This is a genomic window from Alloalcanivorax gelatiniphagus (assembly GCF_005938655.1).
Classification (GTDB): domain Bacteria; phylum Pseudomonadota; class Gammaproteobacteria; order Pseudomonadales; family Alcanivoracaceae; genus Alloalcanivorax; species Alloalcanivorax gelatiniphagus.
In genome coordinates this window covers 57246-112838 of record NZ_VCQT01000044.1, presented here as the reverse complement: position 1 = coordinate 112838, position 55593 = coordinate 57246, and the positions used below count along the sequence as shown (strand labels likewise).

Here is a 55593-nt window from a genome sequence, read left to right as displayed (position 1 = left end):
GCAATGGCAATGGCGCCAGCGGCTGGGCACGCCCCGGCGCCGTGGCCCGGACGACTTTCAGTAAGGCGCTTCCACGTCGCCCTTCGCCACGTACACGGTTTTCAGCCGGGTATAGTGTTCGAAGGCGCGGCGGCTGTTTTCCTTACCGATACCGGATTGCTTGAACCCCCCGAACGGCATTTCGATGGGGGTGATGTTGTAGTGGTTGATCCACACGATGCCGGCGTCCAGATTGGCGGCCATGCGGTGGCCGCGATCCAGGTCGCGGGTGAACACGCCGCCGGCCAGCCCGAACGGGGTGGCGTTGGCGCGGGCGGTGACTTCCTGCTCATCACGGAAGGTGAGCAGCGACAGCACCGGGCCAAAAATTTCCTCGCGCACGATGGTCATATCGTCGCTGAGCCCGTCGAACACGGTGGGCTCCACGAAGTGGCCGTTCTCGCAGCCCGGCACCCGGGCGCGCTCGCCGCCGATCAGTACCTGGCCGCCTTCCTCCCGGCCCTTTTCGATGTAGGACAGCACGTGCTCCATATGGCCCTGGCTGATCAACGGCCCCACATCGGTGTCCGGGTCCTGGGGATTGCCCAGCCGCAGGGCCCGGGTCCGTGACAGCAGCTTTTCCACGAAGGCGTCGCGCACGCTTTCCTGCACGAACACCCGGGTGCCGTTGGTGCAGATCTGTCCCTGGGTGAAGAAGTTGCCGAGCAGCGCGCCGGACACCGCGTTGTCCAGGTCCGCGTCCTCGAACACGATCAGCGGCGACTTGCCACCCAGCTCCAGGGTCACCGCTTTGAGCGAGTCGGAGGCGGACCGCATCACCGCCTTGCCGGTGCCCACCTCGCCGGTCAGCGACACCTTGGCGATGCGCGGATGGCCGGTGAGCGCCTGGCCGGTTTCCGCGAAGCCCTGCACCACATTGAACACGCCGTCGGGCAGCCCGGCTTCCTTGAACAGCTCCGCCAGCCGCAGCGCCGACAGCGGTGTCAGCTCCGCCGGTTTGAAAATCATGGCGTTGCCGGCGGCCAGCGCCGGCGCCGATTTCCAGGCGGCGATCTGCAACGGGTAGTTCCAGGCGCCGATGCCGGCGCACACGCCCAGCGGTTCCGGCCGGGTATAGAAGAAGCCGCCGTCCACTTCCTGGTATTCACCCTGCAGGGAGGACGCCTGCCCGGCGAAGTATTCGAGGCAGTCGGCGGCGGAATCCACGTCCGCTTCCGGGGTTTCCGCGATTGGCTTGCCGGCGTCCAGGGACTCCAGGTGCGCCAGTTCGTCCCGGTGTTCGCGCAGCAACCAGGCGGTGCGCATCAGCACCCGGCCCCGGGCGGTGCCGTCCAGGGCGCGCCATTCACGCAGGCCCTGCTCGGCGGCGTTCACCGCCCGCTCCACATCCTCGTCCCCGGCGATGGCCACCCGGCAGATCACCTGGCCGTCGGCGGGGTTCAGGGTATCGAAGAATTCACCGGCGGTGCCCTGTTGGTATTGGCCGCCGATCCATAACAGCCGGTCTTTTTGTCGCTCCATAAAAGCCTTACCTCGCAAGCCGTGGAAGAGGGAAGCCCGCCGGTCAGAGGGAAGCGCCGGCGAGCCGGTCGAGAAAGCGTTGGGTACCGGACAACAAGGGTTCGTCGAGCTGACCGCTGCGGGCACGCAGGGAGGTCAGCGCCTCGACGCCTCCGGTACGCCAATGGTGGTGACAGAACACCCGCAACACAAACGCCTGGGCGAACAGCGGCGCGTCCAGATCGGTGTCGTTGGCCATGGGCAGATGCGGGTGGCGGCGCGCCAGGGCGCCGGCGAAGGCGCCGTCGCCGAGGGCGACCGGGCGGCCCTGTTGATCGTGCACCGGGGTGGTGCCGAGACCGCAGCTGGGCGAACGGCTCTTTACCACGAAGCCGCTGAGCGGTGCGTCCAGGGCATTGGCCTGGTCGGCCAGGGCATCGGTAAGATCCCGGTGGGGTGGTGCGACCGGGTACACCCGCCGGGCGCCCTCCCGCTCCACCACCTGGATCGGAGGCCGGGGCACCGGCAGGCCGGCGGCCACCTCCGGGCACACTTCCACCAGCCGCACCAGACCGGCCAGTTCATCGTGCACCCGGGCGTGGCGGCGGTGGCCGCCGTCGTAGCGTACCGGTTTGCCCATCAGGCAGGCGCTGACCCCCACCACCGGTCGATCGGCGTCGGCGGCAAAGCCCATTTCCTGCAGCAAATCCGGTAGCATGGGTCTCCCCTGCTCATCACCGAAGGCGATGGTGTTTTCATGAAAGGCGTTATTCTCGACAGTCAAACCCTGAAGCTCGAAGAACTGGATTTCTCGGCTCTGGAACAGCAACTGTCACACTGGACATACTACGAGCAAACCGGCCCGGACGCTGTAAAAAACCGTTTGCAAGGCGTCACCGTGGCGGTCACCAACAAGGTGGTGATCGACGCGGAAACGCTGGCGGCGGCGCCGGATCTCAAGCTGATCTGCATCTCCGCCACCGGCATCAACAACGTGGATCTGGAGGCGGCCCGCCGCCAGGGCGTGGTGGTCTGCAACGTCAGTGGCTATGGCACCGAAACCGTGGCCCAGCACACCCTGGCGCTGATGCTCGGCCTGGCCACCCGCTGGCACCAGTACGACCGGGAGGCCCGTCAGGCCTGGCCGCGCTCGCCCATGTTCTGTCGCATGGACTTTCCGGTTTTCGATCTCCATGGCAAGACGCTGGGGCTGATCGGCCATGGCGATCTGGGGCGCCGGGTGCAGGCGCTGGCGGAAGCGTTCGGCATGAAGGTGCTGGTGGCCCGCTCGCTGCGGCCGGGAGCCAGGGACGAGCCCGGCCGCGTGCCCCTGGAGGAACTGCTGGCCCGCTGCGACCTGATCAGCCTGCACTGCCCGCTGACCCCGCAGACCGACAAGCTGGTGAACGCGGAGTTTCTGGCCGCCATGAAACCCGGCGCCGGCCTGATCAATACCGCCCGTGGCGGTCTGGTGGATGAGCCGGCTCTGGCCCGGGCGCTGCGCGGCGGCACCCTGGGCGGCGCCGCCCTGGACGTGCTCAGCCAGGAGCCGCCGGCGGCGGACCACCCGCTGCTGGCGGATGACCTGCCCAACCTGATCCTCACCCCACACAGCGCCTGGGTGAGCCGCGAGTCCCGTCAGCGCCTGCTGGACGGGGTGGTGAGCAATCTGCGGGCCTGGAAAAACGGGCGGCCGGAGAACGTGGTCAACGGCCTGACCAGCGCCTGAACGGCCATCACCGTAAAGGAAAGAGCGTTAAAGGAAAGCGGCCATGTGGCATCAACGGATACTGACCCTGGCCCCGCGCGCGCGGGGCTTTCATCTGATCAGCCGGGAACTGCTCGGCGAGTTGCCGGAACTGGGTGACCTGCGGGTGGGCCTGCTGCACCTGTTTATCCAGCACACCTCCGCCTCCCTGGCCATCAACGAAAACGCCGACCCGGACGTGCGCGGTGACCTGGAGCGGCACTTCAACGTGATGGTGCCGGAGAACGCGCCGCACTACGCGCACACCCTGGAAGGCCCGGACGACATGCCGGCGCACATCAAGACGGTACTGATCGGCGCAAGCCTGACGCTGCCGATCCGCGACGGCGCACCGGCCTTGGGCACCTGGCAGGGGATTTATCTCTGCGAGCACCGCGATCACGCCGGCGGCCGGCGCATCGTGGCAACGCTGCAGGGGGAATAAGGGCGGGGCTGTGTAGGCGGGCCCCTGTAAGAGCGACTTTGTAGGAGCGACTTCAGTCGCGATCATGACGCTGATATCGCGACTGAAGTCGCTCCTACAGTCGCGCCTACAAAGTCATCGCCCCTACAGCTTGAGCCTCAAACGTTACTGAGAAATCCACTGCAGGAATTGGCGGCGCTCTTCCTGGGTGGCTTGATTCCATTGCGCTTTCAGGGTGTCCAGATAGCTGGCGCCCTGGGCGGCGGGTGCCGGTGCCGGCGCCGGGGCCGGTTGCGCGGGGGTGGCCGGCGGCTGGCCGGCGGGGGCCACGGTGGTGACCTTGGCACGGCCGGCGAAGGCCGGTTGCTCGGTGCCGCCACCGCCCTGCGGGGTGACCGCGTTGGAAGAGGCCTGCTCCACTTCGGTGCCGGTGATCGGCGCCAGGATGCCCCGGTTCAGCACCAGGCCGCTGGGCTCGGACGGGGTGCTCTCGCCGGTGGTCACGTTTTCCACCCGGCCGGAGAAATCATCGGCCAGCACGCGGGCCTGGTCCACGTTTTCCGGGCGGTCGAAGGCCAGCCGGTAGAACTCACCGGCGCTGCCGTCCACGGTGAATTTGGCCGGGTCGGACTTGAGCACTTCATGGTTGTCCGCGTCCAGATCCCACAGGCGCTTGTAGTAGGCCATGATCTCATAGCGCCCGGGGGTCAGCTTGAGATCCTTGTAACCGCTGCTGAAGAAGGTGTTCACGCCATCCACTTCCTTGCCGTTGATGGTGAACACTTCCAGGTCCGACGGTATCCGCACCGTCAGCACCTGGGCGTCCGGCTTGGCGGCGCCGTCATACAGCTGCACCACCGGGCTGCGGGCGCAGGCGGACAGCAGCAGGGCGGAACCCAGAATCAAAACGAACGAACGCAGTAAAGCCATGGATGATCTCCCGATTGGCGGACCCGGCAGTGTGGCCGGGTCCGATAACAATTTTATGACAGGGGCCGGCGTGGCGTGCCCGGCTAGAACCCCCAGGTGGTCAGGTTGGCCGGTGCCCGGTCGCGGGCCACGTCACGCAGGCCGCGCACGCAACGCACCACCCACCAGACCATGATGATCACCAGCAGCAGCCAGCCGATCAGCGCCAGGGTGGTGACGCCGGCGATCAGGTAATACAACAGCCCGATCCAGAAGGTCCGGTACTGGAAACGGTAATGGGAGCGTTCCGGCTCCCGCGCTTCCGGGGCGTTCAGGTGAGCGATCACCGCGCCCACCAGGGCGGTCAGACCGCCGGTGAGCAGGCCGATCAGCAGCAGGGCGTAGACCACCCTCAGCATTTGTCGGCTGTGCTCGTTCACGGCATCTCGCTACCCTGGCCGTCTCCGTCTTGCGACGTGTCTTGCAAATCCGGTGCCGGCGCGTAGCAGGTGGCCATGCAGGCGTCCAGGGTCTCGAACGGAACGCTGCCTTCGCAACCGCCCCAGGTGAACTGCTCGCAACGGTCCGCGTCCGCGTCGTAATAGTAACGCGGTATCGCCGCCCGGCACTGGCCGGTGTCCGGGGCCTGGAAACAGGCGTCGGGTAGCGGGTGAGCGGTGCGGCCGCTCTGGCAGCCGGTCAGCGCCAGCGATCCCGCCAGCAACCCCATCATCAACGTGCGCATGCGTCTCTCTCCTTGGTGGTCGCCGCTTACTATACCCGCCCCGGCCGCCGGGCTCAGCCCATCAGCCGGCCACGGAAGATGAAAAATACCGCGCCCATCAGGCACAGCCCCGCCCACAGGTAGTCCCAGCTGAGCTTTTCCTTCAGGTAAAAAAGCGAAAAAGGCACGAACACCGTCAGCGTGATCACCTCCTGGGTGATCTTCAACTGCCCCACGGACAGCATCTGGTGGCCGATGCGGTTGGCCGGCACCTGCAGCAAATACTCGAACAGGGCAATGCCCCAGCTCACCAGGGCGGCCACGATCCACGGCTTGTGTGCCATGTTCTTCAGGTGCCCGTACCAAGCGAAGGTCATGAAGATGTTGCTCAGGGTGAGCAGGCAGACGGTGGTCAGAATCGGCGGCATCGAAGAAGTCCTGAACGGCCCGGCCTTAACGGCAATGCTTCTGGTCGGCGGGAATGCCCTCGCCGCGCAGCTGAATCACCGTCTTCTGCAGCAGCATATTGTTGGGCAAGGTGTAATGGTGGCCATCATCGTCCTCCAGCACCACGAACACCAGCCCCATATGGCGGATGCACCCGGTCACGGTATTGTCGCCATCGAGCAAACGAATCCGGTCACCGATCCGGTAGGGGGCGCTGAAAAACAGGATCACCGCCGCGGTGGCATTGCTGAGCATGGACCAACTGGCGAACAGCGCCACACCCAGCAACGCCACCAGGGAAGTGGTGAACACCATGAAGCCATCGCCGCTCAGCCCCCAGATCACGCCCAGCAGCAACATGCCCAGCACCAGGCACAGCACATTGATCAGCACCGCCACCTGGAACACCCGCCCCCGCGCCAAACCACGCCGCGCGCCCAACCGCCGGGTCATGCCCCGCAACAGCGACGACAACACCAACGCCCCCACCACCACCGCCAGGGACAATAACAACTTCACCAGAAACGTGGACATCACAACGAACCAGACTCGGAAAAGAGCCCAGTCTACTCCCAACCCCCACCCCCTCAAACACCGACCACACCTATCCGCCCCCACCCCGAATCGAAGCGTGCCCAAGGCCGAAGGCCCGGTGGGCCCCGTCGGGACCGTTGGAGGCAGGGATGCCGGAAACGAGCTACAGGGGTGAGGCAAGCGTATTGCGAAGCACCGCTTCCTGCCCCACTGGAGAAACGGCCGGGGTTACCTCGAAGCGGAGCTGCGTTACGCCCGACCGGGACCCTTGAGAACAGGACGTTCGAAAGGGAGCCCCCATGGACGGGTTCACGGCGTTCCCGGTCGGGCGTAACGCAGATCCGCGCCCCCGCTGGAGAGCCCCTCCCCGAGAGAGACCTACCGCCGCTCAATCCGCACCGGCAACCCATCCTTGGGCATCGCCAAAGGCACCAACTGCACCGGCATCTCATACCCCTCCCGCACCGACACCCGATAACGCCGCAGGAAATGGAACAGAAACGCCTTCGCCTGGATCTCCGCGAAATTCAGCCCCAAACACTTATGCTGCCCGCCCCCGAACGGAATCCACTGGAAATGGTGCCCCTTGTGCTCCGCCCGCCCATCGCTGAAGCGCTCCGGATCGAACCGCTCCGGCTCGCTCCAGTACTCCGGCATGTAATGGGTGAACAGCGGCGACAGATTGACCATGGTATTGCGCGGAATCCGAAAGCCCTGGAACTCCACCTCCTCCGTGGTACGGCGCGGAAAGTTGGTCAGCGCCGGCCGCATGCGCAGGGTCTCGCGGAACACCCAACCGGTCTCCACCATGGCCTCCAGATGGGCATAGCCCAGCGCCTCGCCCTCGGCCAGGGTGCCCGCCACCCGCTCCATCTCGTCGCTCAGCCGGCTCTGCCACTGCGGGTTCTGGCACAGCAGATAGATCAGCGAGCACAACGTGCTGGTGGTGGTGTCGTGGGCGGCGAACAACAGAAAGATCATATGGTTGGCCACGTCCTGGCCGGTGAGGCCGCCTTCCTCCGCCGCCGCCTGGCACAACTGACTGAAGAAGTCCGGCGTCGCCGCTCGCCGTTTCTCCGGAATCAGATCGGTGACGAAACGTTCCAGGTAGCGGCGCCCGCTCAGCCCCCGGTGCCACAAGGTGCCCGGCACCGGCAGCCGCAGAATCGCCAGGGAGGCGTCGGCGGCGTCGATAAAAGAGCGGTTCACCCGGTCCGCCTCCGGGCCCATGTCCAGGCCGAAGAAGATCTGCGCGCCCACATCCAGCAGCAACGCCTTGATGCGGTCGAAGAAGGTGAAGGTCTCGCCCACCGGCCAGTGCGCCAGGCCCTCTTCGATGTGCGGATTCATGCGCGCCAGATAGCTGGCCAGGGCCGGCTTTTTAAAGGCCTGCTGCATGATCCGGCGGTGGAACTTGTGGTCGGCGAAATCCCGCAGCATCAGCCCGTCGGTGAACAGCCGCTCCAGAATCGGATTCCAGGCGGCGCGGCTGGAGAACACATGGGCCTGGTCGCGCAGCACGAACTCGTTGGCCTCCGGCCCCAGCAGGGTGACGCCGCGCTGGAACAGGATGCTGCCGCGATGCACCGGCCCATAGCGGCGCGCCTGGCGCTGTACCAGCCCCTGGTAGTCGCGCAGAAACGCCATGGTCTGGCCGAACAGCGGCCAGCCGTAGTCGCCGGGGATATGGTCGAGTTTGCGCTGGGGCAGCCGGGGCAGGCCGGCGGCCCGGCTTTGGGCCTCTTCCAGGGTGGTCATGGCGTACTCCGATAAACAGTCTGTATAGGTCGGCAACATACCGGGGCGCGCGGGGCCGCCGCCAGCCTCTGTCGGCAGCGGTCAAACGGTGCTGTGCGGTGGGGTAAGGGCGCTGGTACCATCGGCGGTCCCGTTTACAAGGAATGCACCCATGTCTCACCACGACACCGACTTCCAACCGCTGGCGCTGGCGGTGCTCACCGTCAGTGACACCCGCACCGTCGACAACGACACCTCCGGGGACCTGCTCGCCGACCGCGCCACCGGCGCCGGCCACAAGGTGGTGGCCCGGGACCTGGTGCGCGACGACATCTATCAGCTGCGTCGGGTGGTGTCGGCGTGGATCGCCGACCCGGCGGTGCAGGTGGTGCTGGTCACCGGCGGCACCGGCTTCTCCGGCCGGGACAGCACCCCGGAGGCCCTGGGTGTGCTGTTCGACAAGCACGTGGAAGGCTTCGGCGAGCTGTTCCGCCAGGTCAGCCTGGACGAAATCGGCCCCTCCACCATTCAGTCCCGCTGCCTGGCCGGCGTCGCCAACGGCACCCTGATTTTCTGCCTGCCCGGTTCCAACAATGCCTGCGCCACCGGCTGGGACAAGATCATCGCCAACCAGCTGGACAGCCGCACCCGCCCGTGCAATTTCGCCGGCCTGGTAAGCCGGGGAGCCTGACCATGACATTGATTCCGGTGGACCAGGCCCGTGAACGGTTGCTGGCCACCGCCCGCCCCCTGGGCCGGGTGGTGCGGGAGCCGCTGGAGCAGGCCCTGGGGGGCTGGCTGGCGGAGCCGGTGGCGGCCCGGGTGACGGTGCCGCCCCACGACAATTCCGCGGTGGACGGCATCGCCCTGCGCTGGGCGGACCTGGGTGACGGCACCGTCACCCTGCCGATTACCCTGCGGGTGCCCGCCGGCGATGCCCCCGGTGAACTGGCACCGGGCGGCGCCGCGCGCATCTTCACCGGCGCCCCGGTGCCGGCCGGCGCCGACACCGTGCTGATGCAGGAAGACTGTGTATTCGGCGACGGCACGGTGACGCCACCCGCCGCCGACGGTGTGCGGGCCGGCCAGAATATCCGCCCGGCCGGCCAGGACTCCCGGCAGGGCGATGTGGTGCTGGAGGCCGGTGAACGGCTCACGCCCATGGCCATCGGGCTGGCCGCCTCGGTGGGGGTGGCCGAACTGCCGGTGCGCCGGCTGCGGGTCACGGTGATCAGCAGCGGTGACGAACTGTTGCCACCGGGGGCCCCGGCGGCGCCCGGGAAAATCTACAACAGCAACGGCCCGCTGATGGCCGGCCTGCTGCGGCAAAGCGGTTTCAGCCAGGTCACCTCCCTGTGGCTGCCGGACGACCGGGCCCGCACCCGCGAGCAACTGGACGCCCTGCTGGCGGACCCGCCGGATCTGGTACTGGCCAGCGGCGGCGTCTCGGTGGGCGAGGAAGACCACCTGCGCGCCGCCCTGGAAGAGCGCGGCGATCTGGATTTCTGGCGTCTGGCGATCAAGCCCGGCAAGCCGTTCACCTTCGGCCGTCTCGGCGACGCCGGCCTGCCGTTCTTCGGCCTGCCCGGTAATCCTTCGGCGGTGCTGGTGTGCTACCTGACCCTGGTGCTGCCCTACCTGCGCCGCTGTCTGGGCGCGGCGCCGGTGTTGCCGGTGCCCCAGCGTGTGCTGGCGGATTTCACCGTGACCCGCCCGGGCCCGCGCCAGGAGTACCTGCGCGTGCGCCGGGTGGAGCGGGACGGCCAGGCGTGGCTGCAACGGCACCCCAACCAAAGCTCCGGCATGCTCAGCTCGGCGGTGTGGGCGGAGGGCCTGGCGGTGGTGCCGGTGGACCGCACCGTGGCGGTGGGCGAGCCGCTGGACTACTACGCGTTCGCGGATTTGCTGGCCTGACGGGGCCGGCGAAAAAACGCCCACCACAACCCGAGGGTAAACCCATGCAGCAAGATTCCACCGACCACGGCAAGGTGGCCATCGTCACCGGGGCCGGCACCGGCATTGGCAAGGCCAGCGCCCTGGCGCTGGTGGCGGCGGGCTACCGGGTGGCGTTCGCCGGCCGCGACGGTGAGCGCCTGGAACGGGTGCTGGCGGAGGCCGGCCTGGGCCCGGAGCAGGCCCTGGCGGTGCCCACCGACGTGGGCGATCCGGACCAGGTGGACGCCCTGTTCCAACGTACCGTGGCCGCCTTCGGCCGGCTCGATCTGTTGTTCAACAACGCCGGCACCGGGGCGCCGCCGGTGCCCCTGGAAGAGCTGACCCCGGCCCAGTGGCGGCGGGTGGTGGACGTTAATCTGTCCGGCGCCTTCTATTGCACCCAGGCGGCGTTCCGGGTGATGAAGGCCCAGGACCCCATGGGCGGGCGCATCATCAACAATGGCTCGATCTCCGCCCATGCGCCGCGCCCCAATTCGGCGCCCTACACCGCCACCAAGCACGCCATGACCGGGCTCACCCGATCCGCCTCCCTGGACGGCCGCCGCTATCACATCGCCTGCGGACAGATCGACATCGGCAACGCCGCCACCGAGATGACCGAACCGATGAAGCGCGGCATTCCCCAGGCCAACGGCGAGATCCTGGTGGAGGACCGCATGGACGTGGCCCACGTGGCCGAGGCGGTGGTGAACATGGCGGGGCTGCCGCTGGAGGCCAACGTCCAGTTCATGACCATCATGGCCACCCGCATGCCCTACATCGGGCGCGGTTGAGCCCGACATGGCCAAGAAACCGAAAACCGACCGGGAGGTGGCGGCGTTCCGCGAACGGGTCCGCGACGCCGCCACCCGGCTGTTCCTGGAGCGCGGCCCGGACAACGTGACCATGCGCCAGATCGCCGCGGAGATGGGCGTCAGCCCGATGACCCCGTACCGCTATTTCCGCGACAAGGACGAGATTCTGGCGCTGGTGCGCGCCGCCGCCTTCAATCAGTTCGCCGAGAATCTGGAACAGGCGGTGCGCGCCGCCGGCGATGCCCGCGCCAAGGCCCGGGCGGCGGGCGTTGCCTACCTGGATTTCGCCCGTCGTTTCCCCGACACCTACCAGTTGCTGTTCGAACACACCCAGGCCGACGAGGAACGCTACCCGGAACTGCTCAAGGCCCACACCCGGGCCAACGAAAGCATGGCCGGCTATGTGCAGGAGATGATCGACGCCGGCCTGGTGCGCGGCGATGCCAAGCTGATCGGCTACATGTTCTGGGCGGTCATTCACGGCACCGTGGTGCTGGAGCAGAGCGGCGCCCTGGGGCCGGGCATGGATGTGGATTTTCTGCGTCAGACCACCATGCGTACCTTGTTTGCTGGTATGGGGGTGTTGCCGCCTTATTGGGACGACGAGGATCGCGACTGAAGCGGAGTGCCGCCCAGTCGCTCCTACAGGAGGGCCATCCACGATGTAGGAGCGACTGGGCGGCACTCCGCTTCAGTCGCGATCAGGTGCTGGCCAGAATCACCAACCCGTTGACCGTAAAGGTCACCGTCGGGGCGTTTCGGGGGTTGCCGCCGACCGTTTCCCCAGCATAAAGTATACGCCGTAAATTATTGGACCATTGCCCCCTGGAGAGAGTCTGTCATGGCTTTACCCGCGCATTTGGCGGACCGGCTGCGTTTGCCGGTGATCGCCTCCCCGCTGTTCATTATTTCCAACCCGGACCTGGTGATCGCCCAGTGCAAGGCCGGCATCGTCGGTTCCTTCCCGTCGCTGAACGCGCGGCCGGTGTCGCAGCTGGACGAGTGGCTGCACCGCATCACCGAGGAACTGGCCGCCTGGGACCGGGACAACCCGGACACCCCGGCCGCGCCGTTCGCGGTCAACCAGATCGTGCACAAAACCAATGACCGCCTGGAAGAAGACCTGGCCCTGTGCGAGAAGTACAAGGTACCCATGGTGATCACCTCCCTGGGCGCCCGCGAGGACCTGAACCAGGCGGTGCACGGTTGGGGCGGCCTGGTGATGCACGACGTGATCAACGACCGCTTCGGCCGCAAGGCCATCGAGAAGGGCGCCGACGGCCTGATCGCCGTGGCCGCCGGTGCCGGTGGCCACGCCGGCCAGCTGTCGCCGTTCGCGCTGATCCAGGAACTGCGCCAGTGGTTCGACGGCCCCATCGCCCTGTCCGGCTCCATCGCCAGCGGCGCCTCGGTGCTGGCCGCCCAGGCCATGGGCGCGGATCTGGCCTACATCGGCTCCATGTTCATCGCCTCCAAGGAAGCCAACGCGGTGGAGGGCTACAAACAGATGATCGTGGACAGCAAGGCCTCGGACATCGTTTACAGCAATCTCTTCACCGGGGTGCACGGCAACTATCTGGCGCCGTCCATCGTCAATGCGGGCATGGACCCGGCCAACCTGCCGGAAAGCGACCCCTCGAAGATGAACTTCGGCTCCGGCAGCAGCAGCAAATCCAAGGCCTGGAAGGATATCTGGGGCTGCGGCCAGGGCATCGGCGTGGTCGACGACATCCTGCCCGCCGCCGAGCACGTGGCGCGGCTGGCCCGGGAATACGCCGCCGCCAAAGAGGCGCTGTGCGCCCGTAGCTGAGCCCTCAGCGGTAATTGAGCCTTCAGCGGGGGAATTGAGCCCTCAGCGGGGAAATTAAGCCCTCAGCTGGAATAACGGACCAACGGCGCGTGCAGCCGCACGCGCCAGCGGTCTCCCTCGCTGCCGTACTGGCATTCGCCGCCCAGCTTGCGGGCGCGATTGGCCATGATCATCAAACCCCGCCCCCCGGCCCCTTGGCCGCTTTCCTGCAAACCGTCGTTAACGATCACGATCACGATGCGGTCCTGTTCGCTGGTCAGCGATACCTCCAGGATGGAACTGCGCGCATGGCGCAGCGCGTTGCTCACCGCCTCGCGCACGATGCGCGTCAGCTCGCTGTACTGGTCCGCGTCCAGGGTCACGGCGGGCAGCGTCTGGTGCCAGCGCAGCTCCACGCCGTGGTCCTCGCAGCGGCGGCCGGTTTCTTCCCGCCACTGGGTGGCGGCGGCGTCCAGCCCCACCGAGCGGCCCTCCATGTTTTGCAGCAGGTCGCGCAGATCGCGGATGGCGTCGCGCACCAGCGGCCGGTACTCCTCGTCGCTGGCGTGCAGCAGATGCAGCAGCTTGGCGCCCAGGTCGTCGTGGATGTCCTGGCGGATGCGGTTGCGTTCCTCGCTGGCCCCTTCCGCCCGGGCGGTCTGGGACTGGTTCACCAGCTCGTGCAACGCCAGCACCAGGCCGGCGATGTCCACGTCCTGGCGGGTGAACAGCCGGGTGCCCTCCTGGGAATGGCGCAGCACATGGAGCCGGTCGCCGGCCGGGTCCGGCACCCGCAGGGCGGCGCCGTTGTCCGCCAGCGCGCAGGCCGCCCCGGTCCGGCTTCCGGGCTCCCGGTTCACCGGTTCCCGGTCCAGGGAAAGCGGCCGGAACACCGCCCGCAGGGCGTCTTCCACCCCGGAGTCGTCCAGGCGTTCATGGCGGGCGCGCAGCATGGCCGGCAGGGCCCGCGCCAGCCAGGCGTCCAGGCCCGGCTCCCGGCGCGCGAACAGCTTGCCCCACACATACTGGCGCAGCGGAAAATAGCACCAGCCCACCAGGGCCAGGGACAGGCTCAGGGTGGCCGGGCCGGACAGGCTCAGCAGCATGGCCAGCACCAGGTCCGTAAGCATCACCAGCAGGCCGCCCAGCAGCCAGGCCCACAGCGAGAACCACCAGCGCTCCAGATCGAACAGCCGGTAGCGCACCACGCCCAGGGCCATGCCCGAGTACATCAGCAGAAAGGTGGTGAACAGCAGCCCCTGGGAGGCCGGCTGCGCCGATTGCGTGATGGCCGGCAGGATCATGCCGCCGGCGAAGAAGGCGGTGCCGGCGACGATGGAGATCACCACCCAGCGCAGGGCCGCCCGCTCCATGGGCTGGCCCCGGGTGCGCCACCATTGCCAGCCGGCGCCGGCCAGGCCGACCAGAAAAATGCCCATCACCCAGAGATGGAAGCCGGACACCGGCGAGGCGGTCCAGCGGCCCTGGTCGATAACGACGGCCACCAGAAAGGCGCCATAGAAGGCGGCGGTCAGCACGGTGGACGGGGCCCGGCGCGGGTAGTTCCAGAGAAAGGCCCCCAGGGAGGCGGAGAACAGCAGGGCGCCCACATGATTGAGGCCGGACAGCAGCGCGAACAGATCGCCGGGAATAAACAGCGCCCGGGTGCTGTAGATCGCCGCCGCCGAGGAGAACAGCACATAGCTGAGCCCGGTCAGGGCGAAGGCATGGATGGCCACCTCGCGCTGGCCCGGAATCCACACCAGCAAGCAGATCACCATGCCCGCCAGGCCGCACAGCAGCTGCAGCCAGAACAGGGCGGGCAGGTCGGTGAGGCCGCGCTCCAGCGCCGTCACCGGGAGCCGCTGGCCGCCGTCGCCGAGCACCGTCAGGGTGCCGTCCCGCAGCGCCTGGTAGAGCCGCTGGTGGTCGCGGAACAGGCGCTCCATGGCGGCGTAGTCCGGCAACACGTCCGGTTCCTCCACCGCCAGCCAGGGGCTCGCCGGCAGCCGTTGGCCGGCCACCTCGAAGGCGGTGACCGTGAAGGGTTCCATGGTGAGGGCGCCGCCCTGGCCGTCCCCGGCCCGCAGCCGTTCGCCGTCCTGCTGGAAGGACAGCGGCCCCTGCGGCACCGCCCCCTGTGGTAGTGAAAGCGCCACGGCCAGGGCCAGCAGGCCATAGGCCGCCACCGCCAGCAGGCCGGCGACGATACGCGCCCGTAATGAAAACATACCCGTCCCTCCCCGCCCCCTTGTTTCAGGGGGTCCCCTTGTCGCGCCGATGGCGTTTACTGGGCGTCAGGGCCCGCCGCGCTACCGTGGTCGCCGCGCCTGTAGTATCTATTGTTGAAAGTACCTATAACGAAAGTATCCATGAATAACCGAGCAGGGGAACGGCTTGTTGAGGAAGTCGGTTGGATTTGTGCCGCTGGAGCGGACCCCATGAATCGCCCACACCAGGTGTTGATCGTCGAGGACCTGCCGGACGTGGCCCTGTGGCTGCGAGCCTGTTTGCAGACCGCCCTGGCGCCGCAGCGGATCGACCATGCCGACGACCTGGCCGGCGCCCGCCGCTGTCTGGGGGAGTACCGCTACGACCTGCTGCTGCTCGACCTGGGCCTGCCGGACGGCGATGGCGCCGACCTGATTCGCGGTTTCAAACGTGACCGGCCCCAGGCGCCGTGCATCGTCACCACCATCTTCGACGACGCCGAGCACCTGTTCGGTTGCCTGCGCGCCGGCGCCGACGGCTATCTGCTCAAGGACGACACGGAAGCGGAATTCACCCGCCAGCTCACCGGCATTCTGGAGGGCCGGCCGCCGCTGTCCCCGTCCATCGCCCGGCGGCTGCTGCAGCAGTTCCGGTCGACACCGGGGCCGGACGAGACGCCGCTGACCCGCCGGGAAACCGACCTGCTGACCCTGATCGCCAAGGGCCTGAGCGTGAAACACGCCGCCCGGCAACTGGACATTTCCCACCACACCGCCGCCGGCTACCTGAAGGAGATCTACCAGAAACTGCAGGTCAACAGCCGCGCCGAGGCCGCCCTCAAGGCGGTCAACCTGGGGCTGGTCAACCCGTCCTGAGGGCCGCCGGGGCTACAGGTGTCCCGGGTTGCGCAGATCGCGCTGGTCCAGCGGCGGCGGCGTCCACTGGTAGATCCAGGTTTCGGTGAGCGGCTGGCCGGAGTCCTTGCGCTTCAGGAACAGACGCAGATTGATCGGCGCCAGATCGTCCTCCGGCGGCACCAGGTCGAACATGGCCCGGTAGCCGTCGATGGCGTGCAATGGCCGGGCCGAGGTGATTTCCACCCGGCCGGCGCCGGTGTCGATCACCGGCACCACCTCCACGTTGTCCGGCAGGCTGCCGTCGGACAGTGGTCCGCCGCGAAAATCCACCACGAAGCGCCAGCTGAAATAGTCCCGGGGCCGGCCGATCACCCCGCCCAGGCCGGTGCGGGTGGCCACGCAGTGGGCCAGGGGCGGACGCGGCGGCCGGCCGGTCCAGGACAGCCGGTAGGCGAACAGATATTCCTCCCCCGGCCGCACCGGCCGGTCCGGCCGCCAGAACGCCACGATGTTGTCGAAGGTTTCGTCCAGGGTGGGAATCTCCACCAGCTGCACCGCGCCCTTGCCCCAGTCGCCGCGCGGCTCCACCCACAGGCTCGGGCGCCGTTCATAGAACACGCCGTCGTCCTGGTAATGGTCGAAATCCTGGTCCCGCTGCAGCAGGCCGAAGCCGCGCGGATTCTCATCGCTGTAGCTGTTGAAGCGCAGCTGCGGCGGATTGACCAGCGGCCGCCACAGCCACTCACCGCCGCCGGTGTGCAGGGCCAGGCCGTCGGAATCGTGGATCTCCGGGCGCCAGTCCCAGGCCACCCGGCGGCTGTTCTCGCCGATCTGGTACATGCTGGTCAGCGGCGCCACCCCCAGCCGTTCGATGGGCTGGCGCGGGTACAGGGCGGTGTCCACGTCCATGATCACGTCGCCGTCCACCCGCTCGATGGTGAAGCGGTAGGCGCCGGTGACGCTGGGGGAATCCAGGAAGGCGTACACCCGCACCTGATCCGGGTGGTCGGTGCGCTCGAACCAGAAGTGGGTGAACTCGGGAAATTCCTCCGGTTCCGGCAGGGCGGTGTTCACCGCCAGCCCCCGGGCCGACAGGCCGAACTGCCGGGAAGCGCCGGTGGCGCGGAAATAGCTGGCGCCGAGAAACGCCGCCACGTCCCGCTTCCAGTCACTGTGGTGCAGCAGCCGGAAGCCGGCGAAGCCGAGCCCCTCGGGCAAGCTGGCCGCGTCCACGTCGGTGCCGCTGAAATCGAACAGATCGGTGCGGTAGGGCACCGGGTGGGATTCGCCGTCGACTACCTCATGCATCTTTACCGGGGTTTTGAAATTCAGCCCCAGGTGGAAGAACTGCACCCGGAAGTCGGCGCCGGGCAGGTCCGCCCACAGCGCATGGTCCGGGCGGTAGCGGATCGCCTGGTAATGGTCCCAGGTGAGCGCCTGGATCGCCTTCGGCAGGGTTTTCTCGTGGGAGTGATAAGGCTGACCGGCGAAGTGCCGGGCCATGCCCTTGAGGCCGGCATAGCTGAACGGCTCTCCCCGGGCCAGCGGGCCGGCGCCCACCGGCGCTGCCGGCAGGCGTGGCACCAGCAGCGCGCCGCCGGCCAGGCCCAGGGACTTGAGAAGGGTACGTCGATCCATGGCGTTCTCCGCGTTCCGTGTTGTCGTGACACGGATTCTACGGGAAAACCGCCATCAGGAATGCCTGGCGGTGTGGTGCGCCACCACCCCGGACAACGCCACCAGCAGCGCCGCCGCCAGCAGGGTGGCGCCACCGATCTCGAAGGTCAGCGGCGCGCCGCCGGGCCGGGCATAGAGCGCCGCCAGAGCATAGGCGGCACCGGCCTGGCCCACCGCGAACAGGGCGGTGGCCCGCCCCCAGGCCTGGGTGGCGAGACGGGGCGGCACCAACTCGGCGGTGCGGCCCATGATGCCGGACACCATGGTGGGGATCATGGCGCCGACCAGAAACGAGGAGGCGGTCACCGCCGCGATGCCCGGCACCAGCATGGGCAGCAGCACCCCGGTGCCTTTCAGGGTCAGCGCCGTGATCAGGGTGCGGTGCCAGCCCAGCCGGCGCGCCATGGCGCCGGCCAGAAACGGCCCGGACACCGCGCCCACCGCGAATACCCCCCACTGCAGGGCGGCGGCCCAGTGGCTGAAGCCCCGCTGGCGCTCCAGATAATCCACCCAGAATACGGTGTGCGGCACGAAGCCCACCGCGTCCATCAGATAGGCCAGATACACCACCAGCAACAACAGCCCGGCGCCGCGCCCGGGGCCCTGCTGGTGGGGGCTGGCGCCGGCCACCGGCGGCCAGGGCCGCCACAGCACCAGAATCGGCGGCAGGCAGGCCAGGGCCAGGCCCAGCCAGGCCAGCATCAGGCCGCTTTCGATCAACAGCGGCACCAGGGTGGCGGAAAACAGCACCCCCACGCCGACCCCGGTGAAGATCCAGGTGGTGCCCCGCTTGCGCATGGACTCCGGCAGATGGCTGGCGATCAGCGACGGCGCCAGCACCATCAGAAAGGCGCCGGTGACGCCGGCCACGAACCGCCACAGGCTGAACCACCACACCGGCCCCGGCCAGGCGCTGGCGGCGAAGCCCACCGCCACCAGCACGGCGGAAAGGCGGATCACCGGGGTGGTGCCCCAGCGCCGGCCCACCCGCCCGGCCAGCACCGCGCCCACCAGATAGCCCAGCAGGTTGGCGGCGCCCACATAGCCGGCGTCCGCCTCGCTCAGCCAGCCGCGCTGGATCACCCCGGGCAACAGCGCCGCATAGGCGAAACGGCCCAGACCGATGCCCACCAGGGTCGCCGAGGCGGCCATGGCCACCAGGCGGACGGGGGAGGGAATGGGGGCGTGGGACGACATGGACGGGCTCCGCTCGGCTCGGTGAAAGGGGCAAGTTAAACAGAGTGCTTCTATCACCGGAAATGATTTTTTAAGATGGTCACTATCTCAACGAGTGAAAGGTGACCGTCGTGCTGATCCGTTCCCTGGAAATCTTCCGCGCCGTGGTGGACACCGGCAGCTTCAGTGCCGCCGCCGAGCGGCTGCACACGGTGCAGTCCAACGTCACCGCCCACGTCAAAAAGCTGGAGAGCGAGCTGGGCGCGCACCTGCTGGAGCGGCGCAGCCCGGTGGTGGTAACCCCGGCCGGGCGCCAGTTGCTCGGCTATGCCCGCCGCATCGTGGAGCTGCACGACGATGCCCTGGCCCGCTTCCGGCCTGGCGGCGAGCCGCTCGGCGAGCTGCGCCTGGGCAGCATGGAAACCACCGCGGCGGTGCACCTGCCCGGCCTGTTGACCGCCCTCAGCCGGCGCTGGCCGCAGCTGTCGGTGCATCTGCGCACCGGCACCAGCGGTGAACTGATCGAGGCGGTGCGCGCCGGCCAGCTGGATGCGGCCTTCGTGGCCGCCGAGGACGCCGGCGACGAGCTGGCCCTGCGCCCGGTGTTTCGCGAGCGGCTGGTGCTGGTCAGCGCCCGGCCGCTGCCGGCCATGCCGGCGCGGGCGGAACTGCTGCGCACGCCGTTTCTGGCGTTCCGCCAGGGCTGCGGCTACCGGCGCACCATCGAACTGTTGCTGGCGGAGCGGCGGGTGCCGGCGCCGCGCATCCACGAGTTCGGCAGCCTGGACGCCATCGTCGGCTGCGTCAGTGCCGGCATGGGGCTGGCGGTGCTGCCGGCCTCCACGGTGGAGCAGTACCGTCAGCGTTTCGAACTGCACACCCTGCCGCTGCCGGCGGCGCTGGGGGATGTGACCACGGTGGTGGCGACCCTGTCGGCGGCCAGTTGGAGCCAGGGGCTGGAGGTGTTCATGGAGAGCCTGCCGGAGCCGGCCCCCTGGGACGCGGCCCCCGCCCGCCGGGCCGGCTAGGCGGCAGCCACAAAAAAGGCGCCGCGAGCGGCGCCTTTCTGTTGGCCTGAAGGCGCCGGGGCGCCTTAGTGCTCGTGGCCTTCCGGGCCGTGCACGTGGCCGTGCTCCTGCTCTTCGTCGGTGGCTTCACGCACTTCGGTGACTTCCACGTCGAAGTTCAGGGTCTCACCGGCCAGCGGGTGGTTGCCGTCCACGGTCACTTCCTCGCCTTCCACCGCGGTGATGGTGAAGATGCGCGGGCCGGCTTCGGTCTGTGCCTGGAATTGCATGCCGGGCTGCAGCTCGCCGCCGGCGCCTTCGAAGGCGGAGGTGGGCACTTGCTGGATCAGGCCTTCGTTACGCTCGCCGTAACCCTCTTCCGGGGCTACCTTCACTTCCAGCTTGTCGCCGGCTTCTTTACCGACCAGTGCTTTTTCCAGGCCCGGGATGATGTTGCCGTGGCCGTGCAGGTAGCTCAGCGGCTCCTCGCGCTGGCGGGAGGAATCGATGGTCTGGCCGGCTTCGTTGGTCAGCGTGTAGTGGAAGGCCACTACCTTGTTGTCTGCAATTTGCATGCGTGCCCCTTTGGGGTTGAATCGGGTGTGTATAACCGGCGCCGAACGCCGTCTCAGGGCACCATGTTAACAGCCCCGCCAAGGCGCTGACCAACCGGCGCCCCGCCGCTGGCTCGAAATGACCGCAACAGCCGTACCCACCGGTGGCCGGAATCTGGCATCATGGCGCCATGCTTGAAGATCGTTTTGGACGCATTATCGATTATGTCCGGCTGTCGGTGACCGACCGCTGCGATTTCCGCTGCGTGTACTGCATGGCGGAGGACATGACCTTCGTGCCCCGGGCGCGGGTGCTGACCCTGGAAGAAATGGCCCGGCTTGGCCGCGTGCTGGTGGGCCAGGGGGTGCGGCGTATTCGCCTCACCGGCGGCGAGCCGCTGGTGCGCAAGAACTTCACCGCCCTGGCGCGGGAGCTGGGGGCGCTGCCGGGTCTGGAAGAACTGAACCTGACCACCAACGGCGCCCGCCTGGGCCGCTTCGCCACCGAGCTGCGCCAGGCCGGCGTCACCCGCGTCAATATCAGCCTGGATTCGCTGCAACCGGAGCGCTTCCGTGAGCTGACCCGCACCGGCCGTCTCGAGGACGTGCTGGAGGGCATCGAGGCGGCCCGCCAGGCCGGTTTCCGGCGGGTGCGGCTGAACACCGTGATCATGCGCGGCCGCAACGAGGACGAGGTCGCCGATCTGGTGGATTTCGCCCTGCAGCGGGGCCTGGACATCGCCTTTATCGAGGAAATGCCCCTCGGGCAGATCGGCGAGCACAGCCGCCAGGAGGCGTTCGTCTCCTCCGAGGAACTGCGCGACCAGCTGGCCGAGCGGTTCACCCTGGTGCCGCTGGCCGCCGGCACCGCCGGCCCGTCCCGCTACTGGCAGGCGGACGGCTACCCGGACAGCCGGGTGGGCTTTATCTCGCCCCATTCCAACAACTTCTGCCACGCCTGCAACCGGGTGCGGGTCACCGCCGAGGGCCGCCTGCTGCTTTGCCTGGGCCATGAGCACAGCCTGGACCTGCGCGCCATCCTGCGTGCCCACCCGGACGACGACCAGCTGCTGATCGAGGCCCTGCACCGGGGCATGGAGATCAAGCCGGAGCGCCACGAGTTCGACCTGGCCGAGGGCGAGCAACTGGTGCGCTTCATGAACATGACCGGCGGTTAGGCCGGTCAGGCCGCCTAAACTTTAGAAAGACTTTTCACGTTGCGGTCGGCGCCGATTGCGGCATGATTGGACCGTCGCAACTGGAGGCCCACCGTGAAAACCCTGCCCGAACTGTTTCAGAATAACGATGACTGGCGCCGCCAGATCGAGCTCGACTCCCCCGGCTTCTTCAAAACCCTGAAAAACCAGCAGAGCCCTCGTTTTCTGTGGATCGGGTGCGCCGACTCGCGGGTACCGGCCAACCAGATCGTCGGCCTGATGCCCGGCGAGTTGTTCGTGCACCGCAACGTGGCCAACCTGGTCAATCACACCGACCTGAACCTGCTGTCCGTGCTGCAGTTCGCCGTGGACGTGCTCAAGGTGGAGCACATCATGGTGGTCGGCCATTACGGTTGCGGCGGCGTGCGCGCCGCCATGGAAGACCAGCCCCACGGGCTGATCGACAATTGGCTGCGCCAGGTGCGTGAGCTTTACCTGCGCAACCGCAAGGCCCTGGCCGAGCTGCCCGACGACGGCGCCCGCCTGGATCGCATGTGCGAGCTGAACGTGGCCCGCCAGGTGATCAACGTGGCCAACACCACCGTGGTCCAGGAAGCCTGGCGCCGCGAGCAGCCGCTGAGTATTCACGGCTGGATCTACTCCATCGCCAACGGCAAGCTCAGCGACCTGGACCTGGGCGTGCAGACCAACCAGGAACTTCGCGACCTGGAAGCGGACAGCTACCAGGACTGAGCGAAAACCGGGCCGCTGTCGCGGCCCGGGGGCCGGTCAGAACCAGAGGCGCACGCCGGCCACCAGGGTGGTCTCCTCCACCTCGCCGCCGGCGTCGCGGGTGCGCGACGCGGTGTCGCCGAATTGCCGCTCCCAGTTCACGCCGATGTAGGGCGCGAATTCCCGGCGGACTTCGTAGCGCAGTCGCAGGCCGGCCTCCAGGTTCATCAGTCCGTCGCCGGTGTTCAGCTCGTCGTCCGCCTTGCCGGCCAGGTTCATTTCCAGGGCCGGCACCAGGATCAGCTTCTGGGTGAACAGCAGCTCGTACTCGGTCTCCAGCCGCAACTGGGTCAGGCCGTCCTCACCGATGAACAGATTGACGTCGGTTTCGAATCGGTAGGGGGCCACGCCCTGCACGCCGAGGCTGGCCCAGTCCCGGTTGGGATCGTCCGGTTGCCAGTCCCGGCGGGCCCCCAGTTGCCAGTCCCAGAATGGGGCGAAGGCGCGGTTCCAGGCAACCCGGGTTTCGAAGCCTTCGGTTTCGCCGCCGTTGTCCATCAGGCGCTCGCCTTCGGTGCTGAGATAGAGCTTGTTCAGGTCGCCGCCGTACCAGGCCGCGGCCTCCCAGGCGGCCACGGTGCCTTCGTCGGCGTCCCGGGTCTCGAACTCATCGACGATCACCCGGCTGAACGCCGGCTCGTGCTTGTCCATCGCCTGAACCAGGGGTGACAGTGCCAGCAAGGCGGCGGCGGTTATCGGATGTGCCTGTTTCATGAGCGTGCCTCCTTCGCCGTTGCGTTGTCGACCACGCGCACCTCGCGGAACATGCCGGCCTCCATGTGGTAAAGCAGATGACAGTGGTAGGCCCAGCGTCCGGTGGCATCGGCGCGCACCAGGTAGCTCAGTTTTTCGCCGGGTTTCACGGTGATGGTGTGCTTGCGCAGCAGGCGGCCATCGCCCAGCTCCAAATCGCTCCACAAACCGTGCAGGTGAATCGGGTGGGTCATCATGGTGTCGTTGACCAGGGTGATGCGCGCCCGCTCGCCGTGGTGAAGCTCCAGGGGCACGGAGTCGGCGAACTTGATGCCGTTGAAGCTCCACATATAGCGGCTCATGTTGCCGGTCAGGTGCAAGACGATCTCGCGGTCCGGCGTCAGGCTGTCCGGCGGACCGCCGGCGGTCTCCATGTCCGCGTAGGTGAGGACCTTCCAGTCGCGTTCGCGCAGGCCGATGCCGGGATCGTCGAGCATCGCCGCCGGCGCCATGGCGCGCATGTCCACGCCCGGCCCGTATTCGGAGTCCAGATGCTGGACGGCGCTGGTGCGCGGCGCCAGATCCGGGTTATCCGCCACGAACGCGAACGGCACCTTGTGGTCGCCGTCGTGCTGCATGCCTTTATGCTGCATCCCGGCATGTTTCATACCACCGTGACCCATGTCGTCGTGCTGCATGCCCTTCATGGCGCCATGGTCCATCTTGCCGTGATCCATCGCACCGTGGTTCATGCCTTCCATGTCGCCATGGTTCATGCCGGCCATGCCGCCCATACCCATTTCGGTGTGCCCCAACAGCGGCGGCGGGTCCATCTCCGGCACGGCCGCGCTCATGGCCGGGTCGGGGGTGAGGGTGCCGCGCGCGAAGCCGGAGCGGTCGATGCTTTGCGCGAACACGGTGAACGCTTGCTTTTTCTCGGGGGTGACGATCACATCGATGGTTTCCGCCACGCCCAGCCGGCATTCATGGAAGCGCACCGGTTTCACCGGCTGCCCGTCCATAGCCACCACGGTCATATCCAGGCCGGGGATGCGAATATCGAAGAACGTCATGGCGCTGGCGTTGACGAAGCGCAGCTTCACTCGTTCGCCGGGTTTGAACAGACCGGTCCAGTTGGCGTTCGGGCTGCGACCGTTAAGCAGGTAGGTATAGGTATAGCCGGTGACGTCGGCGAGGTCGCTCTGGCTCATGCGCATGGTGTTCCACATGTGCCGGTCCTTGAGCGTTTGCACCACGCCTTTTTCACGGAAGTCGCGCAGCGTGTCGAAGATCGTGCGCTCGTTGAAGTTGTAGTAGTGGCTGAGCTTTTTAAGGGTGGCGTAAATCTGCTCGGGTTTTTCGTCGCTCCAGTCGGACAGCACCATCACGTAGTCCCGATCCACCGGTTCCGGGTCCGCCTCGGCGGGATCAATGACGATAGCGCCGTAGACCCCGCTTTGCTCCTGGAAACGGGAATGGCTGTGATACCAGTAGGTGCCGTTTTGTTTGATCGGAAAGCGGTAAGTGAAGGTCTCGCCGGGCGCGATGCCGTCGAAGGACAGCCCCGGCACGCCGTCCATTTGGAACGGCAGCAGCAGGCCATGCCAGTGAATCGAACTGGTGGCCGGCAGGTAGTTGGTGACGTTGAGAGTAACGGTATCGCCTTCCCGCCAGCGCAGGGTGGGGGCCGGCAGGCTGCCGTTGACCAGCATCCCGGGTCGCTTTTTTCCGGTGATATTCACGTCGGCGCCGCCGATGGCGAGATTAAAGGTATTACCGCTGAGGATGGGCGCGCCGGTCTGGCCCTGGTCGGCCAGTAGCCGGGCGGGGCTCAGGCCGAAACCGCCGATGCCGAGGGCGCCCGCGCCCAGGGCCAGGCCCTGGACGAAACGACGACGCCCGATAACAGCTGAAGAGGTCATGGAATGACTCCTGATTAAAAAAGAGGTTCGCGCCGGGGCGCGTGGAATCTTTAAATCGGGAGTGGTGCGGACGGTGGCCGCCAGGGCGAGGTGTGAAAACCCGAGAGCCGGTCCCCGGCAGGGGCGGTATTCAGCGTGGGGGCAGCGTGGGGCGCTCGCGCCGGCGCCAGCGTGGCCGGCATGCCGCTGCCCTGACAGGCCTGAGCGCAGGAGCAGGGCGCGCTATTGTGGTCGGTGCCCTGGCAATGCGTATGGGCGGCGGTCTGTCCGGCTTGCGCGCCAGCGCATGGCATTTCGCTGGTGGGGCCGTGTGGCGGCCCGTTCATGATGTGAGCCGCTTGCACCGGCGACCACAACAGCCCGCCCGCCAGCCAAAGCAGCAGGATCAGGAAAACGGGGCGGGCGGGCAGCGACACATTCATAGGCTGACTATACAACCCTGGTGCTGCCCCCGGGTCAAGCTCTAAGGGCTCCGGGCGTGGCGCGCCGTGGCGGGGAAAGACAGTGCCGTTGACCCACGCCGGTTTTCATTCAGCGGCGCACGCCGCTGGCATTGAGGTGGCTGCCGCCGTCCACCAGCAGCGCTTCGCCGGTGACCAGGTCGCCGCCGATCACCAGTCCCAGCACCGCCTGGGCAACGGTTTCCGGCGAGGCGGCGTCATTCAGGGCGGCGCCGGCCTTGGTCTTGGCCAGCAGGTTGGCGTAAGCCTCCTTGCCCAGCCCTTTCTCCAGCCATTCGCCCTGCACGAAGCCCGGGCAGATGGCGTTGACGCGGATCTCCGGGCCCAGCACCCGGGCCAGGGATTTGGTCATCGTCAGCAGGGCGCCCTTGGAGGCGGCGTAGGCGATCGAGCTGCCCACCCCGGCGAGGCCGGCGATGGAGGCCATGTTGATGACCTGGGCGGTGCCCGCCTGGCGCAGCGCTTTCTCGGCGGCGCGGGTCATCTGGTAGGGCCCCACGGTGTTCACCGCGTAGAGGTGCAGGAAATCGTCCTTGCTCAGGCCATCCAGGTCCTGGTGGGCGCAGAACTTGGTGGTGCCGGCGTTGTTGACCAGCACGTCCAGGCGGCCGAACTCCGCCAGGGTCGCTTCCACCAGGGTCTGGCACTGGGTGTCGTCGGACACGTCCGCCTGCTGAACCAGGGTGCGGACGCCGAACGCCTCGCAATCCTTGGCCACGGCGCGGGCGCCCTCTTCGTTACGGCTGTAATTGATCACCACGTGGCAGCCCTGCTCCGCGAACAGACGGGCGGTGGCGGCGCCGATGCCGGAAGACGAACCGGTGATCAGAGCCACGGCGTTTTTTAGTTTCATGTTGATAGTCCCGAGACAAACGAAAAAGAAAATCGACGTTAACACGCCGGCCGCTGAAAGCGCATCGGGTTGCTAGGGGGCGGGGCCGGCGGCCTGGCGGAACAGCCCGGCCAGGTCGTCGAGCTGCTCGTGCAGTTCGCCGTTCACTTCCTTGGTGAGCACATGCAAGAGAATCATCGCGTTGATTGGCGCGTCGGAGCCGTCGGGGTGACGGAAACGACGCACGAAACAGCGGTTCAGTTCCCCCAGATTGCGGTAGGCCCGGTCCATATCCTCCAGGTTCAGCGGCAGCTCGGGGTTGTCCCGTTTCGCCAGGTAGCGCTGCAGCAGAAAGAAGCCGGCGGCGCGCGTCAGGGTTTCCGTTTCCGTGCTCACCGGCAGATGGAACAGGGCCATGGGCCGCAGGAAGCGGGTGTGCGGGCAGTCGCTGAGTGCGCACACCAGCCCGAACAGGGAGCTGAGCGCCCGCTGCGCCGTGGTATCCAGCAGGTATTCCCGCTCCCGGGTGGCGACGCGCAGATGAATGGGGTCGAAGGAGTGACCCAATTGTTGTTCGGGGAGCAGCCACGCCAGGTTGCGGGCGATCGGACAATAGCGGTGTTCGTCGCGGCTCAGCGGGCAGTGCGAGCACTGGCAGTGTTCCAGCAGGGCCCAGTCCGGGGGCACGAAATCCGGGTCCACGGCCAGGCCGTGGCTCTCCGGTTCCTGGTGCAACTTGATGTGGGTTACCTGCCCGTCGGTGTCGGTCAGCTGGTAGTGGATATCAGGCTGCATGGGCACGCTTCTTTTCCGCCAGCGGCAGGCGGATGTCGATGCGGGTACCCTCGCCGGGCGCGCTGGTGGCGGTGAGGGTGCCGCCGTGGCGTTGAATAATGTCCTGGGAGATGGACAGCCCTAGGCCGGTGCCCTGGCCGATCGGTTTGGTGGTGAAGAACGGCTCGAAGATCTGTTCCAGCTGGGCCGCGTCCATGCCCGGGCCGTTGTCGGTCACCGACAGGCAATACGACTGCTCGTCGCTGTGCGCTTCGATGCGGATCTCGCCATCCTGCTCCACCGCCTGGGCGGCGTTGACCAGAATGTTCATCAGCACTTGAGAGAGCTGACTCTCCGAACCGTTCACCGGCGGCAGATCCGGCGGCAGGTGGGTGGTCACCCGCACGCGCTCCAGTTCGTGGCGTGCCAGGTTCATGGACGTGGCCACGCAGCGGGACAGATCCACCGGCTGATAGCGTTCCTGCTCGTTATGGGAAAAGTGCTTCAGATCGCGGATGATTTTCTTGATCCGGTCGATGCCTTCGCTGGTTTCGCGCATCAGGTGGGGATGATCGTTAAGAATCATTTCCAGCGAATCCATATTCAGGCGCAATGACTGTTCCGCCTGCAGAAATTGTTCAAAGCGTTCCGGGCTGATACGGCGGCGCAGCCCGGCGATCACCTTCGACAGGGTGGTCAGGTACTGCTCGCTGCGGCGCAGGTTGGCGGAGACGAAGGCAATCGGGTTATTGATTTCGTGGGCGATGCCCGCGGAAATCGTGCCCAGGGAGGCCATTTTTTCCGAATGCAGCAGCATCGACTCCACCTGGTTGATCTTATCGTCCTTGTCGCGCACCGCCTGGATCAGTTCACTGTTCTGCGCCTTGATCTGGGTGATGTCGGTGCCGAAATAAATATAGCCGTCGTCCTCATCGGTGATGTACGACAACGGGAAAATAAACATATTCACCCAGTACAGCTCACCGTCCTCGCCCCGGCCGCACACCTCGCCGCTCCAGACGCCGCGGCGCGCCTGCTCGCAGCGCATGAAATGCGCGCTCAGCTCAGGGCGGTCCTTGGGGTGGTGCATGCTTTCGTGCTGGCCGATCAACTGCCGGAAGGAAAAACCGCTGAGTGACAGAAAGCGGTCGTTGGCGAAGGTAATGATGCCTTTTTCGTTGGTGGTCATTACACAGTATTCATCGATGATCCGCGCCAGCGGACCGAGCACCCGTTTGTTGAGTTTGTACTCGTCCGCGTTCACTTCGATCAACCGCAGTTTGCGGCCGAAGGCGCTCTGGCTCAGCGAGGCGAATTCCGACAACCTGGCTTCCACGTTCATGGAGGCCCGGTAGGTTTTGTACATGAAGAAAATGATGATCAGCAGGATCACCGTGGAGGACATCAGAAACAGCCCCTGGCTCCCCAGCCCGGCAAACGGCCCCTGTAACGATGTAAATAGATCCATGCGGGTTACTCCCCGTCGTAACCCATGCTTCTGAGGGCTTCGCGCTGGTCGCGAACGGTCTGCGCGAGAATTTTATTTTCCACCAGGATATCGCGGAATTTCAGACCCTCCTCGACACTTTCCAGCAACTGGTCGTCGTCCCAGGGTTTGGGCACGAAGCGGAAGGCGCCGGCCTGGTTGATGGCGGACATCAGGGTGTCGATATCGATCACGCCGGTGAGCAGGATACGGATGGTATCCGGCTGCATGGTCCGCAACTCCTGCAGCATCTCAATGCCGTCCATGTCCGGCATCCGGTAATCGGTGATCACCGCGTCGAACACGGTGGTGCGGGCGCGCCGTAACGCGGTGGCGGCGTCCGTGTAGGTTTCCACTTCCCAGTCCGGCCGCGTCGCCAGAACCCGGTTCAGCGCCTTGAGAATATAATCTTCGTCGTCGACAACCATGATGCGGTACATGGTGATCTCCCCTTGCCCCATGAATCTGCTCAAATTATCGGCGCCGCTGGTTAAAAAGTCATCACCGTTCACGGCGCGCTCATTGTTTCTACGAAGATACTACTACCGGATCAGAGTAAACAAACCATTTCATCGCCTTCCCGGGCCGTCTGGTCGCCCGGGCGGGCTCAGGCGCCGGCCGGGCTGATGATGGATTTGGTCACCGAGCCGGTGGCGATCAGCTTCTCGCTGCCGTCGGGTTTCACCGCCAGGGCGTCCGCGCGCATTGCCGCCAGGGTCCGGCCGAGCCGGTCCACGCGGGCGCGAATCATCACCCGGTCGCCCTTGAAGGCGGCGCGCAGCACGCTGGTGTGGGTTTCGATCGACACCGGATGCTTGTCCGCCTCCAGCAGGGTCAGACAGGCAAAAAAGCAGGCCACGTCAAAAAACGTATACAGCATGCCGCCGTGCAGCGAGCCCTCCGGGTTGAGGGTGAAGTCGTTAAGTTCGATTTCCACTTCGCTCTCGCCGTCGGCGGCGCGCTGCAGGCGCAGGCCGCAGGCCCGGTGCAGGGGGTGGGACAGCACGTCGTCACGGACTTCTTCGAAACGGCTGGGCATATCATTCTCCTTGGCCGGGTGTGTCAGGGGCGTTGAGTATAGGACAAAATGTCCGGTTGCCGAACGAGGTAGAGGCCGGTAGTATTTAGTTCATGATCCGTCTTCTGAATGCCCTCACACTCCTTGCGGTCCTGACCAACAGCCTGGTCTGGAGTGGCGATGTGGTGGCGCATACCCTGGACAAGGACGGACATTCCCACGCTGAGGCCACCAACGAGCCCTCCCAGCTTCACATCGTCACCTCCACGCCTCAATCGGACGACGGAGACGGTGATCGGCATCACTGCTGCCATCAGGCTTCCCACTTGAGCGGACTGAGTGCGGTCCCGGTGGCATTTACGGTGATTAGTAGCCCGGCATTGTCGATTGCTCCCAGCAGTCCTCCTATCAGCGGATTCTTTCGCTCCCCCTTCCGACCTCCCTCTGTCTGATTCACTGGACAAGTTTGACGGCGCTTCAGCGCCGATTTGATTCCCTGAATCACGCATACAGAGGTCTTTATGAACCGACCGTGGAAGTTGGTCGTGCCGGCGGCGTGCGTCGCCCTCGGCCTGGCGGGTCCTGTGCCCGCCGATCAGTTCAGCATGGGGCGGGTGGGCGATTATCTGGCCGAAAAGCCGGTTAACGAATCCGTCTCTCTTTCACTGCAGCAGGCGCTGGAAAAGGCGCTCCGGCGTAACAGTGCGCTGCAGTCGGCGCGCGCTGGCGTCGGACGTTTCGAGGGCCGTCTGACACACGCCAGTCGGTGGTTGCCCGCCAATCCGGAATTATCTCTGCAGGTCGCGGAGAGGGACCAGGGCGGACAATCCAGTACCGATAAGGGCATCCGATTGTCCCAGGAAATTTGGATTGGCGGGCAACGGGGGCTTGGTAAAGCGGCGGCGTCCGCACGGTTGACCGCCGCCGAGCAACGGCTTGCTTTTCTCGAAACCAGTGTGCGCGCGCGAGTGCGCCTTGCCTATCTGGAAGCCTTGCTGGCCCGGGAAAGCGTTGAAACCGCTGAGCGAGCCGAGACCCTGACTGGAAAACTTTACCAGTTTGCGTCACAGCGTTTTCAGGCCGGGGCCGCCACCCAGCTAATACTCAATACCGCCCGTATTGGTGCCGCCCGCGCCCGTGCGGCACTGGTTGATGCCCGCCGGGATCATAAACGGGCTCGATTGGCGCTGATGGAACTGCTGGTGATGGATCCGGAAAGCGCCCGTTTGCGTTTGACCAGTGAACTGAGCCTGGACCGCTTTAACCTGCCGAGTATGGGCCCGCTGTTGGGAGAGGCGCTCAAGCGCCGCCAGGACCTGGTCGCCGCGGCCAGGGAGGTTGTCGCCGCGCGCAAGACACTGTCCCTATCAAAACGCCAGCTGATTCCAAATCTCAAAGTGTTCGGTTTCATGCAGGAAGAAGAAGGTGCGGACGTTGCGGGTCTGGGCGTGTCCATGCCCATTCCGGTGTGGGATACCCGCTCCGGTGAAAACCAGGTGGCGCGCGCGGAGCTGGAGCAGGCGCGCATCGAAGAAGATGCGTTGCGCTTGCAGGTTCGCACCGAAGTGATTGGCGCGGTAACCGACTACAACGCCGCTCGACAACGGCTTGAGGTATTCGGCAAGGATGTCCTGGCCAGCGCCGAGGAAAACGTCCGGCTCACAGAAAAAGCGTTTCGCGCCGGTAGTGTTGGCGCGCCGACCCTGGCCATGGCTCAGGACGATCTTATCAACACGCGAAGGGAATATCTGGATGCGCTGCGTGAAGCGATTGGCGCCGCCGCGGCCCTGGAGAGGTCCACTGGCGGTGTGGTGGCGCTGCGTGAAGCCGGAACCGAACAACTGAAGAACACGGGAGATTCCGAATCATGAAAGTAGCCACGACGATCACGACAATGGTGTTAACTCTGGCGTTGGCGGGATGCGGTGATGCTTCTCCCGGACATGACGATGAGGCCGGCCACGCCAAAAAAGAGGCGGGCCACGAAAGGTCGGAATCGGGCACCGAACACGGCGATCATAATGAAGAAGCGGGCTCGAAAGTCTCTTTAACTTCGGAGCAAAGCGCCTTGTTGAACCTCAAGACCGACAAGGTGCCCGGTGGTCGAGCCGATCAAACTATCCAGGTGCCGGCCAGCGCGCATTTCAATGCGGACCGTATCGCTCACGTGGGCCCCCTGCTGCCAGGCAGAGTGGAGAAAGTGGTCGCCGACCTCGGCGCCCGTGTGAAACGCGATGACGTTCTGGCTGTTTTGTCGAGTCCGCAATTGGGCGAGGCCAAGGCGCGCTACTTGAGAAAGCAGGCCGAATTCGAAGCCGCGGCCGCGGATTTGCGCAGGCAGAGCCGTCTTGCCAAACAGAATATCGTCAGCCAGGCGGACCTGCTTGACACCCGTGCCCTCTATCGCGGTGCGCGCGCGGAAAGAAACGCCGCGAAGGCGGCGTTGCGTGCCATGGGGCTCACTGAAGACCAAATAGCGGCGCTGGATCAGAACGATGACCTGAGCCGGTATGTATTGACCAGCCCCCTGGCCGGTGTCGTGGAAGAGCGCGATCTGGCGCCGGGGCAGATACTTTCGACGGAGCAGACCCCGATTATGGTGGTCGACGCGAGCTCTCTTTGGGTGTTCGGTCAAGTGTACGAGAAAAACGCGGATTTGGTCGCCGTGGGCCAGCCGGCGCGTTTCGACACCGTGGACGCAGCGGTCGATGGAAAAATCGACTGGGTGGCCAGCCGGCTTGATGGCGAGACTCGCACTTTGAAGGTCCGTGCGCTGATCAATAACCCTGATCGCACAATGAAAGCCGGCCAGTACGGTGATCTGACCATAACCCGCCAGGTGCCTGATCCGGTGCCTTTGGTGCCTGTCGATGCGGTGCAGACCATCAACGGTCAGACGCATGTTTTCGTGCCCGGCGATACAGACGGCGAATACCGTGCTCAGGAAGTGGAAACCGGCGAAGAAGCCAACGGTTTAATCGAGATCAAAAGCGGTTTGCGGATTGGCGCTTCCGTAGTGACGTCCGGCGCTTTTGACCTTAAGTCCGCGCTCACCGCCAGCGGTCGTAGCGCCGCGCACGGCCACTGATCGGGAGTTCAATATGATCGAAAGATTGATTGATGTCGCGCTGCGTAACCGCTTACTGGTGCTGGTTTTCATGCTCGGTGTCGCCGGTTGGGGGGTGCTTTCCTGGCGGCAGTTGCCGGTGGATTCATTCCCGGATGTGACGCCAAGCATGGTTCAGATCTTTACCGCCTCGCCTGGCTTGTCACCGGAGGATGTGGAGACCCTGATCAGTTATCCGGTGGAAATATCCATGTACGGCCTGCCAGGTCTGAAGCGGGTGCAGAGCACCTCGATCTTCGGGCTCTCCAGGGTCAATGTGTATTTCTCCGAAGACACAGATGTCTACTTCGCACGCCGCCTCGTGATGGAACGACTGGCCAAGGCGCGCGCCGAGATTCCCGGCGACCTTGGCGAGCCCCAGTTGGGGCCCATCACCAGCGGCCTCGGTCGGGTGATGATGTACACCCTGGAAACCGAGCCGGACAGTGACATTTCGTTGACGGAGCTGCGTGAGCTGCAGGATTGGGTGGTCAAGCCCATGATGCGCACGGTGCCGGGGGTGACCGGCGTGTTGTCTCTCGGTGGCTATGAAAAGCAGTACCAGGTCCGGCTTGATACGCGCGCTCTACTGGCGCGGGACCTTACCGTCGCGGATGTACGCGGAGCTATTACCGCTAACAATAAGAATGTGGGCGCCTCCTTTATTAATCGCGCCGGGGAAGAGAACGTGATCCGCGGTTATGGATGGGTGCCCCCGGGTAACGCCGGCTTGGATGCTATCCGTGACATCGTCATCCGTGCCCACGAGAGCACTCCGGTAACAGTCGGTGACGTGGCGAGTGTGGAGTATGGGCCGGCCATTCGCCGCGGTGCGCAAATTGCCAGTGGTGCCGAATCGGTGGGCGGCTATGTTCTTAAGCTGCTTGGTTCCAATACCAGTCAAGTCCTAAAGGACGCCAATCAAAAGCTTGAACAAATCAACGGCGCACTGCCCGACGGTGTCAGGGTAAAAGCGTTCTACTCGCAAAAGGAGTTGATCGATAAGGCGGTGGGAACCGTGGAGTCGGCGTTACTGCAGGGCGCGGTGCTGGTGATATTGATTTTATATCTCCTGTTGGGGAATCTGCGCTCCACGCTGATCGTGGTCGCCAGCCTGCCTCTCTCCGCGCTGTTCGCGTTCATCGCGATGCGCTATGTGGGGCTATCCGCCAACCTCATGAGTCTGGGGGGGTTGGCTATCGGCCTGGGCATGATGGTGGACGGTTCGGTGGTGATCCTGGAAAACATCTTCCGGCATATGGAAAATCGCGCCGAGGAGAATGTTTCCATGGCCAGGCTGGCCAGTGAGGCGGCGCGTGAGGTGGCGCGCCCCATTGTGTTTGCCAGCAGTATTATCATCATCGTCTTCCTGCCGCTTTTCACGCTGCAAGGCGTGGAAGGGAAAATGTTCTCGCCGATGGCCTACACCATCGCCTTCGCATTGCTCGGCGCCATGATTGTAGCATTGGTGCTGGTGCCCGCGCTGATGACCTATGCCTTCAAGAAGGATGGCAACTACGGTGAGCCGCGACTGGTGGGCTGGTTAAAGGATCGTTATCAGCCCGTGCTGGACAAGGTTATGGCCTGGCCCAAGGTGGTCGCCGGCGCGGCGGTACTGGTTCTGGTGCTGGGTGTATCGGTGTTTCCGCTCCTGGGCAGTGAATTCGTGCCGACCCTTCGTGAAGGGACGCTCATGGTGCGCTCTACCCTGCCACCGGCTGCCAGCCTGGACAGTGCTATCGGTTATGCCAAACGCATACAAACGGTGTTCGAGGAATTCGAACCGGTAACCGGCACCTACTCCAGAGTCGGGCGCGCTGAGGTGGGCGGTGACCCCGAACCCGTAAATGTCATCGCCACCACCATCACACTCAAACCCCTTGGTCAGTGGTCCGGCGACTACGACTATGAAGGGTTGCAGTCGGCCATGTCCGATGCGGTGGCGGACCGGCTGCCGGGGCTGGCCAATAATTTCTCTCAGCCGATTCAGTTACGTACCGACGAACTGTTATCCGGTATCAAGGCACAGATCGCGATCAGTATATTCGGTGAAAACTTCGGAGAACTCGCCCGTATCGGTGAGCAGGTCAAACGTATCGCGCAAGCCACGCCTGGCGCTGTCGATGTGCGCATGCAGCAGCAAGGGGGCAAGCCGCAGATCCGAATCCGACCGGACAGGGAGGCGATGGCCCGCTACGGTTTGAGCGTCGACCAGCTGTTCGCCACTGTGGAAACCGGTATCGGCGGCGACGCGGCCGGTCAAGTGTTCGAAGGTATTAAGCGCTTTGATCTGTTCGTGCGGCTGCGCGAGGAGCAACGCGACACGGTGTCGGCGATTGAAGACCTTTTGATCCGAACGCCGGCCGGCGCGGTGATACCGCTGACCCGCGTCGCCGATGTGGAGCGCTTCATCGGCCCGAAAATGATCTCCCGCTCCAAGGCCAGCCGGCGCCTGTTCGTGCAACTGAACGTGCGCGGCCGGGACATGGGCGGGGTGGTCACGGAGATACGTCGTAAGGTCGCCGAACAGGTGGATATGCCGACCGGCTATTTCGTCGAATACGGCGGTCAGTTCGAGAATCAGCAACGGGCCATGAAGCGTCTCTATCTGGTCGTGCCTGTGACTCTGGCGCTGATCTTTCTGCTTCTGTACACCGCCTTTAACAGCTTGCGTTATGCCGCGCTGATTTATCTGAATGTGCCGATCGCCACCATGGGTGGGATTTTCGCATTGTGGCTATCGGGCATGTATCTCTCCGTATCCGCCGCCGTCGGCTTTATCGCCGTGTTCGGCGTCGCGGTACTCAACGGCGTGGTCCTTGTGAGCTACATAAACCAATTGCGCGACGAAGGCATGGGCGTTTTCGAGGCCGCGCGAACCGGCGCCATGCGGCGATTGAGACCGGTGCTGATGACCGCGCTTACCTCTATGCTTGGCCTGCTTCCGCTGCTGATCGCCGATGGCATTGGCGCCAACGTTCAGCGTCCACTCGCCGCCGTGGTCGTGGGGGGCTTGATAACCTCCACCTTGCTGACCCTGCTGGTCATTCCGGTGGTCTATCCCTGGTTTGCCGGCGCCCGCCGGGACGATGTTGAATTCTAAAATCTGAGAACGGCCGGCATCGTCGATGGCGGCCGATAAGGAGACCGTAATGAAAGAGATAAAAGCTTACGTACGAAACAACATGGTCAACAAGGTGATTGACGCCTTAGCGCAGCTGCCGGAGCCGCCTTCGGTGGCGGCCGTTCCGCTGGAGACCTATGGTCACGGCGTCATTGACGACGCCTACGGTCGATTACGAATGACAAAGCTGGAAGTCGACATCGCTGATGCCCGCGTGGAGGAGGTCGTGATCGTGATTGAGAGGGCCGCCAGGACAGGGGAGGGTCATCCGGGTGACGGCCGAATTCTTGTGGCTGGCGTTGAGGCCGCCTTGCGTATTGATACTGGCGAGCGCGATGAGGACGCTTTGAAATGAGTCAGTGGATTTCACTGTCCTTAAGATGTCACCGGGACAGTTCGAGATAAGCAATGAATTTCCGAATGGCCTTGGTAGCCGTCACAAGGTTGCGACAGTGGACCATGTCGAGAATGGTGAGCGCAATCTCGAGAGCAGGGACGCCCAATTCGGATCCAGACGACGGATGGAGAACGCGAATAAAGAGGTATCTACGCTTTCTAATTTGCGGCGGTGCGGCCACGGGAGTCCATTGGTTGATTATGGCGCTATTAATGACGGTCGACGTTCCGCCCGCCTGGGCTACCGGGGTCGGAGCGATTGCGGGCGCCATAGCTAACTATCCGTTGCAAAAAATTTTTACTTTTTCTGGTCGTGTGTCTCCAAGTCCGGTGCCGGTCTACATCCTGGCATGCATTCTGACATGGAGCCTTAACTTGTTCCTGTTCGTGACTCTTAACTCCGGGTTTGGTTTTTCTGCTGGCATTGCTCAGATTTTTGTTACCGCATTCGTGGCAATTGGAAGTTACGGTTTTTATAGAAAGTGGGTTTTCCATGATTAAAAATTCTAGCGGTTATTCGGTTGAGGCTGAAGTCCCGGTCATTAGTCTGGTTATACCGATATATAATGAGAGAGAGGTACTGCCAGTTTGTCTGCCTCGCCTTGATAAAGTAATGCGTGAGGTCGGCTTTTTTTTCGAAGCCATCTTCGTGGATGACGGTAGCAAGGATGATGGTTATGAGTACCTGGTTGAGCAGTCCCGTCGATATTCCTGGATCAGGCTGGTGCGCCTCAGTCGAAACTTTGGGAAAGAAGCCGCATTGACCGCCGGTCTCGACTATGCTGCCGGTGAGGCGGTGGTTATTCTGGACGCGGACTTACAGGACCCTCCTGAGTGTATTCCTAAAATGGTCGAAGCTTGGCGGGCTGGTGTCGATGTCGTCCTGATGCAACGCCGTACCCGGTGCGGAGAAAGCTGGGTTAAGCGCGCCAGTTCCTATCTGTTTTACCGCCTATTGAATCGATTGAGTGACTGCGAGATTCCTGCGGATGTGGGTGATTTTCGTTTGATGAGCCGGCGTTGTCTGCAAGCCGTGCTCGAGTTGCCCGAACGAAACCGTTACATGAAGGGGTTATTTTCTTGGGTTGGGATGCCTACAGAAGTGATTCAGTATGACCGCGGCGCCAGAGTGGCGGGCAAGACAAAATGGAATTACGCGGGTTTAATTGGGCTGGCCATGGAAGGCATCACCTCTTTTTCCATCGCGCCTCTTCGGTGGGCTGCGGTAATGGGTGTTTTTAGCGCTATTTTTGGCGGCGGCTTCGGGTTATGGATTATATTCAAGGCAATGGTGTTTGGTGCGCAGGTGGCCGGGTATCCATCATTGATTGCTTTAATTACCTGCTTGGGCGGTGTGCAACTTATTACTTTTGGAATACTGGGGGAGTACGTTGGGAAAACCTACCTGGAGGCTAAGCGCCGACCGATCTATTTGGTTCGTGAGGTGTTGAGCGCCGTCCGCGGAGGGGAAGCGGCTTCGGCGCGTGGAGGTTGTAATGCCAGGGACCATTGAAAATCGCCGTGACTGGAAGCTGGTGCCTCGCTCGCCAACGGAAAAGCTGGTGCTCGCACTAATGGTCGTTCTACTCAGTCGTTGGATCTCCATGGCCTTTTTACCCTTTACTGATACCACGGAAGCGCGCTATGCGAATATTGCCCGGGGCATGGCAATATCGGGGGACTGGATCACTCCCTGGTTTGAGCCGGGCCTGCCATTCTGGGGAAAGCCGCCGCTGTCATTCTGGATTCAGGCCGTGTCGTATAAGGTTCTCGGCTGGGACGAGTTCGCACTTCGTTTTCCGGCCTGGCTGGCTCAGTTGGGTATGGTGTGGCTGGTTTGGCGTTACGCGTCGAGCCTGGTAAGTCGTCAAAGTGCCCTTATAACCAGCCTGATATTTGCATCGTCCAGCCTGGCTTACGTACTCGCCGGTGCCGTAATGACGGATCCGTTCCTGGGCCTGGGAACTACCGCAGGCCTGACCGGCGCAGCTTTGGCCCTGCGTGGTGAAGGCTTGGTCTGGGGCTGGGTTTGCTTTTTGGGTCTGGCCGTGGGGCTGCTCGCTAAAGGTCCGCTGACCTTTGTTCTGGTCGGCGGCCCGTTATTTTTGTGGTTGCTGTGGACGCACCGCTGGAGCGACCTAAGGCGCTTGCCGGTCGTTGGCGGCACCATCGTGATGCTATTAATGACGGCGCCATGGTATCTGTTGGCTGAACTGAAGACGCCGGGATTTATCGACTATTTCCTTGTTGGAGAGCACATTAAGCGCTTTCTGGATCCAGGTTGGGTTGGGGATATTTATGGAAGCGCCCATGATGAAGTTCGTGGAACTATATGGCTGCTGACCTTGTATGCGACCCTGCCCTGGTCGCCACTGGCGTTGAGCGGGCTTTTTCTGCTGCTTCGAAATGACGATTGGGGGTTTGGTGCTATACGGCGTGGCCTTAGTGATGACGACAACAAGTTATTGTTGCTAGCCGCTTTCATGCCTAGTTTGTTCTTTACTTTTTCGGGAAATATTCTCGCTAGTTACGTACTTCCTGGGCTGCCATTCATGGCGCTGCTAATGGTGCGCGGTATGCAAAGCTCGGGCGTGACCTCCCGCTGGCTAGACCTATGTTTGTGGCCGTTTGCGCTGTTTGTGCCGACTTTGTCTTTGGTCGCTGGTGCCTGGATTTACCTGCATCCTGGAAGTATAAAGACGGAAAAGGGGTTGATTGCCTGCTATTATCGGCAGCCGGAGAATGGCGCAGCTCCGCTCATCTATTTGGATGATGCGCCTTTTTCGGCCCGCTATTACAGTCAGGAAAAAGTCCGAGAAAAGAGTTTGGATTTGATTCTCCGAGAAGTGAAGAATTCCCCCGGTAGATCGCTATATGTCGCCGTCCAACCGGACGACCTGGATCGTTTTAAGAGGCAGTTGTCCGCACCGTTCGTGAAAATATTCGAGAATCGCCGTTACGTATTGATGACTCAGAGTGACCGTGCCGTTGTAACGTGCCGGTAAACCCAGCGGAGCTAGAAGACGCCGCCAGCTCGTCGGCTTGAGCGGCTGAGCCATTCGCAAGGAGAAAACTATGCCGCATGATCATGGAGCCGCACACGTTGAGCCCGATACCGGCGATCGCCGTGTATCCATAGCCATTTGGGCCAATGGTATTCTGACCGTGGCTCAAATCGTCGGTGGTATACTTTCGGGAAGCCTCGCGCTGATCGCGGATGCCCTGCATAATTTTTCCGACATGGCCGCCCTGGTGATCGCCTTCGCGGCACGCAAGATCTCAAGACGGCCAGCTGACGAACGCATGACTTTCGGATACGGGCGCGTTGAAGTGGTGGCTGCCTTAATTAATTACACTACATTGATCTTGATTGGAATTTATCTAATTTACGAAGGCGGTATGCGTATTATCAGCCCGCCCGAAGTGCAGGCGTGGACGGTGGTTGTCCTTGGCTCTATCGCGCTGGTCGTGGACGCGCTGACAGCGGTTTTGACTTATTCAATGCAGAAAGGCAGTGTGAATATTCGCGCTTTGTTCCTGCATAATCTTTCGGATGCACTTGCCTCTGTTGCCGTAGTCGTCAGCGGCACACTTATTATTCTATATGACATGTGGTGGATAGACCCGGCGATCACGATCGGTATTGCGGTTTATATCCTTTACTTGTCTTTCGCCGAGATAGGCGGTCCGATTCGCACATTGATGCTTGGAAGTCCACCGGATATCGATAGCAAATCCGTTTTGAGCATGATGCGTGGTGTAGAGGGCGTCGACGACGTGCATCATGTGCATCTCTGGCAGATGGAGGAGAGTGAGCCAGCTCTCGACTGCCATGTGGTGTTGATGGCAGATGCCTGGTCACGAATGGAAGACATTAAGAGCCAGATTAAGCGGCGGTTGGAAGACCAGTTTGATATTAGCCATTCCAGTCTGGAGTTCGAGCATGAGCACAGACAGCATCAAAATGCCGATCTCTATGGCCACGGTCGATCCGAAGATCGCAATGCGGCACAGTTTTCGGGGCCCTAGAGGAGCACAGTGGTGTCATTGCCTGGCATGCCGTGGCAGGTTGTCTCGAAGCGACTTAGAGCACATGTATGCTATGCTTCGGGAACGGTTTGCGGTTGCTCGCAAGCCCGGTTTGGTTCATGACCTGGTTGATTTCGAAGGTTAAGAGGACTTGTACGCCATGCATGGAGATTTCAAGATGGACATCGCTCGCTGAATAGATTTTGGCCGTATCGCCGTAGTCGGTGACCGGAAATGGATTGAGCTGGGAGCGCCGCGGCTGACATAACGTAGCGGTAACATGCGCATAATGTTGGAGTATTCATGCAAAAAAAGGCGCTTTGTGCGTTCCTCGTCATTTTCTCGTTGATGTTTTTCACCAGTCTGGCCATGAATATGTACACTGACCGCGCTGTCTATTTGGCCCCTCTTATTGGGCTCGGCGGGATGCTCTGGTCGGTGCTGAGGTTGCGAGGTTGCACTCATGCCGCGGGCTTGAGAATAGGCCGTGACGATACGGAGTGAGCGGGGCCGACAGCGCTCGGCACCCTCAAGCCATTCTCGCCGAGCCGCGCCGAACGGTGCTAGCTCTTAAGCGCCAGAATCCGCCTGGCACCGTTCAGCACAATCACACCCGTGATCGTGCCGATAATTAGGTCCGGGTAATTAGATCCGGTCCACGCGACCAAGGCGCCGGCGGTAATGACTCCCATGTTAACGACCACGTCATTGGCGGAGAAGATCCAGCTCGCTTTCATATGCGCCCCGCCCTCTCGATGTTTGGATATGAGAAGAAGGCAGCTGATATTGGCAATCATTGCGACGAACGCGATAGCCATCATAACCAGCGATTCAGGTTCACTCCCAAATGCAAAGCGTCTCATCACTTCCGCAAGTACGCCTATGGCTAGAATCAGCTGGAGTACACCAGCAATGTGGGCGGCGCGCACTTGCATTTTCACCCCACGCCCAACCGCATAAAGGGCTATTGCGTATACTGCCGCATCGGCAAAATTGTCCAGCGATTCTCCGAGCAGTCCGGTGGATTGGGCGATCAAGCCGGCAGTCATCTCCACCACGAACAAGAGAGCATTGATGCTCAGCAGCCAACGCAGACTGCCGGATTCCTGCTCCGCGGAGAGGGTCGAAGATCCGGCGGTCTTGGCGGCTTCGGAATTGATAGCCGTGGTGCTCTGGAGCGAGGCTCCTAGCCCTAGGGTGGTCAGCTTTTCAGTGATAGGGTCAGCCTCGCCATGATGTATGACCTCCAATCGGCGGTTCGATAGGTCAAAGGTCAGCGCGCGAACCTCTTCAAAGCCGCTCAAAGCCAAGCGGATCATTCGTTCTTCTGACGGGCAGTCCATCTTGGGCACTGTATAAGTGCTGATCCGTGTTCCTGATGTTGTGCGGCCGCCAGCACCATCGTTGCTCGACTGGGGTGTTGCACTACGGCCAGAGGGCCTGTCAACCGATTGGCTCATGACACGATTCCGATCAGAAAATATAATAAGGCTATTCAAAACCATATAGTCGCTATAAGGTCAATAGGGCGAAGGATATCTAGAGGAGAAGTCGAATGCTCATTAGTCAGTTGGCGCGCTCAGTAGGGGTCGACCCTCAGACAATACGATTCTATGAACGGCAAGGTCTGTTGCCGTCGCCTGATAGGCAGGAAAATGGTTATCGCATTTATACCGACCAACATGCTGAGCAGCTGACCTTCGTTCGTCACTGCAGAATTCTGGACCTTTCACTGTCTGAGATTTCCGAACTTCAGAAGTGCCAGAGCGACCCACATCAGTCTTGCGCTGTCGTTAACGTCTTGCTGGACGAGCATGTCTCCCGGTTGCGATCACGGATCATCGCTATGTTGGCGCTCGAGGAACAGCTCATTTCACTAAGAAAGAGTTGCAACGATGACCGCAAGGTTCGAAGTTGCGGAATTCTTTCTGGAATTAGCGATATTGACTTTCAATGAAGTAGATTCAATCGGCATCATCGATGATTCGGTTGATTAAACAGTGCTGGAGGTCAACAGCATTTGGTCTTGTGGGAAACATGGATCGACGTCGAAGTCCTTTGGTTGTATATGAAAGTGCCTAGCTTCGTGCGATGATCTTGGCCGCAATAGGTGAGGTGATCATTTGAATCACGGCAAAAAAAGCGGAGGGGATAGCTATTTCTGATGGCAGGCCCGATGCGGCCACGAAAGCCGCGGCGATGCTGAATTCCTTTTTGCTTACGGTGAAGAGATATGTAATCACCTCCTTACAATCATTGGTTAGTAGTCGTGAGGTCATCGCTACCAAATAACCGATAAGGTTCAGGCACAAGGCCGCCCCCGCAATGACAAAAGCGTACCAGCCGTAGTTGATAATGGTTGCAGCATTTGGCCCGACCACGGCGAGCAGTATCAATAGGTAGATAATTGAGCCGAGGCCCGCGTAATGGGAGTCGTACCGTGCGCAAAAGTCTGGGAGCCCCGTACGTGAGCTTACACCCAACACCGTAGGGACAAAGACGATCAATACTAGTTCCAGGATTATGGATTCGAGTGGGACTTCCAGTTGTATCCCCGTGAGCCATAGAAACAGGAAGGGAACGATGAACGGAGACAGTACTGTATTGATTGCGTTAAAGACCGCGGCCAGAGCAACATTGCCCCGCGCTATCAGTACCAAGAGGGGGGACGAGACATCCGTTGGCAGGGTGCCAAGTAAGGTTTGGCCGGCGGCCAGTGGGCCACCTCCAAAGAAGAAACGACCGGTTACCCAGCCGGCAATCGACATGGGCCCATAGACCAGGCCCAGGGCAAGGAATTGCCTTGACGGCTTACGTACCACCATCCGTACATCGTGCGCGTCGAAGGTCAGGCTGATGATAAACATCAGAAGCGCCAGTAGTGGCCCGATGCCGGGTTCCAGGAACTGACCGGTTTCCGGGATTGCTAGCCCTAGCCCAGCTACAACAATGACAAACCACACAAGTTTGGATTCGACAAAAGAAATTAGTTGATTCATCGTTTGGCTTCCTGCCTAAAGCAGCGCGCTGACGCCCAGCACACCGGCGAAACCCACCGTGTAGGCCACCAGCAGATAGCCGGAGTACTTCAGGTAGCTGCCGAAGGTGAGCGATTCCACCTTGCTCATCGCCACCACCCCGGCGGCCGAGCCGATCACCAGCAGCGAGCCGCCCACGCCCACCGCGTAGGTGAGGGTAAGCCATTGTGGCAACGTCATTTCGATGCCGGAATTCAACAGCGCGGCCGTCAGCGGCACGTTGTCGAACAGCGATGACACCAGCCCCATCACATAGTTGGCGGCCAGCGGCGGCATCACGTCGTACAGGTGCGGGAAGTAGGCCAGCACGCCCAGCTCTTTCAGCATGCCCACCAGCAGCAGCACGCCGAGGAAAAACAGCAGCGTGTCGAACTCGATCTTGCGGATGTACTCCAGGGTGGGTTCGTCACGGTTGAGAAACTGCACCACCATGAACATCAGCGACAGGCCGAACAAAAACATCAATACCGGCGGAATGCCGAACAGAATATTGCCGCCGATGGTGGACAGGATGGTAGCGAAGAACAGCCCGGCCACCACCTTGTCGCCGCCGTTGATGTGCACTTCTTTCTTTTCCAGCACCAGCTGCCCGTTCAGGCCCCGGGACAGCATCAGTGACAGGGACGCCACCGCCAGAAAAGCGGGCAGGCTGAGCAGCAGCAGATGGGGGATTTCCACCTTGTCGGCCAGGAAGATCATCAGCGTGGTGACGTCGCCGGTGATCAGCGCGGTGCCGCCGGCGTTCACCGAAAACACCACCAGCACCACGTAGCGCAGCAGCTTGTCCGTGGGCAGGTTCAGATTCAGCAGAATCGCGATGCACACCAGGGTGGCGGTGATGTTGTCGGCCATGGACGAGAAGCAGAACGCGAACAGGCCGGTGAGCAGCATCAACTGGCGCTCGCTCATGCGCTCGGGAATCAGCCGGTTGACGATGCCGTCGATGATGCCCTTGCTGGACAGATAGGCGACGAACGTCATCGCCGCCATTAAAAACAGCCACAGCGAGGCGATATCCAGCAGGTTGTCGTCCAGGGCGAGCATCAGCGCTTCGCTGGTCTCGCCGGCGGGCGGCGAAATGAAATACAGCACCCAGACCAGCGAGCCGAAAAACAGCGTGGTCTTGGCTTTGTCGATATGAACCACGTCTTCCACAACAATGGAGACGAACCCGAGAGCTACGAGACACAGCAGCACGGCGGACATGGCGGACTTCCAGGCAGGACAGGGGAAAAGACGGCGGCGATTCTAACGCCGATACGTCAAGAAAGCGACCTACCTGTTTCGCGGATGGCTCTTTACTGCTTGCCGGCCACCGCCTCCAGGGGATGGTCGTTTCGGCACAGGCGGTGATCGCCGAGCACCTCGATCACCCCGCAGTGGGCGACATCGCCGCCGGCGCACCCTTTGATCATACGGTCCAGTTCGTCACGCAGCGCGCACAGCGCGCCAATGCGGTCGTCCACCGCGTCCCGGTGGCGCCGCGCCAGTGCATCCACGGCGGCGCAATCGCGGTGCTCCTGGTCCGACAGGGCGAGCAGCTCGCGGATCGCTTCAATGCGGAAGCCCAGCTGCCGGGAGTGGCGAATAAAATGCAGCCGGTCACGATGGCGCTCGCCGTAGCGCCGCTGGTTGCCGGCACTGCGCGCCGGCTCCGGCATCAGGCCGATCTTTTCGTAGTAGCGGATGGTCTCCACCTTGCAGTCGGTGGCGCGGCTTAACTCGCCGATTGAAAGCATGCGGCTTCCCTCGTCTATCTGTAGTGACTACAGCTATTTAACCGAAATGGCGAGGTCAGCGAAACCGCCAATCCCGGGCATTGAAATAAGCATCATTTGGTGACATATTTGGTGCTAACCTGACACTTGGAGAGGAGCAGCAGGATGCGGACCACGATCAATATCGATGACGACTTGCTGGCCGAGGCCCAGCGGCTCACCGGCGTTAAGGAACGTACCCAGATTATCCGTGATGCCCTGGTGGCATTGATCGAACGGGAGAGCGCCTTGCGGCTGGCGCGCCTGGGCGGCTCCGAGCCGGATCTGGCGGTGCCCGGGCGCCGCCGGTCGTGATTCTGGTGGACACGTCGGTGTGGGTGGATCACCTGCGCGCCGGCGACCGGGAGCTGGCCCGCCTGTTGGAGCGTAACCAGGCGCGGATGCACCCCTTCGTGGTCGGCGAGCTGGCCTGCGGCAACCTGAGCCGCCGCCGGGAGGTGCTGGATTTGCTGCGTGGGTTGCCACCGGTGCCGGTCGCGGACCAGGACGAGGTGCTGTTCCTGATCGAGCGGCACGGTCTGATGGGGCGGGGTATCGGTTTCATCGACGCGCACCTGCTGGCCGCCACGCTGCTCAGTCACGCCACCCGTCTGTGGACCCGGGACAAGCGGCTCGCCGAGGTGGCGCGAGACCTGGGCGTGGACGGCGCACCGGGGCCGATGATTCATGATCGGGCTTGACCCTGTAGTGGCTACAGGTATTTCAATTGACATCCTGAGTTCACTGAAAGCAGGACTGGTCCATGAAACCTCGCCTTCGCCGGGCTTTCCGCCATGAAATGGATCTCGCGCGCCTCGCCTATCAGGAAGGCGACTGGCAAGCGGCGTTCCGTCATCTTGAGCGAGCGCACATTATCGGACAACGGTTTATCGGCCCGCACACCCTCGCGCATTGGTGGATGCTGCGAGTGGGGTGGAGACGCAGGGATGCCCGGGAGGTCCGGGGTCAGTTACCGCGACTGGTGGCGGCATTACTGCTGTCACGAATCTGGGTGCCCGCCGGTAACACCGGCAGCGCGGATGTCAGCCCGATCAAGCCGATGCCGATACCCGCTGATCTGGTGGCCCTATTGCGCCGACGGTGATTTTGACGCCATGCGCGCGTTGCCGTACTGTTTCCGCTCTGATTAAGGTGGTGTGCATGTTGAAACGTTGGGTCGCAGCAATGCTGGTTGTGTTCCTGGCCGTTAACGGGCTGGTGGTGGCGGGAGATTCCACCATCCATGCCAGCCATGACACTCCAGGCCTGTCGTTGCACGCCGACGGTGATATTAAAAACGTTTCAGCTGCTTTTCCGATGGACGCCGACGATGGCGGTTATCATGATTGTCACAACCCCGCTTGCTACGCGCCTTTAAGCGCCAGCGTGGCGGGTGCCCACTTCGCTCTTGGCAACACCTGGCCGCCGAATCCGCGTCCGGGCGCAGTGCTGTCTGGGCGCCAACCTCCCGTTCCCCCACCGAATACGGTGTCGTTCTAGCGTACTGAATGACCTCCGGCGTCCCGCGCCGTCGTTTCCCGTATTTGGAGCATAGTTTAATGCATCACCGTACTTTGTGCGGCGGCCTTGCCGTCGTGCTCGGCGGTCTAGTGCTGGTCTGGCCCTTGGCCACCGGCGCCGACACCATCGATTTGAAATCCGTGAATCTGACGACCGTCCTGTCCCGGGTGCTCGAGCGCAACCCTGGTCTGGATGAATACCCCTATCGTTTCCGCGCCGCTGATGCGGCCGTTGTTCAAGCGGGCATCCGCCCCAGTACCGAAGTCTCCCTGGAAGTGGAAAATATCGCCGGCTCCGGGCAATGGGCCGGCACCGACGGTGCGGAAGTCACGTTGGCTTTGAGCCAGACCGTCGAGTTGGGCGGTCAGCGCGACGCCCGGATGGAGAGTGCTCGCCGGGCCGGAGAAGTGAGTCGTCTGGACTACGATCTCGCGCGTCTTGACTTGCTTGGCGAAGCGAACCGGCGCTACTTGGCGCTTGTCGCCGCCGAGCGCCGCGTGACCCTGGCCGAGAAGGCCCTGGGCCTGGCCGGTGACGCCGAACAGGCCGCCCAGCGGCGCGTTGCCGCTGGCGCCGCTCCGTCATCCGAACGGCGTCGTTTGGTGCTGTCCCGGCAGGCGGCGGAACGAGACCTGGAACGGTCCCGCATGGATCGTCGTTCCGCCAGCCAACGGCTTGCTGCCCTGTGGGGAGAGACCGGTGAGCAAGGTTTGCGTGCCGCCGAAGAGTTGCTACCCCTGCCCGACCTGCCCGGTTTGGAGCAATGGCGCGGACGTCTGGATCAGGCACCGAGGTTGCGCGAATTCGCTTCTCTAGCCCGTCTCGCTGAGGCCCGGGCCCGGTTGGCGCAAGCCAATGGCAGCCGTGACGTACGCTTTTCCGTGGGCGCTCGGCACGATGAATCCAGTGGCGATCAAGCCGCGGTGTTGGGGTTCTCCATGCCGCTTAATCTGAGCAACCCCAATCGTGGTAACGAGGCCCGTCGGCTGGCGGAAGTGGACCTTCTCGAGGCGCGCAGAAGTGCCGCGCGCATCGAGCTGTTGTCGCTGGTGGAGGGCTTGTACCTGGACCTACAACAACGCCGCACCGAGGTCCGCTCGATTCTGGAGCAATCCCTGCCGGAAGCCCGGCGGCTCTACGAGGAAGTCGAGGCCGGGTATCGTCGCGGGCGCTACAGCGTCCTTGACCTGATTGACGCCGCTCATTCCCGTCTGGCCCTGGAGCGTCGCGTTACCGACCTGGCTGAGGGCTTTCATCAGCAACGCAATGAACTGGAGCGCCTGACCGGCACTTCCCTGGCCGCCGAAGCGCGTGCGCAAGGAGATTCCCAATGAACCGATTTATTCTGAGTGTGTTGTACGCTGGCCTGCTATCTGCTGTCACCACCGGTGCCTGGGCGGCAGGCGCGAGTGGTGGCGATCATGCTGAACGCCAGGAGCGTGAGGGGCCGCACGGGGGACGCCTGCTGGAGAAAAATGAATTCGGTCTGGAGCTGACGATATTTGAAGATGGCGTTCCACCTGAATATCGAGTCTACGCTTACCGGAACGGAAAACCCCTGGACCCGGATCAAGTAGATTTGACCATCAGGCTGGACCGTCTGGGCGGACAGCGAGACCGTATTACCTTTGTCCCGGAGCGTGACTACTTGCTGGGCCAACAGCCAGTGGCCGAACCGCATTCCTTTGATGTCACCGTGGAAGCCAGCCTGGATGGTGAGGCGCACCAGTGGCGTTTCGAAAACCATGAAGGCCGCACCCTTATCCCTGAACGTCTGGCGAAAGCCTCCGGTCTCGGTACCGAAATCGCCGGTGAGCGAACCCTGGAGCGCACGCGCCAGGTCACCGGCCGGGTCGAAGCAGATCCAGACAAACTATACCGGGTCACCGCCCGCTATCCGGGCACGGTTGAGCGGGTGCTGGTGTCGGTGGGCGACCGGGTAAAAAAAGGCCAGCCGCTGGCGCGGGTGGAAGCCCGGGAGAGCCTCACCCTGCAGACGGTGACCGCACCGGCGGATGGCGTGATTACAGAGCGCTTTCTGAACGCCGGAGCGGCCACCAGCGGCGAACCAATTGTTGAGATCGGCGATTTCTCCACCCTTTGGCTGGAGCTGCATCTGTTCCCTCGTGATCTGGACGCTGTGTCCCCAGGGCAGGCTGTGCGCCGAGCGGACGACGCTACTGTGTTGGGCGCAGTGGATTACCTGTACCCCCGAGCTGACGAGGACAGTCAGGTCACCCGGGCGCGGGTAGTGGTCAACGACCCACCCGCCGATCTGCGCCCTGGCATGTTGATTGGTGCCCAGGTGGTGATTGAAAAGAAGACGGTGCCGTTGGCGGTACGCCGGGAAGCGATTCAGAGTTTCCGCGACATGCCGGTAGTGTTTGCCCGCTTCGATGAAAAGTATGAAGTGCGGATGATCAAACAAGGCATGAGTGGCGCGGATTACGTGGAAGTCACCGGTGGTTTGGAGCCAGGCACCGAATACGTGACTGAAAACAGTTTCCTAATCAAGGCCGACGTCCTTAAAGACGGCGCCACTCACGGCCACTAAGTGCTTAAGCACTAAGGAGATCTCATGATCGATGCTTTCGTGGGCTTGGTGGTCCGCCGGCGCTGGTTGGTGATGGCGCTGACCGCGTTGCTGGTGTTGGTGGGCATACGTAGCGCCGTGCAATTACCCATCGACGCGGTACCCGACATCACTAATGTCCAGGTGCAAATTAATACCAGTGCGCCAGGCTACTCGCCACTGGAATCGGAACAACGTATCACCTATCCGGTGGAAACGGCGATGGCCGGGCTGCCTAATCTCGACTACACGCGCTCGGTATCCCGATACGGTTTGTCACAGGTCACGGTAGTGTTCGAGGAGGGCACCGACCTGTACTTCGCCCGCCAGCGGGTGGCGGAAAAACTGCAAAGCGTGCGCGGGCAACTGCCCGAAGGCATGGAGCCGGAGCTCGGTCCCATTGCCACCGGGCTGGGTGAGATTTTCATGTACACCGTGGAGGCCGACCCGGACGCCCGCAACGAGCAGGGCGAGCCCTACGACTCGGAGGACCTGCGTACCCTGCAGGACTGGGTGGTGCGGCCGCAGTTAATGCTGGTGGATGGCGTCACCGAGGTGAACACCATTGGCGGCTTCCAGCGCCAGTATGAAGTGGCGCCGGACCCGTCGAGGTTGATCGCCCATGAACTGAGTCTGGGAGATCTGTCAGCGGCCTTGCGCGACAACAATTTAAACCTCGGTGCCGGTTATCTGGAACGCAACGGCGAGCAGTGGCTGGTGCGTTCCCCGGGCCAGGTGGCCAGCCTGGATGAGATCGCTGAAATCGTCGTGGCGCGGCGCGGTGATACCGTAATACGTGTGGCGGACGTGGCGGAAGTCCGCTTCGGTAAAGAGCAGCGCACCGGCGCGGCCACCCGCAACGGTGAGGAAGTAGTGCTCGGTACCACCTTCATGCTGATCGGCGAAAACAGCCGGGAAGTGGCTCAATCAGTGGCGAAGCGCCTTCAGGAGGTTAACCGGTCCCTGCCCGATGGCGTGCGGGCCGAACCCATGTATAACCGCACCTCCCTGGTGGAAAAAACCATCGCCACGGTGGAAAAGAATCTGTTCGAAGGCGCGCTGCTGGTGATCGTGGTGTTGTTCGCCCTGCTGGGCAACTTCCGCGCCGCCCTGATCACCGCCGCGGTCATTCCATTGAGCATGTTGTTCGCGCTCACCGGAATGGCGGCCAACCGGGTCAGCGGCAATCTGATGAGCCTTGGCGCCATCGACTTCGGGTTGATCGTCGACGGCGCGGTGATCGTGGTGGAGAACTGTCTGACCGGTCTGGCGGCGGCCCAGAAGCACCATGGGCGTTTGCTCACTTTGAAAGAGCGTTTGGACACCGTCACCCGTGCCACTCGGGAAGTGTTCAAGCCCAGCGCTTTTGGGGTGTTCATCATCATGGTGGTGTACCTGCCGATCTTTGCCCTAACCGGCGTGGAAGGGAAGATGTTCCACCCCATGGCCTTCACGGTGGTGGCGGCGCTCACCGGGGCGCTGATTCTATCGGTGACCTTTGTGCCCGCTGCCGTCGCCCTGTTCGTGCGCGGTCGAGTGGGCCATCAGGACAATCCGGTGATGCGGGTGGCGCGCCGCCTTTACCAGCCGGTTCTGGATGTCGCTCTGCGCGCCGCCGTGCCGGTATTGCTAGTGGCGGGAGTGTTGGTTGTTACCAGCGGAGTCTTGGCTACCCGGCTGGGCACCGAGTTCATTCCGCAACTGGATGAGGGCGATGTGGCGGTCCACGCGCTGCGCATTCCCGGTACCAGCCTGAGCCAGGCGCTGGAGATGCAGGAACAAGTGGATCGCCGTTTCCTGGAATTCGACGAGGTGGACAAGGTGTTCGCCAAGCTAGGCACCGCCGAGGTGGCCACCGACCCGATGCCGCCCAATGTGGCGGACACCTTTGTGATTCTGAAGCCCCGCGACCAATGGCCGGACCCGGATCGGTCCAAGGCGGATTTGGTCGCCGCCATGGCCGAGGCGGCGGAAACGCTGCCGGGCAACAAGTACGAGTTTACCCAGCCGATTCAGATGCGTTTCAATGAGCTGATCGCCGGGGTGCGCGCGGATTTGGCGGTGCGCTTTTACGGCGATGATCTGGATCAACTGGAAGCGCTGGGTGAGCAGGCGGTATCGGTGATCAACAGGGTGCCCGGCGCCGCCGACGCCCGTCTGCAGCCGCTCTCAGGCTTGCCGGTGCTCACTGTTACACCGGACCGGGAAGCATTGGGCCGCTACGGTCTGAATGCCTCCACCGTACAGCGGACGGTGCGTGTCGCGGTGGGCGGCGAGACCTTGGGTACCGTATACCAGGGTGACAGCCGCTTCCCGTTGCGTCTGCGTTTGCCGGCGGAGAACGTGGCGGATCTGGACACCTTGAAGCGGCTTCCGATAGCGGTGCCCGGTGGCCACGACCCCGGCTATGTGCCGCTGGAGGAAGTAGCGGAGGTGGCGTTGACGCCGGGGCCGAACCAAATCGATCGGGAGAACGGCAAGCGTAACGCCATTGTCTCCGCCAACGTGCGGGGCCGGGACCTGGGCTCATTTGTCGAGGATGTGCGGACGGCGGTTCGCGAGGAGATCGATCTGCCCACCGGTTACTGGGTGGACTACGGCGGTACCTTTGAGCAGTTGCAGTCCGCCTCCCGGCGTTTGGCCATCGTGGTGCCGCTCTCGCTATTGCTAATCTTCGCGTTGTTGTATGGGGCGTTCGGCAGTGCCCGCGATGCGCTGATTATTTTTACCGCCATCCCCCTATCGCTAACCGGGGGCGTGCTGGCCCTGTGGGCACGCGACATCTCCCTGTCGATCTCCGCCGGGGTGGGATTCATTGCCCTGTCCGGCATCGCCGTGCTCAACGGTGTGGTGATGCTCTCTCACATCAAAGATCTGATGGCACAAGGTATGCCGCTACGGGACGCGGTGCGTGAAGGCGCGCTGCGCCGCCTGAGGCCAGTGCTGATGACCGCATTGGTGGCGGGGTTGGGTTTCGTGCCGATGGCCTTTAACACCGGCATCGGCTCGGAAGTGCAGCGTCCTCTGGCCACCGTTGTGGTTGGAGGGATTGTCACCGCTACTCTGCTTACCCTGGTGGTATTGCCGGCACTGTACAGTCGGTTTGGCCGTAAAACGGTTGAAGCGGTTTCACCTAGACCTTAACTCGAAACAGGGCGCCACTGTTTGCGGCGCCCTGTCAGTATGAGATGGGTAGGAGTTGCTATGCCTTTATTCGTTAAGTATTTGATTACCGCCTTGCTGGTAGTCGTGGTCTCGGAAATCGCCCGCCACAGCGGAAGGTTAGGGGCCTTGGTTGCGGCCTTGCCGTTGGTCACGGTATTAACGCTGATCTGGTTGCATGTGGAAGGCGCGCCCTCGGCCAGGATTGTGGACCACGCGTGGTACACCTTCTGGTACGTGCTGCCAACGCTGCCCATGTTTCTGCTGTTTCCCGTCATGATGGCGCGCTGGGGCTTTTGGCCGGCCCTGTCCTGCAGTGCGCTGTTAACGCTGGTGTGTTTCCTGGTACTGGTGGTAACCATGAAGCGTTTTGGTATTGATTTACTGTAAAGATTTGGCGAATTCAGAGGGAGGACAGAACGCATACCACCAATATTGACGATGAATTACTGGCCATGCCTGTGCGTCGCCGGGGCCGGTCGAGGACCAGTCCGAAGTCCTCTTCCTGATCGGACTTGACCCTGTAGTGGCTACAGGTATTGAAATGTGCCGAAACGGATCGAAGGAGTCGCCCAGTGCACACCCATCACCACCATGATCATGGTCACTCGCACGGCGCGCCGAAGGATTTCGGCCGCGCCTTCGTGATTGCCATCACCCTGAACCTGGGATTCACGATGGTGGAATTCGTCTACGGGTTCATCGCCCAATCCTCGGCGTTGATGGCCGACGCCGGCCACAATCTGTCCGACGTGCTGGGTCTGGTGCTGGCCTGGGGCGGCGCCCTGCTGGCGCGCAAGGCACCGGACAGTCGCTTTACCTTCGGGCTGCGCGGCAGCTCGATTCTGGCGGCGCTGGCCAATGCCATGTTTCTGATGATCGCCTGCGGCGCGATTGGCTGGGACGCCATCCGGCGGCTGGCCGATCCGCCGGAGGTGGCGTCGGTGACCGTCATGGTGGTGGCCGGCATCGGTGTGCTGGTCAACGCGGCGTCGGCCTGGTTGTTCGTTAAGGGTAGTAAGGGCGATCTGAATATCCGTGGTGCCTTCCTGCATCTGGTTGCCGACGCGGCGGTGTCGGTGGGCGTGGTGCTGGCCGGTCTGGCGATACTCTATACCGGCTGGAACTGGCTCGACCCGGTGACCAGTCTGCTGATCACCGTGGTCATCGTGATCGGCACTTGGGGCCTGCTGCGCGAATCCCTGAAGCTGGTGCTGAACGCGGTGCCCGCGAACATCGATCTTCCCGAGGTGGACGCCTGGTTACGTGACCAGCCGGGCGTCACCGGCATTCATGACCTGCACATCTGGGGCATGAGCACCACGGAGAGCGCGTTGACGGTCCATCTGGTGATGCCGGACGGCTTCCCCGGCGACGCCTACCTGGACCGGGTGGCGGACGGGCTGCAACACCGTTTCAGCATTGCCCACAGCACCCTGCAGGTGGAGCGGGGCGATAACGCCCACTTCTGCGTGCTGCACGCGCCGAACGACGGCCAAACCGATTGACCACCGAACCGCACGGAGACTGGCATGGCATGTTGCGAACCGGAACTGGATAAGCAGGCGCCCGTCGCCTACCGAAACGCGCTGATCGCGGTGCTGGCGATCAACCTGGTGATGTTCGGCGTCGAGGCGGCGGTGGGCCTGTTTTCAGGATCCCGGGCACTGCGCGCCGACGCGCTGGATTTCCTGGGTGACGCCGCTACCTACGGCCTCACCCTTTGGGCGCTGGGGCAATCCCTGACCTGGCGATTTCGCGCCGCCCGTATCAAGGGCTTCTCGCTGCTGCTGCTGGGGTTGCTGGTGCTGGCGGACAGCTTGGTAAGCCTGATAACCGGGGCCGCGCCCCCCGGGGTGATGATGTCCGGCATCGGCGCCTTGGCGCTGGTGGCCAACCTCACCAGCCTGATGCTGCTGGTACGCTACCGCCAGGGTGACGCCAATATCCGCTCCGCCTGGCTGTGCACGCGCAATGATGTGCTCGCCAATATATCGGTGATCGTCGCCGGCCTGCTGGTGCTGGCCAGCGGCAGCCACTGGCCGGACGTGCTGGTGGCGATGGCGATTGCCGGTTTGTTCTGCCATAGCGCGGTGTCCATTCTGCGCCAGGCCAATGCCGAACAGAGGGCCGGGCAACGTGACGGGCCGGGCCCCGGTGGTGACGGCTGCGGCCCGGCGCGTTAGTCTGCCCGGCATTTCCGCTCCAACGGCATCGTCATGAGTTTTAAAAACGAAGACCTGATCGCTGTCTGCGAGCGCACCATGCCTTTCGGTAAATACCAGGGCAGGCCGTTGATCGACCTGCCTGAATCTTACCTGCTGTGGTTCGCCGACCGCGGCTTTCCCCGCGGCGAGCTGGGCCGTCTCATGGCCCTGGCGATGATCCTCAGCGTGGAAAATCTCAAGCATCTGGTAACGCCGTTCCGCGAGTGAGCGGCGGGCGTGCACGGTGGTTGGCGGTTTGACGCATATTCTTTGCATCTTTTACCGGTACCTTTGAGGTCGACGCATTCTTTTCTGGGCAGAGTATTCGGGCAGGGTCATGACACGCTGGATCAAACGTCGTTTGCTAATCGTTTCGCTGGTGGTCCTGGCCGCGCTGGCCGCGTCCTGGTGGTGGCTGTCGGGTAACGGCGCCACGGACGGGCAGTGGCAGACCGCCCGGGCCCAACCCGCCGACATCGAGGATCTGGTGACCGCCCTCGGCACCCTGGAGCCCTACGATTACGTGGACGTGGGCGCCCAGGTGTCCGGCCAGCTGGAAAAGCTGCACGTGGATCTCGGCGATAAAGTCGAAAAGGGCCAGCTGCTGGCGGAAATCGATGCCTCGGTGCAGGAGTCGCAGGTGCAGGCGGGCCTGGCGCAACTGGACGCCCTGCGCGCGCAACTGGAGCAGCAGCGCGCCGAGCTGGAACTGGCGCAGGTGCAGTTCGACCGCCAGGAGCGGCTGCGCCAGGCCGACGCCACCAGTGATGACGCCTGGCAGACCGCCAAGGCCACCCTGGCCACCACCCGCGCCCAGATCAAAGTGCTGCAGGCACAGATCGACCAGACCCAGTCCGGCCTTGAGGGCGACCAGGCGACCCTCGGCTACGCCAAGATCTACGCCCCCCGCGACGGCACCGTGGTGACCCTGGACGCCCGCGAAGGGCAAACCCTCAACGCCAACCAGACCGCGCCGATTCTGATGCGCGTCGCCGATCTCTCCACCATGACCGTGTCCACGGAGGTCTCCGAGGCGGACGTGGACCGGCTGGAGATCGGCATGCCGGTGTACTTCTCCACCCTGGGCAACAGCGCCGTGCGTTACGACAGCTCGCTACGCCAGGTGCTGCCGACCCCGGAAGTGGTCAACAACGTGGTGCTCTACACCGCCGAGTTCGATGTGGCCAACCCGGACAACGCCTTGATGTCGGGGATGACCGCCCAGGTGTTTTTCGTGGTGGAGTCCGCCGAGGGAGCGCTTAGCGTGCCCGCGTCGGCGGTGAAGAGCGGCGCCGACGGTCAGTACGTGGAGGCGCCCGCCGGCAAGGGCCGTCTCGAGAAGCGGCCGGTGAAAACCGGCGTCACTGACCGGGTGCGCGTGCAGATCACCGACGGGCTCGCCGAAGGCGACACCGTGGTGATCGGCAAGGTGCAGGCGCACACCGAGGACGAGCCGCGCCGCCGGGGCCTGTTCTGATGGCAGAGCAGACGCCGCGGGCGCCG

The 55593-nt window shown here is 63.4% G+C and carries 57 protein-coding genes and 1 pseudogene (2 of these 58 running past the window's edge); 34 read left to right on the top strand and 24 right to left on the bottom strand.

Annotated elements, in window-relative coordinates:
- On the top strand, positions 1-64 hold the final stretch of the coding sequence (gene betA, locus FGS76_RS14690; RefSeq protein WP_138773396.1) for a choline dehydrogenase. It extends 1643 nt beyond the left edge of the window; the window shows 64 of its 1707 coding nt (coding positions 1644-1707); its start codon lies off the left edge, out of view; it ends in the stop codon at positions 62-64.
- Here the strand turns inward: betA and betB are convergent.
- Positions 58-1521 carry a betaine-aldehyde dehydrogenase gene (betB, locus tag FGS76_RS14685; protein WP_138773395.1) on the bottom strand — a complete coding sequence of 488 codons (1464 nt, stop codon included), beginning with the start codon at positions 1519-1521 and terminating at the stop codon, positions 58-60. The genes betA and betB overlap by 7 nt on opposite strands.
- A gap of 43 nt (positions 1522-1564) precedes the next feature.
- On the bottom strand, positions 1565-2218 hold the full coding sequence (locus FGS76_RS14680) for a 2-thiouracil desulfurase family protein (protein WP_138773394.1): 654 nt from the start codon (positions 2216-2218) through the stop codon (positions 1565-1567).
- Positions 2219-2257: 39 nt separating this feature from the next.
- On the opposite strand from FGS76_RS14680, the gene FGS76_RS14675 reads away from it, so the two are divergent.
- Positions 2258-3229: a 2-hydroxyacid dehydrogenase gene (locus tag FGS76_RS14675; protein WP_138773393.1), complete on the top strand. Its 972-nt coding sequence runs from the start codon at positions 2258-2260 to the stop codon at positions 3227-3229.
- A gap of 43 nt (positions 3230-3272) precedes the next feature.
- Positions 3273-3692 carry a secondary thiamine-phosphate synthase enzyme YjbQ gene (locus tag FGS76_RS14670; protein WP_138773392.1) on the top strand — a complete coding sequence of 140 codons (420 nt, stop codon included), beginning with the start codon at positions 3273-3275 and terminating at the stop codon, positions 3690-3692.
- Between the two features lie 144 nt (positions 3693-3836).
- Here FGS76_RS14670 and FGS76_RS14665 read toward each other — a convergent pair whose 3' ends face one another.
- The 6 genes from FGS76_RS14665 to FGS76_RS14640 form a co-directional block, all read right to left on the bottom strand.
- Complete coding sequence (locus FGS76_RS14665) at positions 3837-4601, bottom strand: DUF2057 domain-containing protein (protein ID WP_138773391.1); 765 nt, start codon at positions 4599-4601, stop codon at positions 3837-3839.
- A gap of 83 nt (positions 4602-4684) precedes the next feature.
- Positions 4685-5020, bottom strand: a complete 336-nt coding sequence (locus FGS76_RS14660) for a DUF4870 family protein (RefSeq protein WP_240692552.1) — start codon at positions 5018-5020, stop codon at positions 4685-4687.
- Positions 5017-5325, bottom strand: a complete 309-nt coding sequence (locus FGS76_RS14655; RefSeq protein ID WP_138773390.1) for a BPTI/Kunitz domain-containing protein — start codon at positions 5323-5325, stop codon at positions 5017-5019. The genes FGS76_RS14660 and FGS76_RS14655 overlap by 4 nt, the downstream gene beginning before the upstream one ends.
- A gap of 53 nt (positions 5326-5378) precedes the next feature.
- Positions 5379-5732, bottom strand: coding sequence for a DMT family protein (locus tag FGS76_RS14650; RefSeq protein WP_138773389.1), 354 nt, complete (start codon positions 5730-5732; stop codon positions 5379-5381).
- A gap of 25 nt (positions 5733-5757) precedes the next feature.
- Positions 5758-6285, bottom strand: a complete 528-nt coding sequence (locus FGS76_RS14645; RefSeq protein WP_138773388.1) for a mechanosensitive ion channel domain-containing protein — start codon at positions 6283-6285, stop codon at positions 5758-5760.
- Positions 6286-6663: 378 nt separating this feature from the next.
- Positions 6664-8043 (bottom strand): cytochrome P450, encoded by a 1380-nt coding sequence (locus FGS76_RS14640; RefSeq protein ID WP_138773387.1) that lies wholly within the window; start codon positions 8041-8043, stop codon positions 6664-6666.
- 151 nt (positions 8044-8194) lie between these two features.
- Here FGS76_RS14640 and moaB point away from each other — a divergent pair, with 151 nt between their 5' ends.
- The 5 genes from moaB to FGS76_RS14615 all read left to right on the top strand — a co-directional run bounded on the left by moaB (position 8195) and on the right by FGS76_RS14615 (position 12582).
- On the top strand, positions 8195-8713 hold the full coding sequence (gene moaB / locus FGS76_RS14635; RefSeq protein ID WP_138773386.1) for a molybdenum cofactor biosynthesis protein B: 519 nt from the start codon (positions 8195-8197) through the stop codon (positions 8711-8713).
- 2 nt (positions 8714-8715) lie between these two features.
- Positions 8716-9936, top strand: a complete 1221-nt coding sequence (locus tag FGS76_RS14630; protein ID WP_138773385.1) for a molybdopterin molybdotransferase MoeA — start codon at positions 8716-8718, stop codon at positions 9934-9936.
- A gap of 44 nt (positions 9937-9980) precedes the next feature.
- The gene (locus FGS76_RS14625; RefSeq protein ID WP_138773384.1) at positions 9981-10751 is read left to right on the top strand and encodes an SDR family oxidoreductase; all 771 of its coding nucleotides are present in this window, start codon (positions 9981-9983) and stop codon (positions 10749-10751) included.
- Between the two features lie 7 nt (positions 10752-10758).
- Positions 10759-11391, top strand: a complete 633-nt coding sequence (locus tag FGS76_RS14620) for a TetR/AcrR family transcriptional regulator (RefSeq protein ID WP_138773383.1) — start codon at positions 10759-10761, stop codon at positions 11389-11391.
- Between the two features lie 222 nt (positions 11392-11613).
- Positions 11614-12582, top strand: a complete 969-nt coding sequence (locus tag FGS76_RS14615) for an NAD(P)H-dependent flavin oxidoreductase (RefSeq protein WP_138773382.1) — start codon at positions 11614-11616, stop codon at positions 12580-12582.
- Positions 12583-12644: 62 nt separating this feature from the next.
- Here the strand turns inward: FGS76_RS14615 and FGS76_RS19905 are convergent, their stop codons facing one another.
- Together FGS76_RS19905 and FGS76_RS19900 are read right to left on the bottom strand one after the other, a co-directional pair.
- On the bottom strand, positions 12645-12944 hold the full coding sequence (locus tag FGS76_RS19905; RefSeq protein ID WP_476726667.1) for an ATP-binding protein: 300 nt from the start codon (positions 12942-12944) through the stop codon (positions 12645-12647).
- A pseudogene (locus tag FGS76_RS19900) lies at positions 12895-13017 on the bottom strand (hypothetical protein); the annotation flags it as partial. The gene FGS76_RS19905 and the pseudogene FGS76_RS19900, both read right to left, overlap by 50 nt.
- 1985 nt (positions 13018-15002) lie before the next feature.
- On the opposite strand from FGS76_RS19900, the gene FGS76_RS14605 reads away from it, so the two are divergent.
- Positions 15003-15647 (top strand): response regulator transcription factor, encoded by a 645-nt coding sequence (locus tag FGS76_RS14605; protein WP_138773380.1) that lies wholly within the window; start codon positions 15003-15005, stop codon positions 15645-15647.
- A gap of 12 nt (positions 15648-15659) precedes the next feature.
- Here the strand turns inward: FGS76_RS14605 and FGS76_RS14600 are convergent, their stop codons facing one another.
- Together FGS76_RS14600 and FGS76_RS14595 are read right to left on the bottom strand one after the other, a co-directional pair.
- Positions 15660-17267, bottom strand: coding sequence for an OpgD/OpgG family glucan biosynthesis protein (locus FGS76_RS14600; RefSeq protein ID WP_138773379.1), 1608 nt, complete (start codon positions 17265-17267; stop codon positions 15660-15662).
- 54 nt (positions 17268-17321) lie between these two features.
- On the bottom strand, positions 17322-18503 hold the full coding sequence (locus tag FGS76_RS14595) for a YbfB/YjiJ family MFS transporter (RefSeq protein ID WP_138773378.1): 1182 nt from the start codon (positions 18501-18503) through the stop codon (positions 17322-17324).
- A 101-nt stretch (positions 18504-18604) separates the two neighbouring features.
- On the opposite strand from FGS76_RS14595, the gene FGS76_RS14590 reads away from it, so the two are divergent.
- Entirely contained in the window at positions 18605-19510 is a 906-nt protein-coding gene (locus tag FGS76_RS14590) for a LysR family transcriptional regulator (RefSeq protein ID WP_240692551.1), read from the top strand.
- A gap of 65 nt (positions 19511-19575) precedes the next feature.
- Here FGS76_RS14590 and FGS76_RS14585 read toward each other — a convergent pair whose 3' ends face one another.
- Entirely contained in the window at positions 19576-20064 is a 489-nt protein-coding gene (locus FGS76_RS14585) for an FKBP-type peptidyl-prolyl cis-trans isomerase (protein ID WP_138773377.1), read from the bottom strand.
- A gap of 170 nt (positions 20065-20234) precedes the next feature.
- Between FGS76_RS14585 and moaA the strand changes: the two genes are divergently transcribed.
- Positions 20235-21221 (top strand): GTP 3',8-cyclase MoaA, encoded by a 987-nt coding sequence (gene moaA, locus FGS76_RS14580; protein WP_138773376.1) that lies wholly within the window; start codon positions 20235-20237, stop codon positions 21219-21221.
- A gap of 93 nt (positions 21222-21314) precedes the next feature.
- Positions 21315-21953: a carbonate dehydratase gene (gene can / locus FGS76_RS14575; RefSeq protein ID WP_138773375.1), complete on the top strand. Its 639-nt coding sequence runs from the start codon at positions 21315-21317 to the stop codon at positions 21951-21953.
- Positions 21954-21989: 36 nt separating this feature from the next.
- On the opposite strand, the gene FGS76_RS14570 is transcribed toward can, so the two are convergent.
- The 7 genes from FGS76_RS14570 to FGS76_RS14540 form a co-directional block, all read right to left on the bottom strand.
- Positions 21990-22706, bottom strand: coding sequence for a copper resistance protein B (locus tag FGS76_RS14570; protein ID WP_138773374.1), 717 nt, complete (start codon positions 22704-22706; stop codon positions 21990-21992).
- The gene (locus tag FGS76_RS14565; protein WP_138773373.1) at positions 22703-24607 is read right to left on the bottom strand and encodes a copper resistance system multicopper oxidase; all 1905 of its coding nucleotides are present in this window, start codon (positions 24605-24607) and stop codon (positions 22703-22705) included. Before FGS76_RS14565 ends, FGS76_RS14570 begins: the two co-directional genes overlap by 4 nt.
- 531 nt (positions 24608-25138) lie before the next feature.
- On the bottom strand, positions 25139-25921 hold the full coding sequence (locus tag FGS76_RS14560) for an SDR family NAD(P)-dependent oxidoreductase (protein WP_067605000.1): 783 nt from the start codon (positions 25919-25921) through the stop codon (positions 25139-25141).
- A 72-nt stretch (positions 25922-25993) separates the two neighbouring features.
- Positions 25994-26695 carry a DUF6901 family protein gene (locus FGS76_RS14555; RefSeq protein ID WP_138773372.1) on the bottom strand — a complete coding sequence of 234 codons (702 nt, stop codon included), beginning with the start codon at positions 26693-26695 and terminating at the stop codon, positions 25994-25996.
- A complete protein-coding gene (locus tag FGS76_RS14550; RefSeq protein ID WP_138773371.1) occupies positions 26685-28142 on the bottom strand; it encodes a sensor histidine kinase in 1458 nt (485 codons plus the stop codon). The genes FGS76_RS14555 and FGS76_RS14550 overlap by 11 nt, the downstream gene beginning before the upstream one ends.
- Before the next feature lie 5 nt (positions 28143-28147).
- Positions 28148-28600 carry a response regulator gene (locus FGS76_RS14545; RefSeq protein ID WP_138773370.1) on the bottom strand — a complete coding sequence of 151 codons (453 nt, stop codon included), beginning with the start codon at positions 28598-28600 and terminating at the stop codon, positions 28148-28150.
- 167 nt (positions 28601-28767) lie between these two features.
- Positions 28768-29199, bottom strand: coding sequence for a PaaI family thioesterase (locus FGS76_RS14540; protein ID WP_138773369.1), 432 nt, complete (start codon positions 29197-29199; stop codon positions 28768-28770).
- A gap of 500 nt (positions 29200-29699) precedes the next feature.
- Here FGS76_RS14540 and FGS76_RS14535 point away from each other — a divergent pair, with 500 nt between their 5' ends.
- The 8 genes from FGS76_RS14535 to FGS76_RS14500 all read left to right on the top strand — a co-directional run bounded on the left by FGS76_RS14535 (position 29700) and on the right by FGS76_RS14500 (position 39833).
- On the top strand, positions 29700-31049 hold the full coding sequence (locus FGS76_RS14535) for a TolC family protein (RefSeq protein WP_138773368.1): 1350 nt from the start codon (positions 29700-29702) through the stop codon (positions 31047-31049).
- Positions 31046-32266 carry an efflux RND transporter periplasmic adaptor subunit gene (locus FGS76_RS14530; RefSeq protein ID WP_138773367.1) on the top strand — a complete coding sequence of 407 codons (1221 nt, stop codon included), beginning with the start codon at positions 31046-31048 and terminating at the stop codon, positions 32264-32266. The genes FGS76_RS14535 and FGS76_RS14530 overlap by 4 nt, the downstream gene beginning before the upstream one ends.
- Positions 32267-32279: 13 nt before the next feature.
- Positions 32280-35387, top strand: a complete 3108-nt coding sequence (locus FGS76_RS14525) for an efflux RND transporter permease subunit (protein WP_138773366.1) — start codon at positions 32280-32282, stop codon at positions 35385-35387.
- A gap of 49 nt (positions 35388-35436) precedes the next feature.
- Positions 35437-35763, top strand: a complete 327-nt coding sequence (locus FGS76_RS14520; protein ID WP_170214485.1) for a P-II family nitrogen regulator — start codon at positions 35437-35439, stop codon at positions 35761-35763.
- 53 nt (positions 35764-35816) lie between these two features.
- Positions 35817-36305 carry a GtrA family protein gene (locus FGS76_RS19715; RefSeq protein WP_083209379.1) on the top strand — a complete coding sequence of 163 codons (489 nt, stop codon included), beginning with the start codon at positions 35817-35819 and terminating at the stop codon, positions 36303-36305.
- Positions 36298-37317, top strand: coding sequence for a glycosyltransferase family 2 protein (locus FGS76_RS14510; RefSeq protein ID WP_067604980.1), 1020 nt, complete (start codon positions 36298-36300; stop codon positions 37315-37317). Before FGS76_RS19715 ends, FGS76_RS14510 begins: the two co-directional genes overlap by 8 nt.
- Positions 37301-38809 carry an ArnT family glycosyltransferase gene (locus FGS76_RS14505; RefSeq protein ID WP_083209378.1) on the top strand — a complete coding sequence of 503 codons (1509 nt, stop codon included), beginning with the start codon at positions 37301-37303 and terminating at the stop codon, positions 38807-38809. The genes FGS76_RS14510 and FGS76_RS14505 overlap by 17 nt, the downstream gene beginning before the upstream one ends.
- Before the next feature lie 70 nt (positions 38810-38879).
- Entirely contained in the window at positions 38880-39833 is a 954-nt protein-coding gene (locus FGS76_RS14500; RefSeq protein WP_067604978.1) for a cation diffusion facilitator family transporter, read from the top strand.
- A gap of 563 nt (positions 39834-40396) precedes the next feature.
- Here the strand turns inward: FGS76_RS14500 and FGS76_RS14495 are convergent.
- Entirely contained in the window at positions 40397-41293 is an 897-nt protein-coding gene (locus FGS76_RS14495; RefSeq protein WP_138773364.1) for a cation efflux transmembrane domain-containing protein, read from the bottom strand.
- A gap of 95 nt (positions 41294-41388) precedes the next feature.
- On the opposite strand from FGS76_RS14495, the gene cadR reads away from it, so the two are divergent.
- Entirely contained in the window at positions 41389-41790 is a 402-nt protein-coding gene (cadR, locus tag FGS76_RS14490) for a Cd(II)/Pb(II)-responsive transcriptional regulator (RefSeq protein WP_067604971.1), read from the top strand.
- A 121-nt stretch (positions 41791-41911) separates the two neighbouring features.
- On the opposite strand, the gene FGS76_RS14485 is transcribed toward cadR, so the two are convergent.
- From FGS76_RS14485 to FGS76_RS14475, 3 genes are all read right to left on the bottom strand, one after another.
- On the bottom strand, positions 41912-42832 hold the full coding sequence (locus tag FGS76_RS14485; RefSeq protein ID WP_138773363.1) for a bile acid:sodium symporter family protein: 921 nt from the start codon (positions 42830-42832) through the stop codon (positions 41912-41914).
- A 15-nt stretch (positions 42833-42847) separates the two neighbouring features.
- Positions 42848-44077: a sodium:proton antiporter NhaD gene (nhaD, locus tag FGS76_RS14480; RefSeq protein WP_138773362.1), complete on the bottom strand. Its 1230-nt coding sequence runs from the start codon at positions 44075-44077 to the stop codon at positions 42848-42850.
- Between the two features lie 92 nt (positions 44078-44169).
- Positions 44170-44610 carry a MerR family transcriptional regulator gene (locus tag FGS76_RS14475; RefSeq protein ID WP_138773361.1) on the bottom strand — a complete coding sequence of 147 codons (441 nt, stop codon included), beginning with the start codon at positions 44608-44610 and terminating at the stop codon, positions 44170-44172.
- A 144-nt stretch (positions 44611-44754) separates the two neighbouring features.
- Between FGS76_RS14475 and FGS76_RS14470 the strand changes: the two genes are divergently transcribed.
- The 13 genes from FGS76_RS14470 to FGS76_RS14410 all read left to right on the top strand — a co-directional run.
- Positions 44755-44943 carry a type II toxin-antitoxin system VapB family antitoxin gene (locus FGS76_RS14470; protein WP_138773360.1) on the top strand — a complete coding sequence of 63 codons (189 nt, stop codon included), beginning with the start codon at positions 44755-44757 and terminating at the stop codon, positions 44941-44943.
- Positions 44940-45329 (top strand): type II toxin-antitoxin system VapC family toxin, encoded by a 390-nt coding sequence (locus FGS76_RS14465; RefSeq protein WP_138773359.1) that lies wholly within the window; start codon positions 44940-44942, stop codon positions 45327-45329. Before FGS76_RS14470 ends, FGS76_RS14465 begins: the two co-directional genes overlap by 4 nt.
- Positions 45330-45391: 62 nt before the next feature.
- Entirely contained in the window at positions 45392-45733 is a 342-nt protein-coding gene (locus tag FGS76_RS14460; protein WP_138773358.1) for a DUF3703 domain-containing protein, read from the top strand.
- Positions 45734-45789: 56 nt separating this feature from the next.
- Positions 45790-46128 (top strand): hypothetical protein, encoded by a 339-nt coding sequence (locus FGS76_RS14455; protein WP_138773357.1) that lies wholly within the window; start codon positions 45790-45792, stop codon positions 46126-46128.
- A gap of 59 nt (positions 46129-46187) precedes the next feature.
- Positions 46188-47483, top strand: a complete 1296-nt coding sequence (locus tag FGS76_RS14450; protein WP_170214484.1) for a TolC family protein — start codon at positions 46188-46190, stop codon at positions 47481-47483.
- Positions 47480-48703, top strand: a complete 1224-nt coding sequence (locus FGS76_RS14445; RefSeq protein ID WP_067604954.1) for an efflux RND transporter periplasmic adaptor subunit — start codon at positions 47480-47482, stop codon at positions 48701-48703. The genes FGS76_RS14450 and FGS76_RS14445 overlap by 4 nt, the downstream gene beginning before the upstream one ends.
- Before the next feature lie 24 nt (positions 48704-48727).
- Positions 48728-51865 carry an efflux RND transporter permease subunit gene (locus FGS76_RS14440; protein ID WP_089034251.1) on the top strand — a complete coding sequence of 1046 codons (3138 nt, stop codon included), beginning with the start codon at positions 48728-48730 and terminating at the stop codon, positions 51863-51865.
- A gap of 60 nt (positions 51866-51925) precedes the next feature.
- Positions 51926-52273: a DUF3147 family protein gene (locus FGS76_RS14435; RefSeq protein ID WP_089034252.1), complete on the top strand. Its 348-nt coding sequence runs from the start codon at positions 51926-51928 to the stop codon at positions 52271-52273.
- 185 nt (positions 52274-52458) lie between these two features.
- Complete coding sequence (locus tag FGS76_RS14430; protein ID WP_138773355.1) at positions 52459-53391, top strand: cation diffusion facilitator family transporter; 933 nt, start codon at positions 52459-52461, stop codon at positions 53389-53391.
- Between the two features lie 24 nt (positions 53392-53415).
- Positions 53416-54069, top strand: a complete 654-nt coding sequence (locus FGS76_RS14425; protein WP_138773354.1) for a cation efflux transmembrane domain-containing protein — start codon at positions 53416-53418, stop codon at positions 54067-54069.
- A gap of 33 nt (positions 54070-54102) precedes the next feature.
- A complete protein-coding gene (locus FGS76_RS14420) occupies positions 54103-54318 on the top strand; it encodes a DUF3820 family protein (protein WP_138773353.1) in 216 nt (71 codons plus the stop codon).
- Positions 54319-54427: 109 nt separating this feature from the next.
- On the top strand, positions 54428-55567 hold the full coding sequence (locus FGS76_RS14415; protein WP_138773352.1) for an efflux RND transporter periplasmic adaptor subunit: 1140 nt from the start codon (positions 54428-54430) through the stop codon (positions 55565-55567).
- Positions 55567-55593, top strand: the 5' end (the start) of a protein-coding gene (locus FGS76_RS14410) for a MacB family efflux pump subunit (protein WP_138773351.1). 1932 nt of this gene lie beyond the right edge of the window; the window shows 27 of its 1959 coding nt (coding positions 1-27); it begins with the start codon at positions 55567-55569; the stop codon falls past the right edge of the window. The genes FGS76_RS14415 and FGS76_RS14410 overlap by 1 nt, the downstream gene beginning before the upstream one ends.

What these genes read in the sequence shown, in the direction of transcription:
- FGS76_RS14630 (WP_138773385.1), top strand. Translation starts at nt 8,716, where the DNA reads ATGACATTGATTCCGGTGGACCAGGCCCGTGAACGGTTGCTGGCCACC.
- FGS76_RS14485 (WP_138773363.1), bottom strand. Translation starts at nt 42,832, where the DNA reads ATGAATCAACTAATTTCTTTTGTCGAATCCAAACTTGTGTGGTTTGTC.
- FGS76_RS14525 (WP_138773366.1), top strand. Translation starts at nt 32,280, where the DNA reads ATGATCGAAAGATTGATTGATGTCGCGCTGCGTAACCGCTTACTGGTG.
- FGS76_RS19715 (WP_083209379.1), top strand. Translation starts at nt 35,817, where the DNA reads ATGAATTTCCGAATGGCCTTGGTAGCCGTCACAAGGTTGCGACAGTGG.
- FGS76_RS14680 (WP_138773394.1), bottom strand. Translation starts at nt 2,218, where the DNA reads ATGCTACCGGATTTGCTGCAGGAAATGGGCTTTGCCGCCGACGCCGAT.
- FGS76_RS14625 (WP_138773384.1), top strand. Translation starts at nt 9,981, where the DNA reads ATGCAGCAAGATTCCACCGACCACGGCAAGGTGGCCATCGTCACCGGG.
- FGS76_RS14550 (WP_138773371.1), bottom strand. Translation starts at nt 28,142, where the DNA reads ATGGATCTATTTACATCGTTACAGGGGCCGTTTGCCGGGCTGGGGAGC.
- FGS76_RS14500 (WP_067604978.1), top strand. Translation starts at nt 38,880, where the DNA reads ATGCCGCATGATCATGGAGCCGCACACGTTGAGCCCGATACCGGCGAT.
- FGS76_RS14455 (WP_138773357.1), top strand. Translation starts at nt 45,790, where the DNA reads ATGTTGAAACGTTGGGTCGCAGCAATGCTGGTTGTGTTCCTGGCCGTT.
- FGS76_RS14545 (WP_138773370.1), bottom strand. Translation starts at nt 28,600, where the DNA reads ATGTACCGCATCATGGTTGTCGACGACGAAGATTATATTCTCAAGGCG.
- FGS76_RS14420 (WP_138773353.1), top strand. Translation starts at nt 54,103, where the DNA reads ATGAGTTTTAAAAACGAAGACCTGATCGCTGTCTGCGAGCGCACCATG.
- FGS76_RS14495 (WP_138773364.1), bottom strand. Translation starts at nt 41,293, where the DNA reads ATGAGCCAATCGGTTGACAGGCCCTCTGGCCGTAGTGCAACACCCCAG.
- FGS76_RS14615 (WP_138773382.1), top strand. Translation starts at nt 11,614, where the DNA reads ATGGCTTTACCCGCGCATTTGGCGGACCGGCTGCGTTTGCCGGTGATC.
- FGS76_RS14435 (WP_089034252.1), top strand. Translation starts at nt 51,926, where the DNA reads ATGCCTTTATTCGTTAAGTATTTGATTACCGCCTTGCTGGTAGTCGTG.
- FGS76_RS14440 (WP_089034251.1), top strand. Translation starts at nt 48,728, where the DNA reads ATGATCGATGCTTTCGTGGGCTTGGTGGTCCGCCGGCGCTGGTTGGTG.
- FGS76_RS14595 (WP_138773378.1), bottom strand. Translation starts at nt 18,503, where the DNA reads ATGTCGTCCCACGCCCCCATTCCCTCCCCCGTCCGCCTGGTGGCCATG.
- FGS76_RS14645 (WP_138773388.1), bottom strand. Translation starts at nt 6,285, where the DNA reads ATGTCCACGTTTCTGGTGAAGTTGTTATTGTCCCTGGCGGTGGTGGTG.
- FGS76_RS14570 (WP_138773374.1), bottom strand. Translation starts at nt 22,706, where the DNA reads ATGAAACAGGCACATCCGATAACCGCCGCCGCCTTGCTGGCACTGTCA.
- cadR (WP_067604971.1), top strand. Translation starts at nt 41,389, where the DNA reads ATGCTCATTAGTCAGTTGGCGCGCTCAGTAGGGGTCGACCCTCAGACA.
- FGS76_RS14520 (WP_170214485.1), top strand. Translation starts at nt 35,437, where the DNA reads ATGAAAGAGATAAAAGCTTACGTACGAAACAACATGGTCAACAAGGTG.
- FGS76_RS14450 (WP_170214484.1), top strand. Translation starts at nt 46,188, where the DNA reads ATGCATCACCGTACTTTGTGCGGCGGCCTTGCCGTCGTGCTCGGCGGT.
- FGS76_RS14670 (WP_138773392.1), top strand. Translation starts at nt 3,273, where the DNA reads ATGTGGCATCAACGGATACTGACCCTGGCCCCGCGCGCGCGGGGCTTT.
- FGS76_RS14425 (WP_138773354.1), top strand. Translation starts at nt 53,416, where the DNA reads ATGGCATGTTGCGAACCGGAACTGGATAAGCAGGCGCCCGTCGCCTAC.
- FGS76_RS14655 (WP_138773390.1), bottom strand. Translation starts at nt 5,325, where the DNA reads ATGCGCACGTTGATGATGGGGTTGCTGGCGGGATCGCTGGCGCTGACC.
- FGS76_RS14415 (WP_138773352.1), top strand. Translation starts at nt 54,428, where the DNA reads ATGACACGCTGGATCAAACGTCGTTTGCTAATCGTTTCGCTGGTGGTC.
- FGS76_RS14640 (WP_138773387.1), bottom strand. Translation starts at nt 8,043, where the DNA reads ATGACCACCCTGGAAGAGGCCCAAAGCCGGGCCGCCGGCCTGCCCCGG.
- FGS76_RS14565 (WP_138773373.1), bottom strand. Translation starts at nt 24,607, where the DNA reads ATGACCTCTTCAGCTGTTATCGGGCGTCGTCGTTTCGTCCAGGGCCTG.
- FGS76_RS14600 (WP_138773379.1), bottom strand. Translation starts at nt 17,267, where the DNA reads ATGGATCGACGTACCCTTCTCAAGTCCCTGGGCCTGGCCGGCGGCGCG.
- FGS76_RS14555 (WP_138773372.1), bottom strand. Translation starts at nt 26,695, where the DNA reads ATGCAGCCTGATATCCACTACCAGCTGACCGACACCGACGGGCAGGTA.
- FGS76_RS14530 (WP_138773367.1), top strand. Translation starts at nt 31,046, where the DNA reads ATGAAAGTAGCCACGACGATCACGACAATGGTGTTAACTCTGGCGTTG.
- FGS76_RS14675 (WP_138773393.1), top strand. Translation starts at nt 2,258, where the DNA reads ATGAAAGGCGTTATTCTCGACAGTCAAACCCTGAAGCTCGAAGAACTG.
- FGS76_RS14650 (WP_138773389.1), bottom strand. Translation starts at nt 5,732, where the DNA reads ATGCCGCCGATTCTGACCACCGTCTGCCTGCTCACCCTGAGCAACATC.
- FGS76_RS14620 (WP_138773383.1), top strand. Translation starts at nt 10,759, where the DNA reads ATGGCCAAGAAACCGAAAACCGACCGGGAGGTGGCGGCGTTCCGCGAA.
- FGS76_RS14460 (WP_138773358.1), top strand. Translation starts at nt 45,392, where the DNA reads ATGAAACCTCGCCTTCGCCGGGCTTTCCGCCATGAAATGGATCTCGCG.
- FGS76_RS14445 (WP_067604954.1), top strand. Translation starts at nt 47,480, where the DNA reads ATGAACCGATTTATTCTGAGTGTGTTGTACGCTGGCCTGCTATCTGCT.
- FGS76_RS14540 (WP_138773369.1), bottom strand. Translation starts at nt 29,199, where the DNA reads ATGCCCAGCCGTTTCGAAGAAGTCCGTGACGACGTGCTGTCCCACCCC.
- FGS76_RS14560 (WP_067605000.1), bottom strand. Translation starts at nt 25,921, where the DNA reads ATGAAACTAAAAAACGCCGTGGCTCTGATCACCGGTTCGTCTTCCGGC.
- FGS76_RS14470 (WP_138773360.1), top strand. Translation starts at nt 44,755, where the DNA reads ATGCGGACCACGATCAATATCGATGACGACTTGCTGGCCGAGGCCCAG.
- FGS76_RS14605 (WP_138773380.1), top strand. Translation starts at nt 15,003, where the DNA reads ATGAATCGCCCACACCAGGTGTTGATCGTCGAGGACCTGCCGGACGTG.
- FGS76_RS14510 (WP_067604980.1), top strand. Translation starts at nt 36,298, where the DNA reads ATGATTAAAAATTCTAGCGGTTATTCGGTTGAGGCTGAAGTCCCGGTC.
- FGS76_RS14535 (WP_138773368.1), top strand. Translation starts at nt 29,700, where the DNA reads ATGAACCGACCGTGGAAGTTGGTCGTGCCGGCGGCGTGCGTCGCCCTC.
- moaA (WP_138773376.1), top strand. Translation starts at nt 20,235, where the DNA reads ATGCTTGAAGATCGTTTTGGACGCATTATCGATTATGTCCGGCTGTCG.
- nhaD (WP_138773362.1), bottom strand. Translation starts at nt 44,077, where the DNA reads ATGTCCGCCGTGCTGCTGTGTCTCGTAGCTCTCGGGTTCGTCTCCATT.
- betB (WP_138773395.1), bottom strand. Translation starts at nt 1,521, where the DNA reads ATGGAGCGACAAAAAGACCGGCTGTTATGGATCGGCGGCCAATACCAA.
- FGS76_RS14505 (WP_083209378.1), top strand. Translation starts at nt 37,301, where the DNA reads ATGCCAGGGACCATTGAAAATCGCCGTGACTGGAAGCTGGTGCCTCGC.
- FGS76_RS14665 (WP_138773391.1), bottom strand. Translation starts at nt 4,601, where the DNA reads ATGGCTTTACTGCGTTCGTTCGTTTTGATTCTGGGTTCCGCCCTGCTG.
- FGS76_RS14475 (WP_138773361.1), bottom strand. Translation starts at nt 44,610, where the DNA reads ATGCTTTCAATCGGCGAGTTAAGCCGCGCCACCGACTGCAAGGTGGAG.
- moaB (WP_138773386.1), top strand. Translation starts at nt 8,195, where the DNA reads ATGTCTCACCACGACACCGACTTCCAACCGCTGGCGCTGGCGGTGCTC.
- FGS76_RS14585 (WP_138773377.1), bottom strand. Translation starts at nt 20,064, where the DNA reads ATGCAAATTGCAGACAACAAGGTAGTGGCCTTCCACTACACGCTGACC.